Consider the following 55,646-nt stretch of genomic DNA (forward strand, 5'->3'; position numbering starts at 1 on the left):
CGACTCAAAGACCGCGACCTCGGCCGCGTTCCCGCAGCAACCAAGACCAACGACTGAACATCAACAACCAACGAGGGGGTCAACATTCGGCCGGAACAGAGGGGTCAAAGTTCAGCCGGCGTTGACAGCGTCAATTCACCGTCGCGCTCGTGCAGGCCCTCGCGTGGCCGTCGGTCGCCCTCGTCGTGCTGCTCGTCTATCGGCGGCGGTTCGCGCGACTACTCGGCGACAACCTGCGGAGGTTAAAGGCGGGGCCGATCGAGGCTGAATGGGAGAAGGCCGCCGAGGAGGCTCGGGCAACGATTGAGGCAGCGGAGACACTGCCCGCTGTCGGGGGTACGCCACAGGAACGAGCAGGCGCGATGCTGAAAGCCGCCCGGATCTTCATCGAGATCAATCCACCAGAGGCGGTTCGGCTCGGGTGGAATTCCGTGGCTTGGGAGCTTGATGCCCTCGCCGAACGTGAGATGGGCAGGGTGCCAGGGGAGGTACACGGCCTCCGTCAAACGCTGCTTGCATCGAATCCGGGAGCGTCGGCAGTGCTTGAGCGACTTCGCAGGCTTCGCAACGTCGGTATGCATCAGCCCGAGGAACTCACCTCTGAGCGTGCGCAGGAATTCGTTGATCTCGTCGAGGATTTCCTGACTCTGCTCAGTAAGCCGAGGGGCAGCGACGGCGGCACTGCATAGGCCGTGACGTGTCCTACAGCCGAAGGCTCTGCTACCGGCCTGTGCGGAGCGACGAGAGCGATCGTCAAGCGCAGCGGACAGAACGACGGGCAGTGATTGGGACCGATCAGGCCACGGCGCGAGTCTCGGATGGCTGCCAAAATCGGCCTATGGACGCCAGCTCAGACAACGAAGACCGGAGCCCAGCGGCCCAGCCTGCCCTCGATCGAGAGGCTGAGCCAACCGAGGAGGTACAGCCGTTCGATACCGACGGGGTGTTGATCCACGGGGATATCATCCCTGGGCTCACCATCGAGACGGTCATGACGTTGATGGCCAGTGGCGGGGCTGCGATGGTCGCCAGAGAGGCAATACGGCAGTCCGGTGAGACTCGCCGTGAGCGCCTTCGGCAAGAGGGAGAGACCGCCCGCGAGGCAATCCGGAGCTTCTCGCCTGACGGGCATACCAGCCGTACGAACAACGCGGACGACAAGTCGCCGGAAGACCCTGTCGGCCCGGATGCGACATGAGATGGCCGTCAGGTATATGCGGCAGGTTGCAGAGTGTTACTTCTAGACAGGGCGGCGAGTCTTTGAACTTGACCGACCATAGAGACGCCTCCCCGGCGGTCCCCTGAGCTGCGGGTTTGGGAGGTGCCCCCCACCCCCTCGGCGGTCGACGGTCACGCAGAGTGAGCCGCGGCCTCACTGCTCGAGGTCGAGGTCGAGGTCGGCGCGGTATACGCGCAGTTTTGCCGGCGAGCACGGCCCGTAACGCGAGGGCGAGCGGGTCGACGAGCACGACGAGGGCGAGGCCCAGGTCGACGAGCACGACGAGGGCGAGCGGTCGCGGTGACTGCTCGCCCTCGGTCGCGTGTGGCTCAGGTAGTCGGGGCGTCGCCCTGCTCGGTCGTGCTGCTCGGCGGCACGGCGAGACCACGCCGAGCGAGGCGGGCCTGCTTGGCTGCGGCCCGCTCTGCGGCGTACGCCTCGCGGATCGCGGCCTCGTCGATACGGCCCTCGCGTAGGGCGGCGACGAGCTGCTCAGGGCGCAGCCCTCGCAACTGCTCTCGGGTGGTGTAGGTCGGCCCGGTCACTGCTCGCCCCCATCGGTCGCGCCGCGCACGCTCCACGGCAGGTCGGGCAGGTTGCGCATGGACGCCTCGCCGAACCAGCGGCTCAGCCCGTCCATCTCGGCGACGGCCCGCTCGGCCTCGACGAGCTGAGCGCGCAGGCGCTCGACCTTCGTCATGCGCTTCTCACGCTCGGCCGCGATGCTCGCCTGCGCCTGAGGCGCACACTCCTGAGCGATCTCGCCGAGCTGAGCGGCGCGGGTCAGCACGGGCGTACGGAACGCGGCGAGGATCATCCGAGCCCTGTCGCGCGCCTCGGCGGCCTGCTTCTGGTTGGCGTCGGCGACGGCGCGCAGCTTTTCCTCGGGCTCGTCGGCGTCGATCGCGGCGACGAGCGCGACGGCGTCGAGCTGCGGCGCGTTCCTGAGGTACGCCTCGGCCTCGTCGACGTCGATGCGGGCGTTACGGGCGCGGTCGCAAATCGTGGCGTGCTCGCGGGCGGCGGCGAGTAGCTCGTCATTTGCGGGCAGGATGCCTGCGGCGACGTAGTGCTCGAAGTCGGGCAGGGTCTTAACGGCGAGCTCAAAGCTCATGGGTATTTCCTTCCTGGCGGTCGTGGCAGGGTCGGGCGACGCGGCCGAGGGATCGATCAGTTGGCGGGCCGAGGGCGCGGCGGTCGGATGATGGGCTCGCCCACGTACCGGAAGATGCGCGTTCCGTCGACCTCGTCGACGACGGCGAAGACGTCGGCCCGCTCGGCGACCTGGGCGGAATTGGCGGTCACTGCGGCGCGGCGCTGCACGGCGTCAGCGCGGCGAGCAGCCTCATACGCGCGGCGGGCACGGGCGCGGCTCTCTTTACGGGCGCGGTCGAGGTGAGTGTGTCGGGGCACGGGGCGGCTCCTACGGGGTGCGCGGGTTGCGGATCAGTCGGACGGCGCACTGGGCAGGTCGGCGGTTGTTCCGCGCACGCAGGAATGCCACGCGGTAGACGTCGCCGAGGTGAGGTCGCACGGCGACGCACGCCTGCGAGAGAGCCTCGTCGTCAAGGGCTGCGGCGGCGTGCCCGCGCGGCAGGCTGCGACGGAGGTTGGCGAAGAAGATGCGGGCGGGCCTGCGGTACGTTCCGTCGCCCTCAAGGCAGAGCAGCGCGAGGGCGCGAGCGAGGGCGTCATCGGGGGCGGCGGTCATCGGCTGAGCACCTTGTCGATAAGGCGGTCGAGATGCTCAAGGCGGCGCACAACCTCGTCGGTCGTGAGCGGGCGCAGGGGCGGGGTCGGTGCAGTCATGGGCGGGCGGTCTTTCAGTCGGTCGGGCGGGGTGCGGGCGGTCGTTTAAACCGGCCAAGGGGTGCGTGCCGACCCGTTAGCGGCACGCACCCCTCAACGCGGCGAGCGCAGCCCTGAGGACGCGCTCAGCCCTTCTCAGGCACCGCCCAGAACCTGAGAGGGGAGCAACGGGAAAGGCCCCCAGCATCGACGCTGAGGGTTGAGCAGCAGGCGCTACCCGGCGCGACGGGCGCGAGCGCGGTCGAGCGGAAGCACAGTCGCCCCAGACGTCGACGGCATCGCCCAGGTCGCGAGCGTCGACGTCTTGCACGGACGCCTCGCGAGGTAGGCGTCGAGGTGAGGGCGCAGCTCGCCGTAAGCGAGTTTCGCGACGCGGTCGAGTACGGCCTCGGCGAACGCGTCTGCCTGCTGCTCGGGCATCATGCGGCTCGGGTCTCCTTCGCGGTCGTGCGGGCGATCAGGTCGAGGGTTTGCTCGCGGTGGTCGGCCCAGACCATCGCGGCGACGCGGTCGAGCAGCTCGTCGACGACGGCAGTCTCGGGCACGACGTAGGCGTAGCCGGTGGCGGTGCGCGTGCGCGGTGCGATGACCTCATCGGCGGTGACGTAGAACGTCTTCACGCCCGGCACGGCGGGCGTCTCCGGTAGGCCGTCGCGCTCGACATCGCGGGCGTACGCATCAGGGTTGGCGGCGGCGTCTTCGGTCCACTGGCCGATCTCGTCGACCGCCTCGGCATAGAGGTCAGCGGCGGCGACGCGGTCGCCAGGCTCGACGGCGTCGAGCCAATCGCGGAGAAAGCAACGGGCCGACGTGACCTCGGCGGCGCGGCGCGCGGTGCGTGAGCGTCGCTTGCGCTCGGCGGCAGTCATGGCGGCGGGCCGAGGGCCGGCGGGCGCTCGATACCTCGGCGCGGCGACGCGCACGGCGGCGACCGCCTCGCGGAGGTAGGCGCGCACGGCGTCGGCGGGACCGTAGAGGGCGAACAGGCGCGCATCGGCGTACGGGCGGCCCGCGTCGGCGCGCTCGGGCAGAGCGGCGAGCAGGTCGCGTAGCTCGGCGGCGACGGCGAGCGCGTCGACGGGTGTCGGGTCGGTCATCGCGCCTCTCGGGCGGTACAAGAGTGCGGCGCCCTTCGCGAGCACGTCGCGGTCGGCGGCGAGCGTCGGCAGTGCCCAGGTACGGGCGAGCACACGCGGCGACGGCAGCTCGATGGTTAGACCGTCGTCGAGACGCAGTCGGCGCGGACGGTCGGCAGGCTTCGGAAAGCGGCCCCCGTCGCGCAGGGCGGCGAGAGCGTCGTCGGGCCGCGCTGAGGCGACCGGGCGTGATGATGAGCCTTCGGAAGTCTCCACGGCTCTCCCTTCATAGGTCGGGCGGGACGGGGGCGGGTCGAGGCGGTGAAGCGCGAGCAGGCGGCACGGCGACCTCCGAGGCGATGCGGGGCGTCGTCTCTCAAGTCGGCCTCAGCGGCGCGAGGTGTTCAGTCGCGAGCAGCGCGCAAGCGGGCGACCTCGTCGAGCAGGTCGGCAAGTAGCCGAGCGCGGGCCGCATGGTGCGCGGCGCGGCGGCATCGGTCGTTACAGAATCGGCGATGGCTTCGCGCATCGTCGGGCAGCTCGGCGGCGCATCGCTCGCAGTTCGGCACGGTTCGCTCCTTTCCGTGCGCACGGTTTCCTCTGGCCGATATGCAAGTCGGCCGCGTGATGGTGTCGTTACCTTTGCGCGGTAAGACGGGCGGCGACGCCCGAGGGCAGTGCAAAAACAGGTCACGAATGACGTTCTGAGGTCTCTCTCTATTACTTGCTATGTCGTTGTCGTCGTCGTCTTCATCAAATAAAAGGGAGATGAGGCGGGAACGTCATTCGTGACAGGTTTTTGCACTGCCTCGGGCTGCTCGGCTTCCGCCCGCTCCCTGCTCACGGCGACGCCCGCCCCCGTCGGCGGCACCGCCCGCGCGGTCACACACGGTTTCGCCGGCAAGAGCGCTACGCAGTCACGGGCGGCAGCTCGTCGACGTCGCCCAGGCCGACAAGGTCGATGTCGAGCAGCTCGCCAGCGTCGCCCAGATACGCGAAAAGCGCCCCGCCGGGCGGCCCTTGCGGGCTGCTCGACGAGGCGCTCTCGGTCGTGCTGGGCGGCCCGCCTCACGCCAGGCTCGGTATCTGGTGGGTCGGCGGTGTCGTCCATCGGCGCGGCCCCTCTCAGGTAGGCGGTCCCCTCTCAAGTCGGCCTGCCGACCGACATGTGTGCAGGTGCACCATCTGAACTCGCCGCCTCGCGAGCGATGGGCCGATCTTGGAGAAGAACCCTAAGTTGCGACGTGAAGAAAAACGGCAAAGAGTCGGGCAAGACAGTGGGCGACCGTCATCGGGTGGTCCTCGCCTACATGCAGGCGCTACCAGCGGTCCTCGCTGGACTGGCCGGACTCGTCGGCGCGCTAACGGCGCTGCTGGCGCTGCTCCTCCGGTGAGAAGGCCCAGATACGTCACGGCCCTCGACTGGTCCGGGCAGGCGGCCCAGTCGAGGGCAGCCTCGACGACGCTACGCGGCGACCGAGGATTCGGTCGAGTTGCTCGCCCAGACGGTGAGGTCGGCCCTCGCGAACAGGTCGGCGGTGCCTCGCTTCCCTCGCGGCGTCGGCACCGCCCCTACGCGACGCTGAAGACGCTTCTTCGCCGCGCCGTAGGTCCACGGCAGCACGCCCGCCTCGGCAGCCTCTCGCAGGGTCATGAAGTCCCCGGCGGGGCTTGATAGGGCCTCGACCTGCGATGTCTCCGGCGACCGGGGACAAGCGAGCGCCCGTGCCTCGGCAGTCGTGAGGTAGGCGACCTGCACTTCGGTCGACTGCCCGCCGATGACGAGCTGCCATCGGCCGAGGTGCCGCGAGGGCCTCGGCATGGCGGCCTCAGGCGCAAGCATCTTCCAAGCGTTGACGGTGTAGCGGGCGAGCAGCCGCACGCCGAAATTCTCACGGGCCTCGGGTCCGCCGATGGCGCGGGCGGTGAGCATCTGCGCGACGGCGAGCACGTTCACCTTTGCCGATCGGCCCATGAAGAGCAGGTCGGCGAGGGCGGCGACGGCGGGCGAGCGTTTCGGGTCGCCCTTGCCTCGGGCGGTCGCCCAGAAGTTGACGAGCTGCCCGATGGTCGCGTTCAACTCTTCGCAGATGACGAGCACGCGCGGTCCGCAGTCCCAATCATCGGCCTCGTGCAGGGCGAGCGTGTTCCGTTCGTCGGCGAGCGCCGCGAGGCGCACGAGGGCCTTGTGCATCTGCTCGGGCCTCGTGCAGTAGTCAACGCCCGCGAGGCCGAGCGCCCAGCGGTGCGAGCCCTTGCGGTCGAGGATCACCACGCGCCCGCCTCGGGCGAGCACCTGCACGGCGAGCAGCTCGGCGAGCACGCTCTTACCCGCGCCCGTTCCGGCGCTTACGGCGATGTGCGGCGAGTCGTCGCGCAGCGAGATCGTGACGGGCCGGTCGCCTGCGCCGAGGCCGAGGAAAAACTCATCCTCGGCGAGGCGGGCGAGGTGCTCGGCGACCTGGGCGACGCCGACGCGGGCGGGCGGGCGTTTGCGGACGGTCCACGTTGCGGTTACCCGCGGCCCGACCTGCTGCCAGGTCTCGACGAGGTCGGCGACGGGGATCTTCGCCGAGATGATCGACGACACGAGGGCGCGCTGTTCTTTGGTGAGGTAGGGCGTGTCGGCGCTCAGCTCGATACGCGGGCCGAGCTGCTCGCCCGGTCGACGGAAGACGGCGAGGCGCGACGTCACGGGCTGCGCCGCCCGCTGCATCGCCCACGCGGCGCGCTGAGCACGCTCGGGCAGCCATCGCACGACGGGCTCGACGTGCTCGCCGTACCAGGCGCGCGCGGCGACCTCGGCGGGACTGAGCGGCTTCGCGAGGCGGGGCGTCAAGTTGCCGAGGGTCGGGTCGACGTGCAGGCGCACGCCCGTCGAGAGGCCCAGGGCGGGCGCGAGGGCGGCGAGGGTCGGGCCGACGTACTCGCGGCGGAAGCGGCGGGCGACGAGGCGACGCCGCGCCCGGTACGCCACGGCGACGGCGGCGGTGCCGAGGGCGGCGCGGGCCTCGGTCGGGTAGGCGGCGGTGACGGCGGCGACGGTGGGCACGCCCAGGCGGGCGGCTTGTCGCTGCCATCCGGCGAAGCGGCCCGCGCCGCGAGTCCGGTAGCCGTACCCGGCGCGCCCGTCGAGCGGGCGGCCGGATACGTACCGATACACCAGGCGCGGCACGGTGTGCTTGCGACGCAGGCGACGCAGAGCGCGCTCAAGCTCGGTCATCGGGTCACCTCGGCGTCGTCGTGCATGAGGTGCGCCAGAGCGGCGGCCATGCCGAGCACGGCGACCGGCAGGCAGGCGACGAGCGTCGTAATCCACCACGGCGCGGAGTGGATACCGGCGGCGACGAGCAGGTGATACGCGACCTGACCGAGCGCGCCGACGGCGAGCGAGCCGATGCCGGACCACTTCGCGAAGCGGCGGGCACGGGCTGGGGCCGAGCCCGCGAGCCACGCGCGCAGCGAATAGGCGGCGTAGACCTCGACGCCGATCGGAAGCGTGATCGCCGTATTGATGCTGAAGCCGTCGGCGATGCCCGGCAGCGGGTGCACCACGCCGAACCCGGTAAGCCCGCCCAGGCCCACCCAGCCCGACCAGATAGCGACGAACGCAGGTAGGCCGATCAACACGAGCGGCCACACAGCGTTTCGCCGGCCGTTACGCCGCGTCGAGGTGCCCGGGTGTCCGTCGGCGGCAACCTGCGGCAACGCCTCGGCGACCGGGGCGGGCGGGTACGCGGCGGGTACGGGCGGCGAGACCTGCTCGACCTCGGCGGGCTCGGCGGCAGACCTGGCGGGCACCTGGGCGGGCTCGGTGGCGGACTCCCCAGACCCGACGGCGTGCCCGGCGGACCCGGCGGGCGCGGGCGAGACCGGCACCGGACCCGAGGCGGGCTCGGCGAAGGTCCACGGGTCCGGCACGGTTTCGGCCTCGGCGGCCTCGGCGGCCTCGGCGATGAGGGCTTCGCGCAGGGCGGTCGCCTTCGGCGCGCCGACGCGCAGCTCGCCCATGATGCGGTTACGCGACGGGATGCCGCCGAGCTGCTCGGCGAGGTCACGAGCGGCGGGCATGAGGTCGGCGAGCGGGCGAGCGGGAGCGGGGGCGGTCATCGGGTCACCTCGCAGGCGGGAAGGGTCTCGGTGGTCTCGGCGTCGTCGTCGACGAGCTGCTCGGTGCCGTGCGTGTGGCAGACAAGCCACGGCCACGCCTCGGTGATCTCGCAGGCGGCGATGGCGGCGGCAGCGCGGTCGGCGTGCTGCTCAGCCGAGCGGCGGGCGAGGGCGAACGGGGCGAGCATCACGGCAGGCCCGACGGTCACGACGGCGACCAGGGCGACGGCGGCAGTCGAGGTCATCGGGCACCGCCGAGGGCCTCGGAGCGGCACGGCGCACAGTGCGCGGCGGTCTGCCCGATGTGACGCGGGCACCGCTCAGTGCCGACCGGCGGCGGCAGAGCAGCGCCCCGCCGCTCGACGGCGTACGGCCTCGGCGCGGCGTTGGGGTTTTTGCTCTTGGGAAGGAATCGACGCCAGTCCGTGCGCGCAGCGCGCGGCTTCACGTCTTCGGAGTGATCTTCGGTAGACCTTTGGGTGACACGCAGGGCGTCACCCCCGCGCGGCGAGATGTCACCCCCACGCGCCGACATGTCACCCCCGGCGGCCGAGGTGTCACCCCCGCCGACGACGAGGCGATAGACGCGGGTCGCGATGTTGGCGACCTTGCGCACGAGCAGGCGGCCGACCTCGACGAGGCGGCGAAGTGCCCGCTGCACGGTCCGCTCAGAGCAGCCGACGTAATCGGCGATGGTGGCGACCGACGGCCAGGCGTCGCCGTCGGCGTTCGCGTGAGCGACGATCGCGACGAGCACGAGACGCTCGGTCGGCTTCAGGTCGTGCGAGGCGCGCAGGGCGTCTTTGACGGCAGCAGCGCCGCCCGCGTAACGGGTAAGGTCGGACATGGCCGAGGCTCCTTCTCGGTCTGCCCCGGTCGGCGTTCGCAGCGCTCGGCCGGGGCGTCTTCAGTTGGCGGCGGGCCTCGTGTGGGTGTCACTCAAGACCCGCGTACGGGTCAACTGCTGGCGCCGCCTGGCCGAGGGAGTCGCGTCCTCGGTGGCGGTCGGCGACCCGGTGATCGTCGCCGGCCGTCTCTACACCCGGGACTGGACCGACGAGTCCGGCACCCACCGCACGCTCTACGAACTGGAGGCGGTCGCGGTCGGGCACGACCTGTCCCGCGGCCGGGCCCGGTTCCTGCGCAACCAGCCCCGCGCGGCCACCAGCACGGTCGAGGACGCGGAGGCCGAGCAGCGGGTGCACGGCGAGACGACCGAGCCGGTGCCCGACGGGCAGGCCCCGGCCACCTTCGACGACCGGCCCTTCGACGACGACTTCCCGCCCCCGGAGTACGGCGGCGGCCGGGTCGGGCTCGTCGGCACCGTGGAGCGGGTGGGTGAGCCCGACCCGTTCGACGCCCGGTCCGTCGACGCCTGGTCCGTCGATGCCCGGTCCGGTGCGCGGCAGGCCGCTGGCTTCGACCCCGGTTCGGGTGGCCCGGCGGGGGAGGAGGACGAGCTGGGCGACGTGGCCGACGACGGGCCGGCCACGGCCGAGGACGACGAACTGGGCGAGGTCGCACCGCCGGAGGTCGGCGGACCGGGTGGTTCCGGGCCGGGTGAGGGCGAGCCGGGCGGCGCGAGCCCGGGCGGGACCGCGTCGGGGCGCCGGAGCAGGCGACGGACCCCGGTGCCCGCCTGACAGTCGTCCGACGGGGGCGCGGGGTGGTGACATCGGCGTCTCCACCCCGCGTACGACTAGGCTGGCCGGCCGGAGGTGGTGACGGGTGCGGCAGGCGACCGCCATGGCGAACGCGACCGGACTGGTGGCGGGTTACGCGCTCGACGCGCTGCTCGGTGACCCCCGCCGGTGGCATCCGGTGGCCGGCTTCGGCCGGGCGGCCGGTGCCTTGGAACAGCGGCTCTACCGTCCCGACCGGTCGGCCGGTGCCGCGTTCACGGCGCTCGCCGTCGGCGCGCCGGTCCTGCTCGGCGCCGCCGCCGCGCTGGCCACCCGCCGTCATCCGGTGGCCCGGGCCGCGCTGGTCGCCGCCGGCACCTGGACGGTGCTGGGTGGGCGCACGCTGCGGCACGAGTCCCGGGTGATGGCACGGGCGCTGGGCCGGGCCGACCTGCCCGCCGCCCGGGCCCGCCTCGGCAACCTCTGCGGGCGGGACCCGTCCGCCCTCGACGAGTCCGAACTCGCCCGCGCCACGGTCGAGTCGGTCGCCGAGAACACCTCGGACGCGGTGGTCGCCCCGCTGGTCTGGGGCGCGGTCGCGGGCCTGCCCGGCCTGCTCGGCTACCGGGCGGCAAACACGCTCGACGCGATGGTCGGTCACCGCTCGCCCCGGTACGCCCGCTTCGGCACCCCGGCGGCCCGGCTGGACGACGTGCTGAACCTGGTGCCGTCCCGGCTGACCGGGCTGCTCACGGTGGCGGTCGCGCCGGCGGCGCACGGGGACCGTGCCGTCGCCTGGCGGGTGTGGCGGCGGGACCGGGCCGACCACCCGAGCCCCAATGCCGGTCAGTGCGAGGCGGCGATGGCGGGCGCGCTCGGTGTCCGGCTCGGCGGGCGCAACGTCTACTTCGGCCGCGCCGAGACCCGGCCGTTCCTCGGTGACGGGCCCCGCCCCGAGGCGCGGCACCTGAAGCGGGCCGCCCGGATCTCCGGCGCGGTCGGCGTGGCCGCGCTCGGCCTGGCCGCGCTCTACCCGGTGACCGTCGGGCGCGTGGCCGGGGCCGCCGGACGGGCCGCGCTGGGCGTCCTCATGCGGGCAGCCCGCCGGGGGAGCGGGCGGTGAGCGGCGGGCTGCTGGTCGCCGGCACCACCTCCGACGCCGGCAAGAGCGTGCTCACCGCCGGTATCTGCCGCTGGCTGCGCCGCCGGGGCGTCCGGGTCGCGCCGTTCAAGGCGCAGAACATGTCGAACAACTCCGCTGTCGTGGTCGGGCCGGACGGGCGCGGCGGGGAGCTGGGCCGAGCCCAGGCCATGCAGGCCGCCGCCTGCGGGCTCGACGCCGACCTGCGGTTCAACCCGGTGCTGCTCAAGCCGGGCAGCGACCACGCCAGCCAGGTGGTGCTGCTCGGCGAGGCGGTCGGCACGGTCACCGCCGGCAACTATCACGAGGTGCGGTCCCGGCTCGCCACCACCGCGTACGCGGCGCTGACCGAGCTGCGCGAGGAGTACGAGGTGGTGATCTGCGAGGGCGCGGGCAGCCCCGCCGAGATCAACCTGCGTGACGGCGACTACGTCAACATGGGGCTGGCGCGTGCGGCCGGGCTGCCGACGATCGTGGTCGGCGACATCGACCGGGGCGGCGTGTTCGCCTCGATGTTCGGCACCGTCGCCCTGCTCGACGGGGCCGATCAGGCGCTGGTCGCCGGGTTCGTGGTGAACAAGTTCCGGGGCGACCGGGGGCTGCTCCAGCCGGGGCTGGACATGCTGCGCCGGGTCACCGGCCGCCCCACGTACGGGGTGGTGCCCTGGGCGCTGGACCTGTGGCTGGACGCGGAGGACTCGCTCGCGTACGGGCGGGTGCTCGGCCGGCCGCCCGCGCCCCGGGGCACCGACTGGCTCGACGTGGCAGTGGTGCGGCTACCCCGGATCAGCAACGCCACCGACGTCGAGGCCCTCGCCACCGAGCCGGGTGTGCGGGTACGCCTCACCGTCGAACCGGCCGAACTGGCCGCCGCCGACCTCGTGGTGCTCCCCGGCACCAAGTCGACTGTCGCCGACCTGGCCTGGCTGCGGGAGACCGGCCTGGCCGACGCGGTACTGGCGCACGCCGCCGCCGGCCGGCCGCTGCTCGGCATCTGCGGCGGCTTCCAGATGCTCGGCCGGGCGATCCACGACCCGGTGGAGAGCCGCGCGGGCACCGTGCCCGGCCTCGGGCTGCTGCCCGTCGAGATCACTTTCGAGCCGGTCAAGACGGTGCGCCGGGCCGAGGGCAGCGCCGCGGGAGACGTGCCGGTGAGCGGCTACGAGATCCACCACGGCCGGGTGTCGACGGCCGACCCGGGACTCGCACCGCTGCTCCGTCACACCGACGGCACCGGCGAGGGCGCGCGCCTCGGCAACGTGTACGGCACCCACTGGCACGGCACGTTCTCCTCCGACGAGTTCCGCCGCCGCTTCCTGACCGAGGTCGCGGCGGCGGCCGGGCGCACCGGCTTCAAGGTCGCGCCGGACACGTCCTTCGCGGCGGCCCGGGAGCGGACGCTGGACCTGCTGGGCGACCTGGTGGAGGAACACCTCGACACGGACGCGCTGTGGCGGCTGATCGAGTCCGGTCCGCCGCCGGGACTGCCGTTCGTGCCACCCGGCGCGCCGCCGGCACAGAGCGACGTCCGGCGGCCCGCCGTCGACAGCGCGGTTCAGTAGCGCACGTCGGCCGGGCGGTCGGACATCGGCAGCCCGGCCTCCCGCCAGCCCTGCACCCCGCCGATCATGTCGGTGGCCTGCCGCAGCCCCAGCGTCTGGAGGCTGGCGGCGGCCAGGCTGGAGCTGTACCCCTCCCGGCACACCACGACGATCTCGCGGTCGTACCCGGTGGCCTCGGGGATGCGCCAGGCGCTGGCCGGGTCGAGCCGCCACTCCAGCACGGTGCGGTCGATGACGATCGCGCCGGGCAGCTCACCCTCCTCGCGGCGCTGCGCCTCGGTACGCGTGTCGATCAGCAGCGCGCCGCCTCGGACCGCCTCGACGGTCTCGTGCGGAGTGAGCCGGCGGAGACCGGCGCGGGCCTGTTCCAGGAGGGCGTCGACGCCCGGACACATCACGTCATGGAGCACCCCCCGATGATGCCCAGCCGCCCACGTCACCGCTCGCCGAAACGGCCCGCCCGGGTCGCAGGTTCCAGCGGACGGGGGAACGTTAGCGTCGGTCGGGTGAACGTCGCCGTGATCGAGGCGTACGCCGGGTTGGCCCGCCGCGTGCTGGCCGGTCCGGCGCGGTTGGGGCGTACCCGGCTGGTGGCCGTCGACGGGCCCAGCGGCGCGGGCAAGAGCGTGTTCGCGACGCGCCTCGCGGACGCGCTCGCGGAGCGGGCGGGCGGCGTGCGCCCGCCGTTGGTGCACACCGACGACCTGCTCGACGGCTGGGACGACCAGCTCACGTTCTGGACGCGGCTGGAGGAGCAGGTGCTCGGCCCGGTGCGGGCCGGCCGGGCGGGCGGCTACCGCCGCTACAGCTGGGTGCGCCGGCGCTTCCTGGACCGGGTGGTGCCGGTGCCGGCCGGTCCGGTGCTGATCGTCGAGGGGGTGAGCGCCGCCCGCGCCGCGGTACGCCCCGAGCTGACGCTGTCGGTGCTCGTCACCGCGCCGGCCGAGTTGCGGTTGCGCCGGGCGCTGGCCCGCGACGGTGAGCAGATCCTGCCGGAGTTGCGCCGCTGGCACGCGGGGGAGCGGGCGCACTTCACCGCCGACGGCACCGCGGCGGCGGTGGACCTGGTCGTCGACGGCGCCCCGGGCCTGCCGCACGACGCGGACCGCTACTACGTCCGGGTGGGCGGCCGGCGATCAGGCTCGGCCGACGTGGCGGGGTAAGGCCAGCATACGATTCCGGTCATGACCACTCCGATCCTCTCCGAGTCCGAGGTGCGGGCCGCCGTCGAGCGGGAACTGCCCGGCGTCCGTGCCGACCTCGAGCGACTCGTCCGCATCCCGGGCATCGCCTTCGAGGGCTTCGACCACTCGCACGTGGAGCGTTCCGCCGAGGCGGTGGCGGAGCTGCTGCGCGGCTGCGGCCTCGACACGCGGATCGTCCGGTCCGGCGGCCAGCCCGCGGTGATCGGCACGAAGGCGGCCCCGCCCGGCGCGCCCACCGTGCTCATGTACGCGCACCACGACGTGCAGCCGGTCGGCGACCTGTCGCTGTGGGAGTCGGACCCGTTCGAGCCGGTGGAGCGTGACGGCCGCCTCTACGGCCGGGGCGCCGCCGACGACAAGGCCGGCATCATGGCGCACGTCGCCGCGCTGCGCGCGTTCGGCGACCGGCTCCCGGTCGGCGTGGTGCTGTTCATCGAGGGCGAGGAGGAGTACGGCTCGGACTCGCTGGAGCGGCTGCTCGCCGAGCACCGTGACGATCTGGCCTCCGACGTCATCGTGATCGCCGACTCCACCAACTGGGACGTCGGCGTGCCCGCGCTGACCACCTCGCTGCGCGGCATCGTCAACTGCTTCGTGGAGGTGCGCACGCTCGACCACGCGGTGCACAGCGGCATGTTCGGCGGCGCGGTGCCGGACGCGCTCACCGCGCTGGTGAAGCTGCTCGGCACGCTGCACGACGAGGCCGGTGACGTCGCGGTGGACGGACTGGTCGGCCGCGAGGGCGCCAGCGTCGACTACCCGGAGGACCGGTTCCGCGCCGAGGCCGGCCTGGTCGACGGCGCGGAGCTGTTCGGCACCGGCCGGATCACCGACCGGCTCTGGACCAAGCCGGCGCTGGCGATCCTCGGCGTGGACGCGCCGGCCACCGGCGAGGCGCCGAACGCGCTGGTGCCGTCCGCGAAGGCGAAGCTGAGCGTACGGCTCGCGCCGGGCGACGACCCGAAGAAGGCGTACGCGGCGCTGACCGCGCACCTGGAGCGGCACGCGCCGTGGGGCGCGCAGGTGTCGGTGACGTTCGAGCACGACGGCGCGCCCTGCGTCATCGACGCCTCCGGGCCGATGTTCGACGCGGCGCGGTCGGCGTTCCGGGCGGCCTGGGACGGCACCGACCCGGTGGACATCGGGGTGGGCGGGTCGATCCCGTTCATCGCCACGTTCCAGGAGATGTTCCCGCAGGCCGCGATCCTGGTGACCGGGGTGGAGGACCCGCACGCGCGGGCCCACGGGCCGAACGAGAGCCTGCACCTGGGCGAGTTCGCGCGGGTGTGCCTGGCCGAGGCGCTGCTGCTGGCCCGGGTGGCGGAGGCCGGAAACCGCGGCTGAGGTGTCGAAACCGTAACTTCGGGGCCGATGTCGGAGTTTGTGGTGTGTCGGCGGGCGGGGTGTTATAGCCTTTCGAACATGCGTACGAACGACGAGATGGAGCGGCTTCAGGCCGCCGTCCGTGCTCTGGGGGACGTCGACGTCTCCGCGTGGTCCGAGGACACGCTCAACGAACAGATCGGCGAGCTCTCCGCCGCGCTGGTCACGCTCGACGCGCTGCTCACCCGGGTCGCCGAGGGCGTGCGCGGGCGCGGCCTGCGGATCGAGGAACCGGTCTCGGCCTGACCGGTTGCCGGTGACCCGGCCACCCGTGTGGTGTGCCGGGTCGCCGGATCGGCCCCGGTGTCGCAGGTGACTGGCAGGATATGGGCGTGCGTTTCGCGGAGCTGGCGGCCACCTCGGCCGCGGTCGGCGCCACCAGCGGCAGACGAGCCAAGGTGGAGCTGCTGGCCGCTGCGCTGCGCGGGCTGGAGCCGGGCGAGATCCCGGCCGGCGCCGGCTATCTCGCCGGTGAGCTGCGCCAGCGTCAGACCGGTGTCGGCTGGGCTGGCCTGCGTGACCTGCCGCCGCCGGCCGCCGAGCCGACGCTCACCGTCGCCGCCGTCGACGCGGCGATCGAGGAGATCTCCCGGGTCGCCGGCTCCGGTTCGCAGGCCCGGCGGCGTGATCTCGTCGGCCGTCTCTTCGCCGCCGCGACCGCCGACGAGCAGCGCCTGCTGACCGGCCTGTTCCGGGGCGAGCTGCGGCAGGGCGCGCAGGCCGGGCTGCTGACCGACGCGGTCGCCCGCGCCGCCGACGTACCGGTCGCGGCCGTCCGGCGTGCCCTGCTGCTCGCCGGTGACCTGCGCGCGGTGGCGGTCGCGGCGCTCACCGGCGGCGCCCCGGCGCTGGCCGGGTTCGGCCTCCAGGTGGGCCGCCCGCTCGCGCCGATGCTGGCGCAGAGCGCGCCTTCCGTCGACGAGGCGCTCACCGCCACCGGCGTGCCGGCGATGGTCGACGTGAAGCTCGACGGCATCCGCATCCAGGTGCACCGTTCCGGCTCGGACATCGCCGTGTTCACCCGCAGCCTGGACGAGATCACCGGCCGGCTGCCCCAGGTGGTGGCGGCCGTACGCGCGCTGCCCGCCCGCGAGCTGGTGCTCGACGGTGAGGCGATCGGGCTGGACGCGGCCGGCCGGCCGCTGCCGTTCCAGGAGACGTCCAGCCGGGCGGCCCGGCGCACCACGCCCAGCACCACCGGGCCGACGCAGGTCGCGCCCGCTGTGCTGGCCGCCGCCGAGCGCACCGGCGAGCCGGTGCTCACGCCGTACTTCTTCGACCTGCTGCACCTCGACGGCGCCGACCTGATCGACGCGCCCGGGCGGGAGCGGTGGGCGGCCCTGGCCCGCGCGGTCGACGCCTCGCTGCTCGTCGACCGGATCGAGGTGGACGACGCGGAGCAGGCGGCCACGGCGTTCGCCGCGGCTGTCGACGCCGGGCAGGAAGGCGTGGTCGTGAAGGACCCGGCCGCGCCCTACGACGCCGGCCGGCGCGGCTCGGCCTGGGTCAAGGTCAAGCCGCGGCACACGCTCGACCTGGTGGTGCTCGCGGTCGAGTGGGGCAGCGGCCGGCGCGAGGGATGGCTGTCGAACCTGCACCTCGGCGCCCGTGACCCGCGAACCGGCGAGTTCGTCATGCTCGGCAAGACCTTCAAGGGGCTCACCGACGAGATGCTGCGCTGGCAGACCGAGCGGTTCCTGTCGCTCGCAGTGGAGAAGGGCGACTGGGAGGTGCGGGTCCGGCCGGTGCAGGTGGTCGAGATCGCCTTCGACGGGGTGCAGACCAGCAGCCGTTACCCGGGTGGCATGGCCCTGCGCTTCGCCCGTGTGCTGCGTTACCGCCACGACAAGACGGCCGCCGAGGCGGACACGATCGACGCGGTCCGCGCCATCCACGCCGGCCGGATCACCGGCTGACCGGTCCGGCTCAGGCGGAGGTGGGGGCGGCCGGCTCGGCGGCCCGGTCCACCGGCTCGCCCGGCTTGTCCAGTCCGGCGAGGCGCCGGGCCTCGCGGCGCGCCACCCAGCCGTAGCCGAACAGGCTCATCACCGCGAAGATCCACCACTGCCACACGTAGCCGAAGTTCTGCCAGTTGTTCGTGTGCCCGATCTGCACCGCCCGGAACGCCGGGTCGGCGGCCGGCGTCTGCCCGTCGAGCAGCACGTAGCCGCCGGTCACCGGATAGGGGAGCTGCTCGGCCAGGCGGGGGATGTCGATGCGCCGGGCCTCCAGCTTCCCGTCGCGCCGGCTGACCCCGCCCCCGCCGCTCTCGCTGGCGACCACCCGGCCGGTCACTGTCACCTCGCCGCCCGGCGCCGCCGGCACCTGCGGCTGGACCGTCGCGCCGGCCCCCGGGGCGGGCGGGATCCAGCCCCGGTCGACGAGCACCGCGCTGCCGTCGGCGAGCACCAGCGGGGTGAGCACCTCGAAGCCGACCGTCCGGTCGACGGTCCGGCCGCGGATCAGGACGGTGTTCGCGCTGTCGTACCGGCCGGTGGCGGTGACCCGGCTCCAGGTCAGCTCCTCGGCCGGAGCGGGACCGACGGCACCCGCGCCTCCGGTGGGCGCGGGCAGCGCGTCGCGCAGCGGCGCGGGCGTCATGGTGGCCCCGGCGTCGATCCGGTCGTTGATCGCCGTGCGGCCCCGGTAGCGGTCCAGCTGCCAGTTGCCCAGGAACACCATCACCGTCGCGGCGACGAGCGTCAGCGCGAGGTAGCCGAGCCAGCGCGGGGTCAGCAGGAACCGGTACACGTTTGCCAAGGCTACCCGTATGAGCGATGCCACTCGCCGTCGCCGGGCAGAAACGGCGGTACGCGCGGACGTCGCGGGCCGGGCCGGGCGGGTATGGTCACGCGGGCGGAAACCACCCACATCAGGAGTCGATGATGACCGACGTGCCGCGCGTCGTGCTGAGTGCGCCCTCCTCGGGTCACGGCACCGGCGCCGTCTCTCTCGGCCTGCTGGCGGCCCTCGCCGACCGGGATCTCCCGGTGGCCGGCTTCAAGGTCGGGCCGGACCAGGTGGACGCGGCGTACCTCGGGCTCGCCGCCGGCCGTCCCGGGCGCACGCTCGATCCGAGGCTGGTCGGTCCGGAGCGGATCGTCCCGCTCTTCGCGCACGGCGCGGCCGGGACCGGGTTCGCCCTGGTCCAGGGGACGATGGGCCTCTACGACTCGGTCGCCGGGCGGCCGGAGAGCGAATCCACGGCGGCGGTGGCCACCGCGCTGCGCAGCCCGGTGGTGCTCGTGGTGGACGTGGCCGCGATGGGCCAGTCGGTGGCCGCGCTGGTGCACGGCTTCCGGGCGTACGACGACGAGCTCTGGCTGGGCGGCGTGATCCTCAACCGGGTGGCCTCGCCCCGGCACGAGGCGCTGCTGCGCGAGGCGCTCGACGACGTCGGCGTGCCGGTCTACGGGGCGCTGCGCCGGCACGAGCTGCCGCCGGTGCTGCCCGCCCGCCGGTACGGCACCGGTCCCGTGGTGCGCGGCGACGCCGACGCCGAACGTGGCGTACGCCGGCTCGGGGAGGCGGTGGCCGCCACCGTCGACCTCGATCGGCTGCTGGTGCTGGCCCGGTCCGCCCCGGCGCTCACCGTTCAGGCGTGGTCGCCGGAGCCGGCCGATGCCCCGGCGGCGTCGGCGGAGCGCCCGGTGGTCGCGCTGGCCGGCGGCCCGGCCGGCGCCTACAGCCACCCGGAGGTCGTCGAGCTGCTGCGCGCCGCCGGCGCCGAGGTCGTCACGCTCGATCCGCTGCGCGACGAGGCGCTGCCCGCCGGGGCGCGGGCGCTCGTCGTCGGCGGCGGGTTGCCCGAGACGTACGCGGAGCAGCTCTCCGCCAACCGCCGCCTCTGCATCGCGGTGGCCGAGCTGGCCCGCTCGGGCCGTCCGGTGATCGCCGAGGGGGCCGGCCTGCTCTGGCTGGCCCGGGAGCTGGACGGCCTGCCGATGTGCGGCGTGCTCGACGCGGTCGGCACGGTCCGGGACGGCCTGGTGGTCGGCTACCGCACGGCCACGGCGGTCACGGACAGCGTGGTGGCCCCGGCCGGTACGACGGTGACCGGGCACAAGCAGCACGCGGCAGTGCTCACGCCGCGGGCCGGTGAGCGGCCGGCCTGGCGCTGGGAGGGCGGCAACCCGGAGGGGTTCGTCCGGCAGGCCGTGCACGCCTCGCAGCTTGTGCCGCACTGGGCCGCGCACCCGGACGTCGCGGCCCGGTTGGTGGCCGCCGCGCTGGCGCCCGTGCCGGCGCCCGCCTGACCGCAAGGTGACGGAAACGTCGATCAAGGAGCTCGCGTCGGCGGATCAGGCGATCCGGACGCAAACTCCTTGATCGACTACCCGGGCGCACCCCCGGGCGGATCGGGGCGGGTCAGCCGACTATCTGGTCTGAGGGTGGGGTGAACTGGCGGGTCGGCTGACCCTTCAGGGAATCCCGCAGGGTCTGCGCCACCGCGTTCACCGGGATCTGCGACTGCCCGTCACCCACCGCGTTGAACGGATTATCCGGGTCGGCGATGAAACTCGCCGCCGCCAGCTCCGGCGTGTAGCCGACGAACCACGCCGACCGGGTGCTGTCCGTCGTACCCGTCTTGCCGGCGACCGGCCGGCCCACGGTGCCGCGGACGCTGTCGGCCGTCGACCAGCCGCCGCAGCTCCCCTTCGCCGGGGTGTCGCCGGTCGGGCAGCGCGCCGCGTCCGTGGCGGCCCGGGCCGCGTCCGCGTTCACCACCTGGCGGCACCGCGGCTTGGCGACCTCCCGCTGCACCCCGCCCGGCGTGCTGTACGTGGCCGGTGTGCCGTCCCGGTTCATGATCGCGTTGACCGGGATGGCCTCGCAGTAGCGCCCGTCGGCGGCGATGGCGGCGTACGCGTTCGCCATCTCCAGCGGGGTGGCGTCGGAGACGCCGAGCGTGAACGCGCCCCACTTCTTCGCCTTGCCCGGCGACGCCTGTTCCTTGTCCACGTCGGTACGCCAGCGCAGCCCCAGTTGCTCGGCCAGCCGCACCCCGGCGTCCGCGCCGATCTTCTCCTCCAGTTGGACGAAGTACGTGTTCACCGACTTGCCGAAGCCGGACCACATGGTCTGCCGCCCGGTCATCGCGCCGCTGGCGTTCGACGGGGCCCACCCGTCGTAGACGGCCGACTTGTACGTGTACGGCGAGTCGTACGCGGTGGACAGCGGCATCCCGGCGTTGAGCGCGGCGAGCATCGGGAACATCTTGAACGTCGAACCGGCCTGGTAGCCCGGGAGCGTCCCGCCGCCGAGCAGCGGCGCCACCGTGTTCGGGTAGTTCGCCTTGACCTTCGGTCCGGCCTCCGGGTTCGAGCTGTTCGGGTTCTCGGCCAGGTCCAGCGAGTAGTTCCGGTTCACCGCCATCGCCTTGATCCGCCCGGTGCCGGGCTCGGCGACCACGATGCCGTTGGCGAACGGGCTGCCGGTGTTGTCCTTGGCGCCCACGTTCTTCTCCGCCGCCGCCTGCGTCTTCGGATCGAGCGCGAGCACGATCCGGTAGCCGCCGCGGCGCAGCTTGTCCATCCGTTCCAGCCGGTTCTCGCCGAACGCGGGCTGGGCGCTCCACCAGTTCTTCAGGTAGTCGCAGTAGAAGCCCCAGCTGCGGTGCCCGCCGTCGATCGCGGCGCAGTCGTTCGGCGGGTCGGTCAGCTTCAGCTTGATCGGCTGGCCCTTGGCCGCCGTGGCGGCGTCGGGCGACAGGTAACCGAGGCGGGCCATGTTGTCCAGCACGTAGTTGCGCCGGCCGGTGGCCTCCTTCTGGTCGGAGGTGATCGGGTCGTACTCCGACGGCGACTTCACCAGCCCGGCCAGCGTGGCCGCCTCGACCGGGGTGAGTGTGGCCGGGGTCTTGGAGAAGAAGATCTGCGAGGCGGCGTAGATCCCGTACGCGCGGTGGCCGAAGTAGGCCGAGTTGAGGTAGCGCTCCAGGATCTGTTCCTTGGTCAGGTGCTTCTCGATGTCCAGCGCCATGCGCATCTCCTTGACCTTGCGCAAGCTGGTCTGCTGGGTCGCCTCCTGGACCTCCTTGGGCGTGGTCGCGCTGTCCCGCAGCGCCATCCGCACGTACTGCATGGTGATCGTCGAGGCGCCCTGGGAGACGCCGCCGGATCGGGCGTTGGAGACGAAAGCTCGCGCCACGCCCTTCGGGTCGACGCCGTGGTGCTGGTAGAAGCGGTTGTCCTCGGCGGCGACGATCGCCTGCTGGATGTTCGGCGACATGTTCTCGATCTTGGTGTACTGCCGGTACTCCTCGTAGAACATGGTCAGCACCGTCTTGCCGTCCGGCGCGTAGACGTACGAGGTCTCGGCCGGCAGCGCGGTCTTGAGGATGCTCGTCTTCTGTTCGATCGCGTGCGCGGTGGCCTTGGCCCCGATGCCGGTGACGGCGACCAGCGGATACAGGGCGGCGGCGACCACGATGCCGGCGATCAGCCCGGCGCGGAGAAGAGGAACGAGACGGCCAGCGGAAGCAAGGGGACGACTGCTCACGGGGTCAAGCTATGACATTTCCGATTCGGAAATGAGAAGAACTCATAAACCGGCGGACCGTGACGCGACCCACGCCGGGATGCGCTGTCCCGGGCGGCGGCTACCCGGCAGGATCGCGGACATGCCCGCACCATCGACCGGGAGCGCCGCCGCGCTCGACGAGCCCGACCTGGGCCACCACGGGGACGCCGAGGCCACGCCCGGCCTGGTCGACCTGGCGGTCAACGTGCGCCGCGCCCCGATGCCGGACTGGCTGGCCGACCCGGTCACCGCCGCGCTGGGCGACCTGGCCGCGTACCCGGACCCGGCGCCGGCCCGCGCCGCCGTCGCTCACCGGCACGGGCGACCCCCGGAAGAGGTACTCCTCACCGCCGGCGCCGCCGAGGGTTTCGTCCTGATCGCCCGCGCGTTGTCCGGCGTCCGCCACCCCGTCGTGGTGCACCCCCAGTTCACCGAGCCGGAAGCCGCGCTGCGGGCCGCCGGGCACCGGGTGGACCGGGTGCTGCTCGACCCGGCCGACGGCTTCCGCCTGGACCCGGCGAGCGTCCCGGAAGACGCCGACCTGGTCATGATCGGCAACCCCACGAACCCGACCTCCGTGCTGCACCCGGTGGAGGCGATCGCCACGCTGGCCCGCCCCGGACGGGTGCTCGTGGTCGACGAGGCCTTCGCCGACACCACCACCGCGCCGGGCATCGACGGCGAGCCCGAGTCCCTGGCCGCGCGTCGCGACCTGCCCGGCCTCGTGGTCGTGCGCAGCCTCACCAAGACCTGGGGCCTGGCCGGGCTGCGGATCGGCTACCTGCTCGGCGACCCCGCGCTGCTGGCCCGGTTCGCCGCCGCGCAGCCGCTCTGGGCGGTCTCCACCCCCGCGCTCGCCGCCGCCACCGCCTGCGCCGCGCCGGCCGCCGTCGCCGCCGAACGCGCCATCGCCGCCGAACTCGCCGCCGACCGCGACCACCTGGTGGCCCGCCTGTCCGGCCTGCCCGGGGTACGCGTGGCGGGCCGCCCCGCCGCCGCCTTCGTCCTGATCCACGTGGCCGGCGCCGCCGACGTACGGGAGCGGCTGCGCGCGCACGGCTGGGCGGTACGCCGGGGCGACACGTTCCCCGGGCTCGGCCCGGACTGGCTCCGGATCGCCGTACGCGACAGGGGCACCACAGACGCGTTCATCGAGACGCTGGCACGGATCCTGGAGGCATGATGCTGGAGTCCACAGTCGCGGCGATCCGGCCGCTGGACGAGGCCGCCATGGCGGCGGCCCGCGAGTTGCAGGGGCGGCTGACCAAGCCCGCGGGCTCGCTCGGCGCCCTGGAGCCGCTCTCGGTACGCCTCGCCGGGCTGGCGGACGCCTGCCCGCCGCCGCTGCCCGAGCCGGCCGCGGTGGCGATCTTCGCCGGTGACCACGGCGTGCACGCCCAGGGCGTGACCCCGTGGCCGCAGGAGGTCACCGCCCAGATGATCGCCAACTTCCTGGCCGGCGGCGCCGTGGTGAACGCGTTCGCCCGCCAGGCCGGCGCCTCGGTCACGGTGGTGGACGTCGGCGTGGCCACCCCGATCCCCGGCGCCGAGTCCGCCGACCCGGCCGGGCCGCGTCTGGTGTCCGCGAACGTCCGCGTCGGCACCCGCGACATGACGGTCACCGCCGCGCTCACCCGGGACGAGGCCCGCACGGCCGTCGAGACCGGTATCCGGGTCGCGGGCGAGCTGATCGACGCCGGGGCGGGCATCCTGCTCACCGGCGACATGGGCATCGGCAACACCACCCCGTCCGCCACGCTCATCGCCGCGTTCTCCGGCGTCGACGCCGAGGCGGCCACCGGCCGGGGCACCGGGGTCGACGACGAGACGTACGCCCGCAAGGTGGCGGTGGTGCGGGCCGCGCTGGCCCGGCACGAGCCCGACCCGGCCGACCCGCTGGGTGTGCTGGCGACCGTCGGCGGGCTGGAGCACGCCGCGCTGACCGGCCTGATCCTCGGCGCCGCCGCGCGCCGGGTGCCGGTGCTGCTCGACGGCGTGATCGCGGTGAGCGCCGCGGTCGCCGCCGCCGCGTTCGCGCCGGACGCGGTGGGCGCCATGGTGGCCGGGCACCGCAGCGCCGAGCCGGGCGCCACGGCGGCGCTGCGGCACCTCGGGCTGGAGCCGCTGATCGACCTGGGGCTGCGGCTCGGCGAGGGCACCGGGGCGCTGCTCGCCCTGCCGGTGGTCACCGGCGCGGTCCGGGTACTGCACGAGGTGGCGACGTTCGACTCCGCCGGGGTGGCGGAGAAGTGACCGGACCGACGTCGCCCAGCCCGTACCCCCTGGGGTTGCGGCTGGACGGGCGGCGCGTGGTCGTCGTGGGCGGGGGAGCGGTCGCCACCCGGCGGGTGCCGGCGCTGCTCGACGCCGGCGCGGACGTCCTGCTGGTCTCGCCCGAACTGACGCCGGCGCTGCGTGCCCACGTCGACGCCGGGCGGCTGCACTGGGAGCCGCGCCGGTTCGCCCCCGGTGACCTGGACGGCGCGTGGCTGGTCCAGGTGGCGGTGGACGACCGGACCGCCGCCGCCGCGGTCAGCGCCGCCGCGGCCGAGCGGCGGATCTTCTGCGTACGCGCCGACGACCGGACGGCGGCGAGCGCGTGGACGCCGGCGGTGACCCGGCACGGCCCGGTGACGGTGGCGGTCCTCGGCGGCGGCGACCCGCGCCGCGCGATGGCAGTCCGCGACGCCGTCCGGGAGTTGCTCGGAAGGAAGGGCCCCCCGTTAACGCCTGCGGTAGAGGAAGGGACCCCTGTTAACACCGGCGGCCGCGTCGCGCTCGTCGGATCCGGTCCGGGCGACCCGGAGCTGATCACCGTGAAGGGATGGCGGCTGCTCACCGAGGCCGAGGTGGTCGTCGCCGACCGGCTCGTGCCCGGACTGCTCCTGGACGAGATGCGCCCCGACGTCGAGCTGGTCGACGCCTCCAAGATCCCGTACGGGCCGTCGCGCGCCCAGGAGGAGATCAACCGGATCCTGGTGGACCGGGCCCGGGCCGGCAAGGTGGTGGTACGGCTCAAGGGCGGCGACCCGTACGTCTTCGGCCGGGGCGGCGAGGAACTGCTGGCCTGCGCCGAGGCGGGCGTACCGGTGACTGTGGTACCCGGCGTGACCAGCGCGATCGCGGTGCCCGAGGTGGCCGGCGTGCCGGTGACGCACCGGGGCGTGGCGCACGAGTTCACAGTGGTCTCCGGGCACCTCGCGCCCGACGCGCCCGCGTCACTGGTGCGTTGGGACGCCCTGGCCGGGCTGCGCGGCACGCTGGTGATCCTGATGGGGCTGAAGAACCTCGCCGCGATCAGCGCCACCCTGATCGCGCACGGCAAGCCGGCGGACACCCCGGCAGCGGTGATCCAGGAGGGCACCACGTCGGCCCAGCGCACGCTGCGCTCCACGCTCGGCGCGGTCGCCGCCGACGTCGAGGCCGCCGCCCTGCGCCCACCCGCGATCGTGGTGGTAGGCGACGTGGTGCACGCCCTGACCCCCGCCTGACCCTCCGCCCTCGCCCTACGCCGCCCCGCCCGCCCCGCCCCGAGCGCGTCGATCTTGCACTTCGTGCCCGCAGGATGCCCGTTTCGATCACCTTTGCCCGGGCCGCAACTGCAAGATCGCGGGGGCGGGGCGGGGCGGGGCGGGGCGGGGCGGGGGCGGGGCGGGGATGGAACGAGGGCGGCGGCGGGGACCGGAGGGTCCCCGCCGCCGCCCTCGTACGGCGTTACTGCTTGAGCATGTTGTCCAGCAGCAGGGCGCAGCGGATCAGGCCCAGGTGGCTGTACGCCTGCGGGTGGTTGCCCAGCCCGCGCTCGGCCAGCGGGTCGTACTGCTCCGGCAGCAGCCCGGTCGGCCCGGCCGTGTCGACCATCTGGGTGAACAGCTCCTCCGCGTCGCTCCGGCGGCCGGTGCGCAGGTACGCCTCGATCAGCCACGACGTGCAGATGTGGAAGCCGCCCTCCCGGCCGGGCAGGCCGTCGTCCCAGTGGTACCGGTAGACGACCGGCCCGCTGCGCAGCTCCGCCTCGATCTTGAGCACGGTGGAGAGGAAGCGCGGGTCGTCACCGGCGAGCAGCCCGGAGATGCCGATCCACAGCGACGAGGCGTCCATCTCCTCGTAGCCGTAGGCGACGCTGTACGCCTCGGCCTCCGGGTGCCAGCCGTGCTCCAGCACGTTCGAGGCGATCCGGTCGCGCAGCTCGACCCACTCGGGCCGGTCCTCGCCGCCGTGCCGCCGTACGACGTGCAGCGCCCGGTCCACGGTCATCCAGAGCATGACCTTGGAGAAGACGTGGTGCCGCGGGGGGAGGCGGGCCTCCCAGATGCCGTGGTCGGGCTCGTGCCAGCGGCGGCGTACCGCCTCGACCATGTTCTCCAGCACCCGCCACTCGTCGTCGCGGATCGAGCCCCGGGCGTCGGCGACGGCCGCGATCAGGTCCGCGACCGGACCGAACACGTCGAGCTGGAGCTGGTGGTTGGCGAGGTTGCCGACCCGTACCGGCCGGGAGCCGGCGTAGCCGGGCAGCGTGTCGATGACCGCCTCGGCGCCCAGCTCGAAGCCGTCCACCGTGTAGAGCGGGTGCAGCCGCTCCGGGTGCCCGCCGGTGCGCTCGACCACGCCGTCGATCCAGCGCAGCAGACCTTCGGCCTCCTCGGTGGAGCCGAGGTCGACCAGCGCGCGGGCGGTCATCGCGGCGTCCCGGAGCCAGCAGTAGCGGTAGTCCCAGTTGCGGACACCGCCCAGCTCCTCGGGCAGCGACGTGGTGGCCGCGGCGAGGATCGAGCCGGTGGGCTCGTGGCAGAGCCCGCGCAGCGTCAGCGCGCTGCGGGCGACCAGGTCCCGGGCGGTGGCGGGCAGCCGCAGCGAGGCCACCCAGTCCTTCCAGGGCTGCTCGGCGGCGGCCTGCCGTTCGTGCACCGGCAGCCGGTGCGGCTCCAGGCTCTGGGTGCCGAAGCGCAGCTCCAGCACCACCTGGCCGCCGGCCGCCGACAGGTCGACCACCGCCTTCGCGGTCTCGTACCCGGCGTCGTTGGTGACCTCCCACTCGACGCCGGGGGAGTGCAGCGCGACCGGCTCGTTGGAGCCGAGCACCAGCAGGCCGTCGTCGAGCGGCTGGAGTTGCACCGCGACCTGGCCGAACTCGGGCCGTGGCGCGAACTCGACGCGGGCCCGCCCGGTGCCGCTGAGCACCCGGACCAGTGTGGAGTCGCCGCTGACCACGGCCGGGTCGTCCGGCGTGGTCTGCCGTACCGGTAGGTCGAGCCAGTCGGTCACGGTCAGGCCGGACCAGCGGGTCTCGACGGTCATCGTGTTGCTGCGGTAGCGCTGGCCGAGCGGGATGCCGCCGCGCTCCGGGCCGACCGTGAAGTGCCCGGCCGGGCTGCCGCCGACCAGGTCGGCGAAGATCGCCGCCGAGTCCGGCTTCGGGTGACACAGCCAGGTGATCTTCGCTTCCGGCGTGACGAGCGCGACGGTACGGCCGTTGGCGAGCATCGAGTGCCGCTCGATCGGCACCGCCCGCTCGCCGAACAGCCAGTGCCGCCGCGTCTCCAGCAGCAGCCCCAGTGCGCGGGCCGCCTCGATCGGCTCGGACACCCGGTAGTCGGCGCGGGTCTCGCCGGGGCCGATCTTGATGCCGACGTCCGGCCCGGTCAGGTTGCCGAACGCGTTCTCGTCGGTGACGTCGTCGCCGATGAACAGCACCGCGCTGGCGGCGAGCTGGGTCCGGAGCTGGTCGATCGCGGTGCCCTTGTTGGTGACCACCACCGACAGCTCGATGACTTCCTTGCCCTGGGTGACCGTCACGCCGTCCCAGGTCGCCGGCCCGTTGCGGACCGCCTCGACGGCCCGGGCGGCGGTGTGCGGGTCGACGCCGCGGGTGTGCACGGCGACGCTGGCGGGCTTGCGTTCCAGGCGGATGCCCGGATGCTCGGCGGCGATCTCCCGCAGCGCCTCGCGGAGCCGGTGCCGGACCGCGATCAGCTCGGGGGTGAGGCGCTCGACGAAGCCGATGTCGAACTCCGAGCCGTGGCTGCCGACGAGGTGCACCTCGCTGGGTAGCCGGGAGAGCGTGGCCAGGTCGCGCAGCGCGCGGCCGGAGACCACCGCGACGCTGGTCTGCGGCAGCGAGGCCAGAGCGCGTACCGCGGCCACCGACTCCGGCAGCGGAACGGCCTTGCTCGGGTCCTCGACGATCGGCGCGAGCGTGCCGTCGTAGTCGCAGGCGACCAGAAGCTGCGGAACCCGGGCGATGCGGCCGATCGCGGCACGCAGTTCGGGATCCAGCACGCCGCCGTGTGCGGCGGCGAGGGCGGGCGAGGTCACGCAGCCTCCGTATCTCCGACGCCGAGCTCGCTGAGGAACGACTTGGCCCAGTGGCCCACGTCGTGGCTGCGCAGATGGCGTTGCATGACGCGCATCCGGCGGCGGGCTTCGGGCTTTTCGACATGCACGGCCCGCAGCAACGCGTCCTTCACCGCGTCCGGGTCGTGGGGATTACACAGGAACGCCTGGCGCAGCTCGGTGGCAGCGCCGGCGAACTCACTGAGCACGAGCGCGCCGCCCTGGTCGGCGCGCGATGCGACGTACTCCTTGGCCACCAGATTCATTCCGTCTCGCAGCGGGGTCACCATCATGACGTCGGCCGCGACGTACATCGCGGCCAGTTCGGAGCGACTGTACGACTGATGCAGATAATGCACTGCAGGCACGCCGACCCGGCCGAATTCACCATTGATCCGGCCAACCTCGCGTTCCACCTTCACCCGAAGTGCCTGGTAGTGCTCCACACGCTCGCGGCTGGGCGTGGCGACCTGCACCATAACCGCGTCCGGAACTGTCAACTTTCCGTCAGCGAGGAGTTCGCGGAAGGCCTTCAGCCGGAGTTCGATGCCCTTGGTGTAGTCGAGCCGGTCGACGCCCAGGATGATCGTCTTCGGGTTGCCCAGCTCCTCGCGGATCTGCTTGGCGCGGGCCTGGATCGCCGGGTCCTCGGCCAGCCGCTCCATCTCCTTGGTGTCGATCGAGATGGGGAACGCGCCCGCCTTCACCTGCCGGCCGTCGACCTGGATCATCTGGCCCTCGTAGCGCAGGCCGAGCAGGTGCCGGGCCAGCCGGACGAAGTTCTGCGCCGCCAGCCGCTGCTGGAAACCGACAAGGTCCGCGCCGAGCAGGCCGCGCAGGATCTCGGTGCGGAACGGCATCTGCATGAACAGCTCGATCGGCGGGAACGGGATGTGCAGGAAGAAGCCGATCCGCAGGTCCGGCCGCAGCTCACGGAGCATCGCCGGCACCAGCTGGAGCTGGTAGTCCTGGACCCAGACCGTGGCGCCCTCGGCCGCCACGTCGGCCGCGGCCTCCGCGAACCGGGCGTTCACCAACCGGTACGCCTCGCGCCAGCGGCGCTTGTACGCGGGTGTCTCCACCGCGTCGTGGTAGAGCGGCCAGATCGTCGCGTTCGACTGGCCCTCGTAGTAGCGCTCCAGCTCCTCGGCGCTCAACGGCACCGGGTGCAGGCGGATGCCCTCCAGGTCGAACGGCTCGGGCGCGGCGCCGGTGCCGCCGGCCCACCCCACCCAGGTGCCCTGGTGCTCGGCGAGCACCGGGTGCAGCGCGGTCACCAGCCCGCCCGGGCTGCGCCGCCACTGCCGCCCCTCGGGTGTGCTCACCTCGTCGACCGGCAGGCGGTTGGCCACTACGACAAAGGAGCTACGGACGGTCACGATCGGCCACCTCCGGGTACTGACGGGTCCACCGCGATGAGCGTACTGAGCGTAGCTGCGGCCTCTGTTCCCCCGTGCCGGAGTTACCTACCCGTCCCAGAACCGCCGAACCCACCGCGTGATCTTGTCGACACCGGTGGCTCAGAGGTCGATGATCGGCCACTCCTTCGGCAGCACCTCACCGAGCAGCTCCCGCCGGTCCGTCACGATCGGCACGAGCGGATTGGCGGCGGCCTCCATGGCCAGCTGCGCGAGATCCATCCGCCCGGTCATCCGCCGCGACCAGCCTCCGAGGTAGGCGCACATGTCAGGTTCCACGGGGGTGATCTGCACCTGCGGCAGGGCGGCCAGCAGTTCCAGAAGCTCCCACTGCGGAGCCGTGGCCTGCTGATGGGCATGCGCCAGGCAGAGGGCGGGCACCAGCACGTCACGCGCGTAGTCGGCGGCCTCGGCGATCCTCGCACCGACGTCCTTGGCGCCCGAGGCATAGGCCAGCAGCGCGGCCGTGTCGAGCGCCAGGCCGAACTGCGTCACCGCCGCGCCTTCGCCCTGGCCGCAAGGACCTCCGACTGGAGCCGGGTGGCCCGCTCACGAAGCTCGGGCGTGATACTCGCGGTGAGCTGCTGCATCTCCGCGTGGGCCCGGGCCACGTCCTCGTCGGTGATCGTGACACCGGCGCGAGCGAGCAGCACCCGCGTCTGCTCGCCGGCCATCTGCCGACGCACGGCGCGCGCTACGAAGGCGGACACGTTCGGCTCCTTGGCCAGCCGCTCCGCGACGTCGTCCGGCAGGCTCACGGCGATCTTCTTGGTCATACGCCAAGTCTATTCAGTCATACCCGCGCCGGCAAGGAGGCGCGCCACCGTACCCCTGGGGTGGGGTGATGTGGGCGTGGCGGTCCGTACCTGTCAGGATTGACGGCGGCGTGCGTGCGGCCGGCTCCCGGCCGGCGGCGGCGGGCGGAGATCGACGCCCGCGCCCCGCACCCGACAAGCCCGCGAACGCAACCGACGGAGGTAGCCCGCACCGTGGCCCAGTTCATCTACGTCCTGGACAAGGCGCGCAAGGCGCACGGCGACAAGGTCGTGCTCGACAACGTGACGCTGAACTTCCTGCCGGGTGTCAAGATCGGGGTGGTCGGTCCGAACGGTGCCGGTAAGTCCAGCCTCCTCAAAATCATGGCAGGGCTGGACCGGCCGAGCAACGGCGAGGCCCGGCTCATGCCCGGCTACTCCGTCGGCATGCTCGCGCAGGAGCCGCCGCTCAACGAGGAGAAGACGGTCCTCGGCAACGTCGAGGAGGCGGTCGCCGAGACCAAGGCCAAGCTGGAGCGGTTCAACGCCATCGCCGAGCAGATGGCCACCGACTACTCCGACGAGCTGATGGAGGAGATGGGCAAGCTCCAGGAGGAGCTGGACGCCGCCGACGCGTGGGACATCGACTCCAAGCTCGAACTCGCGATGGACGCGCTGCGCTGCCCGCCGCCGGACGCCGACGTCACCAAGCTCTCCGGTGGAGAGCGCCGCCGGGTCGCGCTGTGCAAGCTGCTGCTGGAGGCGCCGGACCTGCTGCTGCTCGACGAGCCCACCAACCACCTGGACGCGGAGAGCGTGCAGTGGCTGGAGCAGCACCTGGCCAAGTACGCCGGCACCGTCCTGGCGATCACCCACGACCGGTACTTCCTGGACAACGTGGCCAACTGGATCCTGGAGCTGGACCGCGGCCGGGCCTACCCGTACGAGGGCAACTACTCCACCTACCTGGAGAAGAAGGCCGCCCGGCTCTCCGTCGAGGGACGCCGCGACGCCAAGATGAAGAAGCGGCTGTCCGAGGAACTGGAGTGGGTCCGCTCGAACGCCAAGGCTCGGCAGACCAAGTCCAAGGCCCGCCTGGACCGCTACGACGAGATGGCCGCCGAGGCGGAGAAGACCCGGAAGCTGGACTTCGAGGAGATCCAGATCCCGCCGGGCCCGCGACTGGGCAACACGGTCATCGAGGCGCAGAACCTGACAAAGGCGTTCGGCGACCGGGTGCTGATCGACGACCTGTCGTTCTCGCTGCCCCGCAACGGCATCGTCGGCATCATCGGCCCGAACGGCGTCGGCAAGACCACGCTGTTCAAGACCATCGTCGGGCTGGAGCAGCCGACCAGCGGCTCGGTCCGGGTCGGCGAGACGGTCTCGCTGTCGTACGTCGACCAGAACCGGCAGGGCCTGGACGGCGACAAGACGGTCTGGGAGGTCGTCTCCGACGGGCTGGACCACCTCATGGTGGGCAAGGTCGAGATGCCGTCCCGGGCGTACATCGCGGCGTTCGGCTTCAAGGGGCCGGACCAGCAGAAGCCGACGAAGGTGCTCTCCGGCGGCGAGCGCAACCGGCTCAACCTGGCGCTGACGCTGAAGATCGGCGGCAACGTGATCCTGCTCGACGAGCCGACGAACGACCTGGACGTGGAGACGCTGTCCAGCCTGGAGAACGCGCTGCTGGAGTTCCCCGGCTGCGCCGTGGTCATCTCCCACGACCGGATGTTCCTGGACCGGGTCGCCACGCACATCCTGGCCTGGGAGGGCGACGACCAGAACCCGGCGAAGTGGTTCTGGTTCGAGGGCAACTTCGAGGCGTACGAGAAGAACAAGATCGACCGGCTCGGCGCCGAGGCGGCCCGGCCGCACCGGGTGACCTACCGCAAGCTCACCCGTGACTGACCGCTTCGTCTACCACTGCGCGTTGCGCTGGTCCGACCTGGACGCGTACGGCCACGTCAACAACGCCCGCTTCCTCACGCTCTACGAGGAGGCCCGGGTGGCGATGATGTTCGCCGGTGGCCGGGCGTGGGGAGTGGGCTCGTTCGCCGACGGGGTGGTCATCCGCCGGCACGAGGTCGACTATCTGCGCCCGGTCGACTACGCGCTCGGCCGGGCCAGCGCGGAGGCGGCCCCGACCGTGCGGATCGAGCTGTGGGTGGACCAGATCCGCAACGCCTCGTTCTCGGTCGCCTACGAGCTGTACGACGGCGACACGCTGGCCAGCACCGCCCGGTCGGTGCTGGTGCCGTTCGACCTCGCCGCCCAGCGGCCACGCCGGATCTCGCCGGACGAGCGCGCGTTCCTGCTCCGCTACGCGCCGGGGCTGAGCGGATGAAGACCGGGCACGGGCTGACCGGGGTGGCCGACGCGGGGGCCTTCCTGGCCCGGCTGGTCCGGTTCGACCCGGCCACGGTGGTCCGCCTGCGGCCGGTGCCCGGCGCCGGGCGTACGGCGCTCTGGGCGCGGCTGCCCTGGGGGGTGCTCGTGGTCCGTACCGTGCCCGGCGCCGCCCCCGGTGACGTCACTGTGGCCGCGGGGGAGCTGCTGGCCGAACTCTCCGCCGGGGGCGCGGCGCTGCCGGTACGGCGGGACGACGGCTGGCGCTGGCAGCTCCCACCGGCTGCCAGCCGCGTGGTGGAGACGCTGCCCGGCGCGGAGTTGCGCCGGATCGCGGAGGCGGCGGCCGGGACGCTGCGCGAGGCGGCCACGCACGGGGTGGCCGGCCGCGCGGTGGGTCAGCGGGTGCTGCGGGACGCGCTGCTGGACCACGTCGCCGTGGTGGTGACGCCGGACGAGGACCCGCGCATGCCGGTGGAGGTGTCGCAGCGGCTGGTGCAGGGTCTGGTCCGGATGGGCTTCGCCGGTAGCGGCGAGGACGACGTTCAGGTGCGGGTCGCCGGCCGGTGGGTCGGGCTCGTCGGTCCGTTCGGGGCGGTGTGGTCGCGTACCGTCGCCGATCTTGCACTCAGGCCGATGCCGGGTCAGCCGAAAGTATGACCCATCATCGGCCTTCCGGTTTGGGGCGGCCGTTGGGGGGATGCCTCATGCCGCCTGTCCGGGTACCGTCCTTCCTCGGATCCAACGCACCGTAGGCGATTGGATCCGCTGGGGAGTGAGGTGCGCGAGCGATGCCGTGGTGGTCATGGCGCCCTGGTCCCGCCGCTGGCGGCGAACCGGAGACTCGAAGCGGAGTCACAGTGGATGACACCATCCGGGTGGGGCCACCTACCCCGCGCCAGCCGGGAGACGACGCGCCGGCACCCGAGCGCCCGGCCCTGGCGGACATGCCGGCCACTGTCGCCCCGGTCACCCTGAGCCGGGTCTGCGACGCGCTCGACCTGCTGGACGTGCGCTACCTGGCCGACGGCGGCGGCAACCTGCTGGCCATGTGGGAGCGGCACGCCGTGCTCGTCGCGCTGGAGGGCCCGGAGGACGAGATCCTGGTGATGCGGGCCCGCCCGCACGCCACCGTCCCGCCGGACTGGGCCGACCGGGCGTACCGGGTGGTCAACGAGTGGAACCACACCCGCCGCTTCTGCAAGGCGTACATCGGCGACCCGACCGAGCGCGGCCAGCTCCCGATCTACGCCGAACTCCAGGTCCCGCTCGGCGCCGGGGCCCACGACGCGCTGCTCGTCGAGATGCTCGACTGCGGCGCCGCGGTCGCCACCACGTTCGTCGACTGGCTGCACGACGAGGGCGCGCTGCTCTGAGAGCCGGGCGGCTCAGCCGGCCGCCGGGTCCTCCATCACGTTCACCATGAAGTAGGCGGCCCGCTCCAGGTAGTCCCAGAGCGCGCCGGCGAGCTGCGGCGGCAGGTCCAGCGCGTCCACCGCCCGGCGCATGTGCAGCAACCAGGCGTCGCGCTCCGCGGCGCCGATCCGGAACGGGGCGTGCCGCATCCGCAGCCGGGGGTGCCCGCGCTGCTCGGAGTAGGTGCGCGGCCCACCCCAGTACTGGATGAGGAAGAGGGTCAGCCGGTCCGCCGCCGGGCCCAGATCCTCCTCCGGGTACATCGGCCGCAGCAGCGGGTCCTCGGCGACGCCGGCGTAGAACTCGTCCACCAGCTTGCGGAAGGCCGGTTCACCGCCGATCGCCTCGAAGAGGGTCATCGACTCGCCTGGGGAAGTCACGCTTCCATCCTGCCAGGTGCGCCCCCGCGGTCGCGCCCGCCCGCGGGGCGGCGCGGATCACGTCACCGCGTGCCGGCGCCGGCCGTGCTCCCGGCCCCGGTCGCCCGCCGCCGGGCCACGCGCGGCGTGCGTGGGCGCGGCGGCGTCCGGGGCCGACTCGGCGCGGGCGGCCGCGATCGCCGCGTCGATGGTGCGCGGCCGAGGCCAGGCGAACGCCGCGACGAGCATCAGCAGCACGCCCGCCGCGCTCCACGCGCCGACCACCGACGGGACGGAGAACCGCTCGGCGAGGGCGCCGGTGGCGAGCACCGCGGCGCCCTGGATGACCTGGGTGCCGGTGGCCATCACCCCGAACGCCCGGGCCCGGTAGCCGTCCGGCAGGGCCTGCACGAACAGCCCGTTGGCGACCGGCACCAGCCCGGCGACGGCGAAGCCGCACGCCGCGGCGAGCAACGCCACCACGGACGGGGCCGGGTCGAGGAGCGCGGGCACGAGCACCGCCGGCGCGATCACCATCAGCGGCCGCATCAGCGCCAACCGGCGCGCCGGGGCGATCAGCCGCCCGATGATCACCCCGCCGAGGACGTATCCGACCGGACCGGCGGCCATGATGACCGCCTGGGCGGTGCCGGCGTCCATCGTGCCGTCGGTGCGCTCGGCGGCCCAGCCGGCGGCCAGCCCTTCGGGGACGATCGAGAACAGCATCGCGCTGAACACCAGCATCGCGATGGCCCGCAGCACCGGCCGTTCGAAGACGATGCGGAAGCCCTGGCCGGTCTCCCGCAGCAGGTGGCTGCGGTGCTTCGCGGTCATCGTCGACGGCCGGTCGCGTACGCCGACGCGGACCAGCAGGGCCGACAGGGCGAAGGTCGCCGCGTTGACGAGCAGCGCGGCGTTCGGGTTCAGCGCGGCGATGGTCGCGCCGATCAGGTAGCCGACGACCTGGGCGGCCTGGGACGCGCTGGTGAACGCGGACAGGCCCACCACCAGCCGGTCGCCGGTGAGGATCTGCGGCATCACCGCCGAGCGCGCCGCCTGGCTCGGCGGATTCGCGAGCGTGGCCAGGAAGATCAGCGCGAGGACCGACCAGGCCGGCATGAACGGCATGGCGACGAGCACCATCAGCGCCATCCGGATCAGGTCGCAGATCACCATGACCCGGCGGTAGCGGTGCCGCTCGGCGAGCGCGGAGAGCAACGGGCCACCGAGCAGCCAGGGCAGATAGCTGACCGCGAACGCGGCGGCGGAGAGCGCGACCGATTCGGTCTCGCGCAGCACGAGCACGGTGACCGCGGCCTTGGCGAGATAGTCGCCGACCCAGGAGAGGATGTTGGCGGCGAAGAGCGCCCGGAACTCCGGCTGACCGAACACGTCGCGGAAGGTGGCCGGGCCCTCCTGGGCGGGTCGCTCGTCGGACACCGTCGCCTCCATCGTTCCTGGTCGACCACTTGTGATGGCCCGACCGGGAACCGTCGTCAGATCAACCGATCAGCGAGGACACGAGCACGCTCCCCGGTGGAGCGTGTTCACCGGATTCTGCCCGATCGTCTGACAACTGGCTAGGGTGAACGGATTGATCGTCGCATCTCCGACTGAACCGAACGGACGATACCCGAGGGGCCGCGCGGAGCGCGACCCCCGGAAAATAGTCCGGCTTGTCCGGCGACTCAGGTGGGTCCGCTGGTCCCCGTGCCCTCGGCAGTGGGCGTCGCCGGCGTCTGGGGCGGCAGCCCGGGGAAGAGCCGGGCCGCCGCGATCTGCGCGGTGATCCCGGAGTTCTCCAGCGCCTCGGCGAGGCGGCGGCGCAGCTCCCGGCCCACCGCGAACTGCCCGTCCGCGGTGGTCTTGACGACGGTACGGATCACCGTGCCGTCCACGGTGATCTGCTCGACGCCGAGGACCTCCGGCGCCTCGACGATCTTCGGCGCCAGCTCCGGGTCCAGCGCCACCGACGCCGCCGCGGTACGCAGCACCGCCGTGGCCTCCTCGGTGCCGGCGAAGCCGATCGGCAGGTCGACCACGACCAGGGCCCAACCCTGACTCTTGTTGCCGACGCGGACGATCTCCCCGTTGCGGATGTACCAGAGCACCCCGCGGCCGTCACGGACCGTGGTCACCCGCAGGCCCACCGCCTCCACCACGCCCGTCGCCTCGCCGAGGTCGACCGTGTCACCGACGCCGTACTGGTCCTCGATCAACATGAACAGGCCGGCGATCAGGTCCTTGACCAGGCTCTGCGCGCCGAAACCGAGCGCCACGCCGGCGATGCCCGCGCTGGCCAGCAGCGGGGCCAGGTCGAAGCTGAACTCCTTGAGCACCATCAGCAACGCGATGCCGAACACGAACGCGGTGACCATGCTGCGCAGCACCGACCCGATCGCCTCGGCCCGCTGCCGCCGCCGCTCCGGCACGAACTGGTCCGGGTCGAGCGTGGCGCTGGGAATCCGTTCCCGCAGCGGGCGGAGCATGGTCGGCACCGCGCCGTCGGTGGTGGTCCGCACCAGCCGGTTGATGGTCCGGTGCAGCGCCCAGCGGGCGGCCACCGCGAGCAGCAGGATCAGCGCCACCCGCAGCGGCTTGAACAGGATCCAGTAGCTGCTCTCGGCGAACCAGGCGGAGTCGGTGACCCGGTACACCCACTCGCAGGAGCTGCTGCCCTGGCAGTCCGGCCGCCGGTCGGAGACGGCGGACAGCAGGGCGGAGATCAGGTCGGAGAGATTCACAGTGCTTTCGTACCGCACCCGCGTCGCCCGTCCGGCGCGGACCCACCGCCGGCCGGGCAACCCGCCCTGCTTCCTGCTCCGTTGTACCGGGGGGCGGCAAAAACGCCCCGGCCCGCACGGGGGCCCCGCGACTGGCCGTCCAGCGCGCAGCTGGGCGGAGCAAGGGGAAAAGCGACATGACGGAGGAACTCTTAGGCGCGCGCCGATCCTGGTCCCGTCGTCAGGTGCTGACGGTGGTGGCGGCGGCGGCCGGCGCCGCGCCGCTGGTGGCGACCGGGGCGGCGAAACTGTCTGCCGAATCGCCGGTCAAGTTCCGCAGCGACCCGTTCGAGATCCGCGATCTGCCGCAGGGGCAGCGGCCCTACTACAGCGGGGTGCGGCTGCCGCTCGTCGACACGGGCACGCACGACGAGCACGGCGTACGCATGGCGCTGCTCACCGGGAAGCTCTACGACCATCCGGTGGCCCAGGCCCAGTACGGCATCAACCTGCTGGAGAGTTACCGGGTCACCGGCGATCAGGTGTACCTCAAGCGGGCGATGGCGCAGGCGCAGCGCCTGATCGACAGGCGGGTCGTGCGGCGGGACGCCTGGTTCTACCCGTACCGGTTCCGGCACGCCATGCACCGCGGCACCGACGTCTACGAGACGCCGTGGTACTCGATGATGGCCCAGGGGCAGGCGATGAGCCTCTTCGTCCGGCTGGCGCAGATCGTCGGCGAGCGCACCCACTGGCGGCAGGCGGCCGACTCGACGTTCGCGTCCTACCTGCTCCCGCCGGTGGGCGGCCTGCCGTGGGGGGTGTACGTCAAGGACGGGCTGCTCTGGCTTGAGGAGTACGCCCACCCGACGCGGGTGCGCGGCGACCAGACCTACAACGGGCACGTCTTCTCGGCCTTCGGGCTCTGGGACTACTGGAGCCTGAGCCGCGACGCCCGGGCCCGCCAGATGCTCCAGGGCGCGATCACCACCGCCCGGGACGCCCACCACCTCGTCCGCACCCGCCAGTGGCGGAGCCGGTACTGCCTCACCCACCGCAAGGACGCGGGCATGTACCACTCGACGCACATCATCCAGCACGCCGTGCTGCACGCGATCACCGGCGACCCGACCTTCGCCGGGATCATGGACCTGTTCTACTCCGACCACCCCACCTACGGGGTGTCCGGAACGATCCGGCTCGCCCCCGGGGACCACGTCGGCTACAAGTTCGACGCGTCCGGCACGGTCCTGGACCGCAAGCGGATCTCCCTGACCAGGCCGACCGAGGCGGCCTCCACGGAACGGCACAAGGTGATGCGGCAGACCGGCATCTGGTACGACATCAGCGAGGGGAGCCTGAGCGGCTACCTGGTCCAGGAGATCCCCGGCCGGTCGTACCAGATCGGGAGAGCGGCGCCGATCGGCTACCGCATCCCGCGCTCGGCGGTGGTCGTCGCCGCGCCCGGCAGGGCGTACTCCCTGGACGACGCCGGGAAGGTGACGGCGGTGACCGCCGGCCTCGCCGTCGGTGACACCGTGACAGTGGATCTGCGCGCCGCCATCGACGGCGTCCAGCACTACCGCCTGGCCGCCGGCCCGCACGAGGGCCAGTGGGTCCGGCTGGGCACCCTGCGTAGCGTCGGCACGGCGTAGCGCGAGCGCGCCGGACCGCCCCGGTGCGGGTGATCCGGTGGGCCGCTTGCAGATTCGTGCGTGCAATCGAGGGCGCGATCAGGGACTATTGGCGCAACGGACGTCGGTGATCCGGCCGGCGTCGGAATTCGTTCCGCGCTGTTCGCGGGCGGTTCCGGCGCGCAGACGGCGGGAGCGGCTGGACCGGGAGGGTGAGCGCGATGCCTGACATACGACCCACGGCGGGCTCCGGTGCGCTCGTTCTCAACGCCACCTACGAACCCCTGTGCGTCGTGTCGGTGCGTCGTGCCGCGATCCTCGTGCTCTCCGCCAAGGCGATCTGCGTCGCCGACGGCGAGGGCATCCTGCACAGCGCGCGCAACGCGTTACCGGTGCCCTCAGTGGTACGCCTGACCCGCTACGTGCGGGTGCCCTACCGCACCCACGTCGGGCTGTCCCGGCGGGCCGTGTTCGCCCGCGACGGGTGGCGGTGCGCGTACTGCCGGGGGCCGGCTGAGACCATCGACCACGTGTTCCCGCGCAGCCGGGGTGGCCGGCACGCCTGGGAGAACGTGGTCGCCGCGTGCGCGCGGTGCAACCACACCAAAGGCGACAAGACGCCGGCCGAGCTGGGCTGGCGGCTGCACCACCTGCCGGCCGCCCCGAAAGGGGCGGCCTGGCGGGTTCTCGGGCACCGCGCGCCCGACCCGCGCTGGGCGGACTGGCTCGACCTGCGCGAGCCCGAGTCCGAGGCGGCCTGACCGGAGCGCTCAGCGCGCCTTGACCAGCGAGGCGTAGACGACCAGGTTGTCCGCGTACCCGGTCTCGCCGCCCACCCAGCGCCCACCGCAGGTGATCAGCCGCAGGTTGGGCCGGCTGAAGTCGCCGTAGACGTCCTCCACCGGCAGCTTCTCCTTGCCGTACCGCTCGATCGAGGTCACCTCGAACACCGCCACCGAGCGGTCCTCGCGGGTCACCTCGATCCGGTCGCCGTCGTCGAGGTTCTTCAGCCCGTGGAAGACGGCCGGCCCGGTGGTGGTGTCGACGTGCCCGACGAGCACCGCCGGGCCGTACTGGCCGGGGGTGGGGCCCTGGTCGTACCAGCCGACCTCGCCGGCCCGGTCCACGTCCGGCACGTCGATGCTGCCGTCCGGCGCGATTCCGACGCGGTGCACCGGCGCGCGCAGGTCGAGCTTGCCGATGCTCAGGTCGGTCGGCGGGCTGGCCGGCAGCACCGGGAACTTCTTCGGCGGCGGGCGCAGGCCGGCGACGATCCGGTCCGGCAGCACGCTGACCCCGGTCACCCGTTCCAGCCCGAGCATGGCCACGATCAGCGCCATCACGCTCGCCACCACGAGCACCGGGACGCCGGGGTTGCGGCTCGGGGCGTACCGGCGGGTGGTGGCCGGTGCGGCGCGGGCCGGGACCGGCCGCGGGTCGGCGGTGGTGACGCTGGCCGTGAAGGCGTGCCCGGCGACATGGGCGAACCGGCGCGCGGCCCGGGACGTCAGCCGCAGCGCGGCCCGGAGCCGTTTCGCGCGCTCCGGCGGCCGGCGGCCGGCGGCACGACGGCGGGTGCGGTCCGCCGCCGGGCCGGCGCGGTCCCGGCGGCGCGATTTGCGGGCCATGTCGGCGCCTCGTCAGACGCGGTTACCGGTCTTGCGGCGGGCGCTCACGCCGGCCACCACTGCCACCGCCACCAGCCCGCCGACCAGCAGCAGCGAGCCGGTGCCCCGGCCGCCCGCGGCGCCCCCACCGCCGGTCGCCGGTCCCTTGCTCGGCTGCGCCATGTTCAGCACGGTGAGCATGGTCGAGGCGGTGTTGCCGTTGGAGCAGTCCAGGTTCACCGGGTAGTCGCCGGGCGCCTTGTTGCCGGGCACGGTGACCGAGCCGGTGAGGAAGCCGTTGTCGGGTCGCAGCGTCACCCGCCCGAAGGCGTCCGAGGTGACCTGGGCCTGACGGTTGTTGCTGTTGTCGCAGCCGGCCCGCAGGCTCACCCGGGAACCGGCCTGGACGCTGTTCGGCGTCACCTCGATGAACACGCTCTCGCCGGCCCGCGCCGGTGGCGCGGTCGCCAGGACGAACGTCGCGACCAGGCCGAACAGGCCCAGTACGGACGACAGCACGCGGTGTGACAGGAGCCCTCGCATGGTTCCCCCCTCCCGGCGCGACGGTGCGCCGGACCCACTGACGGGCAGCGGCGGCTGCTTTCCCGGGGGGCGGGGGAAGCTAACGAGGCGCCTTCACCACGGGATGCCAGGCCAGCGGCGTGGAGAGCACCATCGTGCTGGACGGCTGGCCGTACGGGGCGAGCCGGTCGATGACCTCCTCGAACTCGCCCATGTTGGTGGCGGCGACCTTGAGCATGCTGCAGGCGTCCCCGGTGATCCGGTGGATCTCCATGATCTCCGGCCAGCCGGCCACCTCGGGGTCGTTGAGGATGCAGCGCGCGCCGTAACAGGACATCCGGATCAGGGCGAGCACCGTGCGTCCGGCCCGGGTGAGGTCGACGTGGGCGTGGTAGCCGGTGATCACGCCGGACTCCTCCAGCCGCCGCACCCGTTCGGCCACCGCGGGCGGGGACAGGTGGACCCGGCGGGACAACTCGCTGTACGAGAGCCGGGCGTCGGCCTGGAGCTCACGCAGCAACGCCCAGTCCATGTCGTCCACGCGGGGACCTTCCTTCCGTAAAGGGAGCGACGCGAGATGGTTTCGGTTCGCGAGGTGAGAACACCATACCGCCGTTGAACAGGCATTCCATTCGGCCGCCCACCAGCGGGATCATGACGTCTACCCCGCGCACGGACGGAGAACGACTGTGGAACAGACGACGGCGGTGCGCCCGGTAACCCCCCAGGAACGGGCGGCTCGGGCGGCACGCAACGGCGGCGAGCCGACGCTGGAATTCGCCGAGCGCGTGCCGTACGACGCCTACGTACGGGCCAGCACCCTGCACCGGCTCCAGGAGCCGCTCAGCGACGACCCGGGCGAGATGTCCTTCCTGATGGTCAGCCAGATCATGGAGCTGTACTTCGGGCTGACCTGCCACGAGCTGCGGCACGCCAAGCGTGAGCTGCGCGAGGACCGGATCTGGGAGGCGCTGGCCCCGCTGCGCCGGGCCGCCCTGCACCTGGAGGGCCTCAACGCGGCCTGGCACGGCCTGCGCTGGATGAGCCCGGCCGACTTCAACCGCTTCCGCGACCGGCTCGGCGAGGGCTCCGGCTTCCAGTCCGCGATGTACCGGCAGCTGGAGTTCCTGCTCGGCCTGCGCGACCGGGCGCTGATCCGCCCGTTCCGCCGGCAGACCGACGTGTACGACGAGCTGACCGCCGCGCTGGCCACGCCGAGCCTCTGGGACGAGGTGGTGGCGCTGCTGGCCCGCAAGGGCTTCGACGTGCCGGCCGAGCTGCTGTCCCGGGACGTCAACGCCGAGCACGAGGCGCACCCGGCGATCGAGGCGGCCTGGGTCCGGATCTACGGCGACAGCGGCCCGGACAACCACCTGCGCCTGCTCGGCGACGCGCTGACCGAGATCGCCGAGGAGTTCGGCGACTGGCGCTGGAACCACGTCAAGGCCGTGCAGCGCACCATGGGCGCCAAGGTCGGCAGCGGCGGTTCCGCCGGACTGGCATGGTTGCAGCGCAGCATGGCCCGGGTGGTCTTCCCGGAGCTGTGGTCGGCCCGCACCGCGATGTGACGAGAGAGAACAGCATGCACACCCCCGAGAACGAAGCCCTCCGCCGCGACGCCGACGACCCCGGTCACCGGCACCTGTTCCACATCCCGCCGGCTGACGGCGGTCGCTACCCGGACACCGCGTACCTGGCCGGCAACTCGCTCGGCCTGCAGCCCCGCGCCACCCGGGACGAGCTCCTCGCCGACCTGGACGCCTGGCAGCGCCTGGGCGTGGAGGGGCACCTGGAGTCGGAGCGGCCCTGGCTGCCGTACCACGAGCTGCTGACCGCGCCGGCCGCCCGCCTGGTCGGCGCGCTGCCCGCGGAGACGGTGGTGATGAACTCCCTCACCGTCAACCTGCACCTGCTGATGGTGAGCTTCTACCGGCCGGCCGGCGAGCGCACCCGCATCGTGATCGAGGACAGCGCGTTCCCGTCAGACAGCTACGCGGTGCGCAGCCAGGCCCGCTTCCACGGCCTGGACCCAGACACCACTGTCGTCCGCCTCAAGCCGCGCCCCGGATCCGACACACTCGGCACGCAGGACGTGCTGGACTTCCTGGCCCGAGAGGGCCACACGGTGGCGCTGCTGATGCTCGGCGGCGTGAACTACCTGACCGGCGAGCTGATGGACATCCCCGCCATCACGGCCGCCGGGCGCGCCGCGGGCGCGGTGGTCGGCTGGGACCTGGCGCACGCCGCCGGCAACGTGCCGCTGGCGCTGCACGACTGGGACGTCGACTTCGCGGCCTGGTGCTCCTACAAGTACCTCAACTCCGGCCCGGGCGCGCTGGGCGGCGTCTTCGTCCACGAACGGCACCTCGGCGACCCGTCGATCCAGCGCTTCGAGGGCTGGTGGAGCACCGAGGCGGCCACCCGGTTCGAGATGACCCCGGTGTCCCGGCCGCCGGCCACCGTCGAGGCGTGGCAGATCTCCAACCCGCCGATCTTCGCGATGGGCCCGGTGCGTACCTCGCTGGAGCTGTTCGACTCCGTCGGCATGCCGGCGCTGCGCGAGCGCAGCCTGCGGCTCACCGCCTTCCTGGAGCAGCTGCTCGACGAGGTCACGCCGGGCCGCCCGCTGAGCGTGGTCACCCCGCGCGACCCGGCCCGGCGCGGCTGCCAGCTCTCGGTGCGGATCGGGGTGGGCAGCGCGAACGAGCTGACCAAGCGGCTGCGGCACGAGCACGGCGTCGTCGCCGACGCCCGGGAGCCGGACATCGTCCGGTTCGCCCCGGTGCCGCTCTACTCGACGTACCACGACTGCTGGCGGGTCGCCGAGGCGCTGGCGGCAACTGTTGAGAAGGAGGGCTCATGACCGAGCGCGACGAGATCGCTGTGGTCGGCGCCGGGCTGGCCGGCTGCCTGCTGGCCTGCTACCTGGCCCGGCGCGGCTACCCGGTGGCCCTCTACGAGCGGCGGCCCGACCCGCGTACCGGCACCGTCGAGCGGGGCCGCTCGATCAACCTGGCGCTGTCCGAGCGCGGCCTGGACGCGCTGCGCCGCATCGGCCTGGAGGACGAGGTGATGGCGGACGCGCTGCCGATGCGCGGCCGCATGATCCACCCGGTCGAGGGTGAGCCGGAGTTCCAGTCCTACAGCGGCACCGGCGACCTGGCGATCAACTCGATCAGCCGGGGCGCGCTGAACAACGCGCTGCTGGACGCCGCCGCCGCGCTGCCGAACGTGCGCGTCGCGTTCGACCACCGGCTGGTCGGCCTCGACCCGCTCGGCGGCGAGATGACGTTCGAGACCCCGCAGGGCAAGGTCACCGCCACCGCCTCGGTCATCCTCGGCGCCGACGGCGCCGGCTCCGCGGTGCGCGGGCAACTGCTCGCGTACGGGGGCCTGACCGAGAGCCTCGACTTCCTCGACTACGGCTACAAGGAGCTGACCATCCCGCCGCTGGGCGGGGAGTTCGCGCTCGACCCGGGCGCGCTGCACATCTGGCCGCGCGGCACCTCGATGATGATCGCGCTGCCGAACCCGGACCGCTCCTTCACCTGCACGCTGTTCTGGCCGACCCACGGCACGCGCAGCTTCGCGTCGCTGAGCAGCCCGGCCGCGATCGAGCGGTTCTTCGCCACCCACTACCCGGACCTGGTCCCGCTGGCCCCGAACCTGGTCGACGACTATCAGCACAACCCGATCGGCCTGCTCGGCACGGTGCGCTGCACGCCGTGGCAGGTGGCCGGGAAGGTCGGCCTGATCGGCGACGCCGCGCACGCCATCGTGCCGTTCTACGGCCAGGGCGCGAACTGCGCGTTCGAGGACGTGGTCGAGCTGGACCGCTGCCTCGACGAGTGCGACGACGAGTGGGCCGCCGCGCTGCCGCTGTTCCAGCACCGCCGCCAGGACAACGCGGAGGCGATCGCCCGGATGGCGCTGGCGAACTTCGTGGAGATGCGGGACAAGGTCGCCTCGCCGGTGTTCCGGACCCGCAAGCAGGTCGAGCACGCGCTGGAGCGCGCGCTGCCCGGCCGCTACGTCTCCCAGTACGAGCTGGTCTCCTTCTCCACCACCCCGTACGCGCAGGTGCGCCGCCGGGTGCGCGCGCAGTACGCGGTCGTCGGCGCGGTGGCGGCCGGCGCGGTGGCGCTGCTCGCCGGTGGGGTCCGCGCGGCGCTGGGGCGGCGGCGATGACGCTCTGGGATCCCCGGCTGATGGCCGGGCACGCGCCGGACGGCCCCGGCCTGCTGCGCAACTTCGTCGGCGGCGAGTTCGTCGACGCCGGCGCCCGGTTCACCAAGCGCAGCCCGGTCACCGGCGAGCCGGTGTTCGAGGTGGTCGAGGCGTCCCAGTCCACGGTGGACGACGCGGTGGCCGCCGCCCGGGCGGCGCTGCGCGGCCCGTGGGGCCGGATGGGGGAGCGGGAACGCGCCGAGGTGCTGCGCCGGGTCGCCGACGAGCTGGAGCGGCGCTTCGACGACCTGGTGGCCGCCGAGGTGGCGGACACCGGCAAGGCCATCTCGCAGGCCCGGACGCTCGACATCCCGCGCGGCGCGGCGAACTTCCGCGCGTTCGCCGAGATCGTCGCGACCGCGCCCACCGAGTCGTTCACCACTGTCACCCCGACGGGTGGCCGGGCGCTGAACTACGCGGTCCGCAAGCCGGTCGGCGTGGTCGCGGTGATCGTGCCGTGGAACCTGCCGCTGCTGCTGCTCACCTGGAAGGTCGCGCCGGCCCTGGCCTGCGGCAACGCCGTGGTGGTCAAACCCAGCGAGGAGACCCCGGCCTCCGCCACGCTGCTGGCCGAGGTGATGGCCGCGGCGGGCGTGCCGGACGGCGTGTTCAACCTGGTGCACGGCTTCGGCCCGGGCTCGGCCGGCGAGCACCTGACCCGCCACCCGGGCGTGGACGCGATCACGTTCACCGGCGAGTCGGCCACCGGCAGCGCGATCATGCGCGCCGCCGCCGACGGGGTGAAGGCGGTCAGCTTCGAGCTCGGCGGCAAGAACGCCGGCCTGGTGTTCGCCGACGCCGACCTGGACGCGGCGGTGGCCGGCTCGGTGCGGTCCAGTTTCACAAACGGCGGCCAGGTGTGCCTGTGTACCGAGCGCATCTACGTGCAGCGGCCGGTGTTCGAGGAGTTCACCGCGCGGCTGGCCAAGCGCGCCGACGAGCTGGCGTACGGCTGGCCGGACGACGAGGCGACGGCGAACATGCCGCTGATCTCGCACGGGCACCGGGACAAGGTGCTCGGCCACTACGCGCTGGCCCGCACCGAGGGCGCCGAGGTCCGCGCGGGCGGCGGCACGCCGCGCTTCGGCGACGGCCGCGACGGCGGGGCGTACGTGCAGCCGACAGTGCTCACCGGCCTCGGCGCGGACGCCCGCACCAACCAGGAGGAAATCTTCGGCCCGGTGGTGCACGTCGCGCCGTTCGACGACGAGGACGAGGCGTTCGCGCTGGCCAACGGCACCGACTACGGCCTGGCCGCGACGGTGTGGACGCGGGACGTGGGCCGGGCGCACCGGGCCGGCGCCCGGCTCGACGCCGGCATCGTCTGGGTGAACACCTGGTTCCTGCGCGACCTGCGCACCCCGTTCGGCGGGGTGAAGGCGTCGGGTGTGGGCCGCGAGGGCGGCGTGCACTCGCTCGACTTCTATTCCGAACTGACAAACGTCTGTGTGGACCTGTCATGAGCGCGCGTGGTGGGCAGAATGGCCGGAATCCCCAGCGACGTAAGCGAGGAACCGCCATGACCGTGGACATCGAGGCCGCCAACCGGGAACTCGCGGTGGCCCGGCAGGAGGGCAAACCCTGCCCGCCGCTGCGCGGCCGGCTGCTGCCCGAGGGCGACGTCGAGGCCGCGTACCAGGTGCAGCAGGTCTACACCCGGCAACGGCTGGGCAAGGGGCACCGCCGCGTCGGCGCGAAGATCGGCCTGACGTCGCGAACCGTGCAGGAGAGCTTCGGCGTCTTCCAGCCCGACTTCGGGGTGCTCTTCGACGACATGGCCGTCGGCGACGGCGTCGAGGTGCCGATCGACCGGCTGCTCCAGCCGCGGGTGGAGGCGGAGATCGCCTTCGTGCTCGGCGCGGACCTGCCGGACGAGCGGGTCACCACTGTCGACCTGATCCGGGCGGTGGACCACGTGCTGCCGGCCATCGAGATCGTCGACTCGCGGGTCGCCGACTGGGACATCTCCATCGTGGACACGGTGGCGGACAACGCCTCCAGCGGGCTGTTCGTGCTCGGCACCGCGCCCCGGCGGCTCGCCGACGTGGACCTGCGGTTGTGCGGCATGGTGCTGGAGCACGCCGGTGAGCCGGTCTCGGTCGGCGCGGGCGCGGCCTGCCTCGGCAACCCGCTGCACGCGCTGCAGTGGCTGGCCGCGACCATGGCCCGGGCGGGCGATCCGCTCAAGGCCGGTGACGTGGTGCTCTCCGGCGCGCTCGGCCCGATGGTGCCGGTCACGCCCGGCGCCGCGTACGAGGCGCGCATCTCCGGGCTCGGCTCGGTGCGTACCTGTTTCTCGCGGGAGGGAAGCTCATGAGCGGCGTCGGAGTGGCGGTGCTCGGGTCGGGCAACATCGGCACCGACCTGATGATCAAGGTGCTGCGGCTCAGTGAGAGCCTGCGCATGGTGGCGATGGCCGGCATCGACCCGGCCTCGGACGGTCTGGCCCGGGCCCGCCGGCTCGGCGTGACCACCACCGCCGAGGGCGTCGACGGCCTGGTCGCGCTGCCCGAGTTCGCCGACGTCCAGCTCGTCTTCGACGCCACCTCGGCCGGCGCGCACAAGCGGCACGACGAGGTGCTGCGGGCACACGGGCGCACGGTCGTCGACCTGACCCCGGCCGCGATCGGCCCGTACGTGGTGCCGCCGGTGAACCTCGACGAGCACCTGGGCGAGCCCAACGTCAACATGGTGACCTGCGGCGGGCAGGCGACGGTGCCGATCGTGCACGCGGTCGGCCGGGTCACCCCGGTCGCGTACGGCGAGATCGTCGCCTCGATCGCCTCGAAGTCGGCCGGTCCGGGCACCCGGGCCAACATCGACGAGTTCACCGAGACCACCGCCCGGGCGATCGAGGTGGTCGGCGGCGCCGAGCGCGGCAAGGCCATCATCGTGCTGAACCCGGCCGACCCGCCGCTGCTGATGCGCGACACGGTCTACTGCCTGTGCCCGGACGCCGACGCCGACCGGGTGAAGATCGCCGCCTCGGTGGCCGACATGGTCAAGGCCGTGCAGGAGTACGTGCCCGGCTACCGGCTCAAGCAGGACGTGCAGTTCGACGCGGTCGACACGTACGCGCCGGTGCTCGGCCGGCACTTCACCGGCCTGCAGGTGTCGGTGTTCCTGGAGGTCTCCGGTGCCGGGCACTACCTGCCCGCGTACGCCGGGAACCTCGACATCATGACGTCGGCCGCGCTGCGCACCGCGGAGCGGCTGGTGGCGCTGCGTTCCCCGGAGGGGGCACCCCGATGACCGACCTGTACATCCAGGACGTGACGCTGCGCGACGGCATGCACGCCATCGGGCACCGCTACACGGTCGACCAGGTGCGTACCATCGCCGCCGCGCTCGACGCGGCGGGTGTGGCCGCTGTCGAGGTGGCGCACGGCGACGGCCTGGCCGGTTCCAGCGTCAACTACGGGCACGGCGCCGCCGCCGACGCGGACTGGATCGCCGCTGCCGCCGAGGTGCTGACCACCGCGCGGCTGACCACGCTGCTGCTGCCCGGCATCGGCACCATCGCCGACCTGAAGGCGGCGAAGGCGCTCGGCGTGACAAGCGTCCGGATCGCCACGCACTGCACCGAGGCGGACATCTCCGCCCAGCACATCGCCTGGGCCCGCGAGAACGACATGGACGTCTCCGGGTTCCTGATGATGTCGCACCTCAACGACCCGGCCGGGCTGGCCGCGCAGGCCAAGCTGATGGAGTCGTACGGCGCGCACTGCGTCTACGTCACCGACTCCGGCGGGCGGCTGCTGATGTCCGACGTGGCGCAGCGCGTCGACGCGTACCGGCAGGTGCTGGAGCCGGAGACGCAGATCGGCATCCACGCGCACCACAACCTGTCCCTGGGTGTGGCGAACAGCGTGCTGGCGGTCGAGCACGGCCGGATCCTCGGCGACGGCCCGCTGGGTTCGCCGTCCGGGCGGACCGTCCGGGTGGACGCGTCGCTGGCCGGCATGGGCGCGGGCGCGGGCAACGCGCCGCTGGAGGTCTTCGTCGCGGTCGCCGAGCTGCACGGCTGGAAGCACGGCTGTGACGTGTTCGCGCTGATGGACGCCGCCGACGACCTGGTCCGCCCGTTGCAGGACCGGCCGGTCCAGGTGGACCGGGAGACGCTCTCCCTGGGGTACGCGGGCGTCTACTCCAGCTTCCTGCGGCACGCCGAGCGGGCCTCGGCCAAGTACGGCGTGGACGTCCGCTCGATCCTGGTCGAGCTGGGCCGTCGCCGGATGGTCGGCGGCCAGGAGGACATGATCGTGGACGTGGCACTGGACCTGGCCGGTAAGGAGGCCGTGAGCGCGAGGAGTGAGCCGGGTTTGCGAGCCCCGCAGTCGCGAACGAAAGGTGGCACAGCATGATCGGGCCGGACATCGCCGGCATCGCGGAGAAGCTGGGCGCGGCGGCCGACACCGCCACCGCGATCCCGCAGCTCGCCGCCGAGACCGGCCTCGACGTCGACGCCGCGTACTCGGTGCAGACCGCGCTGGTGAAGCGCCGCCTCGACCGGGGCGAGCGGCTGGTCGGCCTGAAGATGGGCCTGACCAGCAAGGCGAAGATGGCGCAGGTCGGCGTGGACGAGGTGATCTGGGGCCGGCTGACCGACGTGATGCGGGTGCCCGACGGCGGCGCCGTCGACGTCGGTGACTTCATCCACCCGCGCGTCGAGCCGGAGGTGGCGTTCCTGCTGGACCGGCTGCCCGACCCGGGCGAACCGGTCGGCTCGTTCACCCGGGCGGTACGCGCTGTCGCCCCGGCGATCGAGCTGATCGACTCCCGGTACGCGAACTTCACCTTCTCCCTGCCGGACGTGGTCGCCGACAACACCTCGGCCGCCGCGTTCGTGGTCGGGCCGTGGTCGCCGGTGCCGGACGGGCTGGACAACCTCGGCGTGCTGCTGGAGATCGACGGGCGGGTGGCGCAGGTCGGCTCGACCGCGGCCATCCTCGGCGACCCGCGCCGCGCGCTGGACGAGGGCCTGCGGCTGGCCGGCCGGCACGGCGTCCGGCTGCGCAAGGGCTGGGTGTTCCTGGCCGGCGCGGCCACCGCCGCGGTGCCGCTGCGCCCCGGGGCGCACGTCCGCGCCACAGTGGAGAAGCTGGGTTCCGCCTCCCTGAAGGCCCTCTCGTGAGCGCGAGGAGTGAGCCGGGTTTGCGAGCCCCGCAGTCGCGAACGGAAAGCGGCCCGGCGACCGCCCGCGTGGTGGCCGGGAAGGCCGTGCCGCGGGGCGCGTTCCCGCACGTCAAGGTGGCCGGCGGATTCGTCTACGTGTCCGGTACGTCGTCGCGCCGGCCGGACAACACGTTCGCCGGGGTGTCGGTGGACGAGCTCGGCACCACCGACCTGGACATCCGGGAGCAGACCCGGGCCGTGATCGAGAACATCCGGGACCTGCTGCGCTCGGTCGGCGCCGACCTCGGCGACCTGGTGCAGGTCACCAGCTACCTGGTCAACATGAACGACTTCGGTGGCTACAACCAGGTGTGGGCCGAGTTCTTCGACGCCACCGGCCCGACCCGGACCACAGTCGCCGTGCACCAGCTTCCGCACCCGCATCTGCTGATCGAGATGCAGGCCGTCGCCCTTCTTCCGTCGGGAGGTTCCCATGAGTGAGATCGCCGAGCCGTTCAGCTTCTCCGGCTGGATCGGCGACAACCAGCACCTGCTCAAGCCCCCGGTGGGCAACAAGGAGATGCTGCCCGGCAGCGACGACTTCATCGTCATGGTGGTGGGCGGCCCGAACCAGCGCACGGACTTCCACGTCGACCCGTACGAGGAGTTCTTCTACCAGGTCAAGGGCAACATGCACGTCAACCTGATGCTGCCCGAGGGGCCGCGTACGGTGCACGTGCGCGAGGGCCAGATGTGGATGCTGCCGCGCAACACCCCGCACTCGCCGCAGCGTCCCGAGGCCGGCTCGATCGGCATGGTGATCGAGCGGGTCCGCGAGGAGGGCACGCTGGAGAAGTTCCAGTGGTACTGCGCCGAGTGCCACCACAAGGTGCACGAGGTGGAGTTGCAGGTCCGCGACATCGCAGCCGACCTGCCCCCGGTCTTCGCCGCGTTCTACGCCGACGAGAAGGCCCGCACCTGCGACAACTGCGGCGCGCTGCACCCGGGCAAGGGCTGACGCCGGTGTCGATGCCGGTCGTGGACGTGCACACGCACGTCGTACCGAAGGGGTGGCCGGACCTCGCCGCGGCGTGCGGCGGGGCCGGCTGGCCCTGGCTGCGGGTGGACTCCGAGCGCGCCGCCATGATCATGGTGGGGGAGACGGAGTTCCGCCCGATCGGCGCGCAGTGCTGGGACGCGCCGACCCGGCTCGCCGACATGGCCGCCGACGGCGTGGACGTGCAGGTCGTCTCGCCCACCCCGGTCTTCTTCAGCTACGACCGCCCGGCCGACCAGGCGGTCAAGGTGGCCCGGATCTTCAACGACCTCACGCTGGAGGTCACCGCGGCCGGCGGCGACCGGCTGGTGCCGTTCTGCCAGGTGCCGTTGCAGGACGCGGACGCGGCCTGCGCCGAGCTGGACCGCTGCCTGGCGGCCGGGCACGCCGGGGTGGAGATCGGCAACCACGTCGGCGACCGGGACCTGGACGACGCGGGCATCGTGCAGTTCCTCACCCACTGCGCCGAGGTCGGCGCGCCGGTCTTCGTGCACCCGTGGGACATGCCCGGCGGCCCCCGCCTGGACCGGTGGATGGCCCGGTGGCTGACCGGGATGCCGGCCGAGACGCACCTGTCGGTGCTGGCGCTGATCCTCGGCGGCGTGTTCGACCGGGTTCCGGAGACGCTGCGGATCTGCTTCGCGCACGGTGGCGGCAGCTTCCCGTTCTGGCTGGGCCGCGCCGACAACGCCTGGCACCGCCGCGGCGACCTGGTACGCGGCGCGTCGAGCGCGCCGCCCAGCTCGTACGTGGACCGGTTCCACGTCGACTCGGTGGTCTTCGAGCCGGCCGCGCTGCGGCTGCTCGTGGACACCATGGGCGCCGAGCGGGTGCTGCTCGGCAGCGACTACCCGTACCCGCTGGGGGAGCGGCCGGTGGGCCAGGTGGTGCACCGGGCGGACTTCCTCACCGACGATCAGCGGGCCGCGCTGCTCGGCGGCAACGCGCTGCGGTTCCTCGGCCGCTGAGACCGGCCCGGGTGCGTCCGTCGTCGCCCTAGAGTCGACGGACGCACCCGGCGCTGCGCAGGACCCGCCGGACGTGTCGCCCGGCCTCCCGGCCGCCGGACCGGCAGGATGGACGGCATGGCCGAGCCGCACGACCTGACCGCGCTGGAACAGGCCGCCGCGATCCGCCGGGGCGAGCTGTCCAGCCTGGAACTGGTCGAGCACCACCTGCGCCGGGTCGAGGCGCTCGGCGACACCGTCGGCGCGTTCGTCACCGTCACCGCCGAACACGCGCGGGCGGCGGCCCGGGCGGCCGACGCGGTCCCGGCGGCGGACCGGCATCCCCTGCACGGCGTGCCGACCGCGATCAAGGACCTGACCCTCACCGCCAGGGTACGCACCACCTTCGGCTCGGCCGCCTTCGCCGACTTCGTCCCGCCGGTCGACGCCGACGTGGTCCGCCTCATGACCGACGCCGGCCTGGTCAGCGTCGGCAAGACCACCACCTCCGAGCTGGGCTGCTCGCTGTACTCCGAGGGGCTGGTGGCGCCGCCGGCCCGCAACCCGTGGGACCTCGCGGGCACAGCGGGCGGGTCCAGCGGCGGGGCGGCCGCAGCGGTGGCCGCCGGACTGGTGCCGGTGGCCCAGGGCTCCGACGGCGGCGGCTCGCTGCGCATCCCGGCCGCGCTCTGCGGCCTGATCGGCTACAAACCCAGCCGGGGCATGGTCTCCGGCGGGCCACTCGGCTTCGGCGGCTTCGGGCTGCCGGTGAACGGGCCGATCGGCCGCACCGTCGCCGACGTGGCCGCGCTGCTCGACGTGCTGGCGCGACCCGTGCCCGGCGAGCCGTACCTGCCGCCGGCCGCGCCCGCCGGCGGCTACCTCGGCGTCGCCCGCTCCGCCCGCGCCACCGGCCCCGGCCGGCTGCGCGTCGGCCGCTTCACCACGCCGATGCTCGCCGACGAGCCGGTCCACCCCGACTGCGTCGACGCCGTCGACCGGGCCGCCGCGCTGCTCACCGACGCCGGGCACGAGGTGGTCGACGTCCCCGCGCCGCTCGGCCCCGAGGCGTGGCCGCTGTTCGAGACCCTCTGGTACGCGCTGGCGGTCACACCGGTCCCGCCCGACCGGGAAGGCGAGCTGCTGCCGCTGACCCGGTACCTGCGGGAGCGCGGCGCGGCCCTCGGCGTCCCCACGCTGATGGCCGCGCTCGGCGAGCTGCAGGCGCAGGTACGCCTCGGCGTACGCCGTACCGCCGGTTGTGACCTGCTGCTCTGCCCGACGCTCGCGGCCCCGCGGATGCCGGTCGGCGCGCTCGCCGCCCTCGAACCGGCAGAGGATTTCGACAGGCAGCGGCGCTTCTCGCCGTACTGCGCGGTCTTCAACGTCACCGGCGATCCGTCCGTTTCCCTGCCGGTCGGATGCACCCCCGACGGCCTGCCGGTCGGGGTGCTGCTCACCGGCCGGTACGGCGACGACGCGACATTGGTCGCCACTGCCGCGCAGCTTGAGCACTCGAGTGGCGGATGGGATCAGCACCCCGCAATCTGGCTGGCCACCGACTCCGCTAACGTGAACATCACAAGTGAGGTGCGGCGCGGCCGGTCCTGACCGGTCACCCGACCCGAATCATTCCTGGTCTCTCTTTCCGCCTGGGGGCGTTGGGATTGTCTGTTACCGAGACGTTGGTGGTCTTCGTCGGCATCCCGGCCGCCGCGGTGCTGCTGATCGCCGGCCTGGCGGCCGTCGGGGGCAGCCGTGGCAACGGTGGCGGCGCCAAGCGCTACCGGCCGGGCCGGCCCTTCGACTTCACTCCGGTCTGGTTCCTGAGCCGTCCGGAGCAGCTGGCCGACTCGGCCGGCACGGCGCTGTCCGCCGGAGCGCAGGCGCCGGCGTTGACCAGCCGCAAGCAGGAGCAGGCCGGCCGGGAGGCGCCGGCCGGTGGAACCGGAGGCGCAAGTGACCGTTGGTGAAGCGCGGCCCACGACGGGGACGGACACTCCGCCCGACGTGCTGGACGGACCGTTCTCGACCCGTCAGCTGCTCCGCATCGACGAGGCGCTGCGCCTCGCCGACCAGGGCACCGGCCTGGTCTTCTCGGTCTACGTCGGCGGGCTGGACGAGCCGATCCGGGAGCACGCCGAGCGGCTGCACCGCCAGCTCGCCGAGCCCGACCGCTCGGTGCTGATCGCGGTGTCGCCCAACCAGCGGCAGCTGGAGGTCGTCACCGGCCGGTACGCGCGCAAGCGCATCCCGGACACGTACGCGAAGCTGGCCGCGCTCTCCATGGTGGCCGCCTTCGGTGGCGGCGACCTGGCCGGCGGCATCATCCAGGGCCTCGACCAGCTCGCCAGCCACGCCGGCAAGGGCTGACCCGCCCCGCACACGACGAAGCCCGGCCGCGCACCGCGCGGGCCGGGCTTTCTCGTCGTCTCAGCGGGGCCAGGCAGAAGGATCCAGGCGCATGGGCCACGGCTCGTCGAGCTGGGCGGCGTCATCCGGCCCGACCGTACCCATCAGGTTGTAGTGGACACCCTTGACCAGTTGGTAGCGGTAGATCACCGGGCCGAAGTCGCCTCGCTCCACCCGCCAGTAGTGCGGGATGCCGGCCTCGGCATAGAGCGGAGGCTTGATCAGCCGGTCATACCGGCGGCTGCTGGATGACTCGATCTCGACGACGAGCGCGACATCCGAGGGGTGCGTCCACAAGCCGTCCGGGGGAGCGCTCGGCCTCAGCACGGAGATGTCCGGAATGAGATTGGCGACAGGTGCCCGGAGTCCGGCCTCCCGAATGACCCACCAACCGGTCGGCGCAGTGGCCTGGAGCGCCGATCGGATCTCGTCGGCCAGAAGTTGGTGCCCGTACCCGGGGGGTGGGGTCACGTGCAGGCTCCCGTCGATGATCTCGTAGCGGCTTCCGTCCTCGGGGAGGTCGGACAGGTCCTGCTCCTGCCACGGCCGCTCCGGCGGGCGCCACTCGTGGGTCGGTTGTGCCATCACGTCCACCTCCTCCGCACACGATAACGGCCGGGGGTCGGCGCGGGCTCCCACCCACGCCGGCCCCCGGCCGCCGCGCCCCTGCTTTCAGGCGCTGCGGGCGTCCCGCTCGCGGGCCCTCAGCGCGCGGACCACACCGTCGCGACCCTCCGCCACCAGCCGTCGCAGCGACGCCGGCCGCCCGTCCTGGGCCAGCCACGCGTCGGTGGCCGCGACCGTGTCCTCCTCGACCAGGTGCGCCGGGTAGGCGAGCTGGACGAACTCCTGCGCCGGCTCGCTGTCACGCTGCGCCCACACCTGGTCCACCGTGGCGAAGTACCGCTCCCGGTACGGCGCGGTCAGCTCGACCTGCGCCGCGTGGGTGAAGCCCTGCAGCAGCGCCCGGTTGCGCCAGTTGGGCAGCGCGTCCGGGCCGGTGAGCAGCGCCCACACCGCCGCCTTGTTCTCCTCGGTCGGCACCAGCGCGTACGCGTACGCGGCCTCCCGCTCGCCGCTGGCGGTACGGTCGGCGGCCAGTTCCGCGTCCACGTCGGCGGCA

General features: G+C 73.0%; 58 protein-coding genes (1 of these 58 running past the window's edge). 33 read left to right on the top strand and 25 right to left on the bottom strand.

Features of this window, described 5'->3' with window-relative positions:
* The first annotated feature begins 149 nt into the window (after positions 1–149).
* A complete protein-coding gene (locus tag DQE82_RS29595) occupies positions 150–689 on the top strand; it encodes a hypothetical protein (protein WP_113974793.1) in 540 nt (179 codons plus the stop codon).
* 149 nt (positions 690–838) lie between these two features.
* A complete protein-coding gene (locus tag DQE82_RS29600) occupies positions 839–1,198 on the top strand; it encodes a hypothetical protein (RefSeq protein WP_116962595.1) in 360 nt (119 codons plus the stop codon).
* A 350-nt stretch (positions 1,199–1,548) separates the two neighbouring features.
* Here DQE82_RS29600 and DQE82_RS29605 read toward each other — a convergent pair whose 3' ends face one another.
* From DQE82_RS29605 to DQE82_RS29645, 10 genes are all read right to left on the bottom strand, one after another.
* The gene (locus DQE82_RS29605; RefSeq protein ID WP_113974795.1) at positions 1,549–1,764 is read right to left on the bottom strand and encodes a hypothetical protein; all 216 of its coding nucleotides are present in this window, start codon (positions 1,762–1,764) and stop codon (positions 1,549–1,551) included.
* Entirely contained in the window at positions 1,761–2,333 is a 573-nt protein-coding gene (locus DQE82_RS29610) for a hypothetical protein (RefSeq protein WP_113974796.1), read from the bottom strand. The genes DQE82_RS29605 and DQE82_RS29610 overlap by 4 nt, the downstream gene beginning before the upstream one ends.
* Positions 2,334–2,389: 56 nt before the next feature.
* The gene (locus DQE82_RS31355; protein WP_255423934.1) at positions 2,390–2,524 is read right to left on the bottom strand and encodes a hypothetical protein; all 135 of its coding nucleotides are present in this window, start codon (positions 2,522–2,524) and stop codon (positions 2,390–2,392) included.
* 118 nt (positions 2,525–2,642) lie between these two features.
* Positions 2,643–2,930 (bottom strand): hypothetical protein, encoded by a 288-nt coding sequence (locus tag DQE82_RS29615; protein WP_113974797.1) that lies wholly within the window; start codon positions 2,928–2,930, stop codon positions 2,643–2,645.
* 311 nt (positions 2,931–3,241) lie between these two features.
* Positions 3,242–3,451: a hypothetical protein gene (locus DQE82_RS29620; protein WP_113974798.1), complete on the bottom strand. Its 210-nt coding sequence runs from the start codon at positions 3,449–3,451 to the stop codon at positions 3,242–3,244.
* Positions 3,448–4,380 (bottom strand): hypothetical protein, encoded by a 933-nt coding sequence (locus DQE82_RS29625; RefSeq protein ID WP_147265177.1) that lies wholly within the window; start codon positions 4,378–4,380, stop codon positions 3,448–3,450. The genes DQE82_RS29620 and DQE82_RS29625 overlap by 4 nt, the downstream gene beginning before the upstream one ends.
* A gap of 1,189 nt (positions 4,381–5,569) precedes the next feature.
* Positions 5,570–7,327: a type IV secretory system conjugative DNA transfer family protein gene (locus DQE82_RS29630; RefSeq protein ID WP_113974800.1), complete on the bottom strand. Its 1,758-nt coding sequence runs from the start codon at positions 7,325–7,327 to the stop codon at positions 5,570–5,572.
* Positions 7,324–8,214, bottom strand: coding sequence for an ABC transporter permease (locus DQE82_RS29635; protein WP_113974801.1), 891 nt, complete (start codon positions 8,212–8,214; stop codon positions 7,324–7,326). Before DQE82_RS29635 ends, DQE82_RS29630 begins: the two co-directional genes overlap by 4 nt.
* On the bottom strand, positions 8,211–8,459 hold the full coding sequence (locus DQE82_RS29640) for a hypothetical protein (RefSeq protein WP_113974802.1): 249 nt from the start codon (positions 8,457–8,459) through the stop codon (positions 8,211–8,213). Before DQE82_RS29640 ends, DQE82_RS29635 begins: the two co-directional genes overlap by 4 nt.
* Positions 8,456–9,061, bottom strand: a complete 606-nt coding sequence (locus DQE82_RS29645; protein ID WP_113974803.1) for a helix-turn-helix domain-containing protein — start codon at positions 9,059–9,061, stop codon at positions 8,456–8,458. The genes DQE82_RS29640 and DQE82_RS29645 overlap by 4 nt, the downstream gene beginning before the upstream one ends.
* Positions 9,062–9,146: 85 nt before the next feature.
* Between DQE82_RS29645 and DQE82_RS29650 the strand changes: the two genes are divergently transcribed.
* The 3 genes from DQE82_RS29650 (at position 9,147) to DQE82_RS29660 (ending at position 12,539) form a co-directional block, all read left to right on the top strand.
* The gene (locus tag DQE82_RS29650) at positions 9,147–9,857 is read left to right on the top strand and encodes a single-stranded DNA-binding protein (RefSeq protein ID WP_370446815.1); all 711 of its coding nucleotides are present in this window, start codon (positions 9,147–9,149) and stop codon (positions 9,855–9,857) included.
* Positions 9,858–9,942: 85 nt separating this feature from the next.
* A complete protein-coding gene (locus DQE82_RS29655) occupies positions 9,943–10,959 on the top strand; it encodes a cobalamin biosynthesis protein (RefSeq protein ID WP_064448660.1) in 1,017 nt (338 codons plus the stop codon).
* Positions 10,956–12,539 (top strand): cobyric acid synthase, encoded by a 1,584-nt coding sequence (locus DQE82_RS29660; RefSeq protein WP_113974805.1) that lies wholly within the window; start codon positions 10,956–10,958, stop codon positions 12,537–12,539. The genes DQE82_RS29655 and DQE82_RS29660 overlap by 4 nt, the downstream gene beginning before the upstream one ends.
* Here DQE82_RS29660 and DQE82_RS29665 read toward each other — a convergent pair.
* The gene (locus tag DQE82_RS29665) at positions 12,533–12,934 is read right to left on the bottom strand and encodes a rhodanese-like domain-containing protein (protein WP_013288093.1); all 402 of its coding nucleotides are present in this window, start codon (positions 12,932–12,934) and stop codon (positions 12,533–12,535) included. The two genes, DQE82_RS29660 and DQE82_RS29665, sit on opposite strands and share 7 nt — an antisense overlap.
* Before the next feature lie 111 nt (positions 12,935–13,045).
* Here DQE82_RS29665 and DQE82_RS29670 point away from each other — a divergent pair, with 111 nt between their 5' ends.
* The 4 genes from DQE82_RS29670 (at position 13,046) to DQE82_RS29685 (ending at position 17,043) form a co-directional block, all read left to right on the top strand.
* Complete coding sequence (locus DQE82_RS29670) at positions 13,046–13,702, top strand: uridine kinase (protein WP_233514822.1); 657 nt, start codon at positions 13,046–13,048, stop codon at positions 13,700–13,702.
* Between the two features lie 21 nt (positions 13,703–13,723).
* Positions 13,724–15,088, top strand: a complete 1,365-nt coding sequence (locus DQE82_RS29675) for a dipeptidase (protein ID WP_064448658.1) — start codon at positions 13,724–13,726, stop codon at positions 15,086–15,088.
* Positions 15,089–15,166: 78 nt separating this feature from the next.
* Complete coding sequence (locus DQE82_RS29680) at positions 15,167–15,373, top strand: hypothetical protein (RefSeq protein WP_030273275.1); 207 nt, start codon at positions 15,167–15,169, stop codon at positions 15,371–15,373.
* Between the two features lie 86 nt (positions 15,374–15,459).
* Positions 15,460–17,043 carry an ATP-dependent DNA ligase gene (locus tag DQE82_RS29685; RefSeq protein WP_104112989.1) on the top strand — a complete coding sequence of 528 codons (1,584 nt, stop codon included), beginning with the start codon at positions 15,460–15,462 and terminating at the stop codon, positions 17,041–17,043.
* 10 nt (positions 17,044–17,053) lie between these two features.
* Here the strand turns inward: DQE82_RS29685 and DQE82_RS29690 are convergent, their stop codons facing one another.
* The gene (locus DQE82_RS29690) at positions 17,054–17,878 is read right to left on the bottom strand and encodes an SURF1 family protein (protein ID WP_043330989.1); all 825 of its coding nucleotides are present in this window, start codon (positions 17,876–17,878) and stop codon (positions 17,054–17,056) included.
* 134 nt (positions 17,879–18,012) lie between these two features.
* On the opposite strand from DQE82_RS29690, the gene DQE82_RS29695 reads away from it, so the two are divergent.
* Positions 18,013–19,383: a cobyrinate a,c-diamide synthase gene (locus DQE82_RS29695; protein WP_113974806.1), complete on the top strand. Its 1,371-nt coding sequence runs from the start codon at positions 18,013–18,015 to the stop codon at positions 19,381–19,383.
* A gap of 112 nt (positions 19,384–19,495) precedes the next feature.
* On the opposite strand, the gene DQE82_RS29700 is transcribed toward DQE82_RS29695, so the two are convergent.
* A complete protein-coding gene (locus tag DQE82_RS29700; RefSeq protein ID WP_043328877.1) occupies positions 19,496–21,628 on the bottom strand; it encodes a transglycosylase domain-containing protein in 2,133 nt (710 codons plus the stop codon).
* A gap of 121 nt (positions 21,629–21,749) precedes the next feature.
* On the opposite strand from DQE82_RS29700, the gene cobC reads away from it, so the two are divergent.
* The 3 genes from cobC to cobA are packed head-to-tail and all read left to right on the top strand — an operon-like array spanning position 21,750 to position 25,140.
* Positions 21,750–22,832: an Rv2231c family pyridoxal phosphate-dependent protein CobC gene (gene cobC, locus DQE82_RS29705; RefSeq protein ID WP_069087291.1), complete on the top strand. Its 1,083-nt coding sequence runs from the start codon at positions 21,750–21,752 to the stop codon at positions 22,830–22,832.
* A complete protein-coding gene (gene cobT, locus DQE82_RS29710) occupies positions 22,832–23,902 on the top strand; it encodes a nicotinate-nucleotide--dimethylbenzimidazole phosphoribosyltransferase (protein ID WP_113974830.1) in 1,071 nt (356 codons plus the stop codon). The genes cobC and cobT overlap by 1 nt, the downstream gene beginning before the upstream one ends.
* Positions 23,899–25,140: a uroporphyrinogen-III C-methyltransferase gene (cobA, locus tag DQE82_RS29715; RefSeq protein WP_043328883.1), complete on the top strand. Its 1,242-nt coding sequence runs from the start codon at positions 23,899–23,901 to the stop codon at positions 25,138–25,140. The genes cobT and cobA overlap by 4 nt, the downstream gene beginning before the upstream one ends.
* 223 nt (positions 25,141–25,363) lie before the next feature.
* On the opposite strand, the gene otsB is transcribed toward cobA, so the two are convergent.
* The 4 genes from otsB to DQE82_RS29735 all read right to left on the bottom strand — a co-directional run bounded on the left by otsB (position 25,364) and on the right by DQE82_RS29735 (position 30,176).
* Positions 25,364–27,964 carry a trehalose-phosphatase gene (gene otsB, locus DQE82_RS29720; RefSeq protein ID WP_043328885.1) on the bottom strand — a complete coding sequence of 867 codons (2,601 nt, stop codon included), beginning with the start codon at positions 27,962–27,964 and terminating at the stop codon, positions 25,364–25,366.
* The gene (locus tag DQE82_RS29725) at positions 27,961–29,361 is read right to left on the bottom strand and encodes a trehalose-6-phosphate synthase (RefSeq protein WP_043328887.1); all 1,401 of its coding nucleotides are present in this window, start codon (positions 29,359–29,361) and stop codon (positions 27,961–27,963) included. Before DQE82_RS29725 ends, otsB begins: the two co-directional genes overlap by 4 nt.
* Before the next feature lie 141 nt (positions 29,362–29,502).
* Positions 29,503–29,895 (bottom strand): hypothetical protein, encoded by a 393-nt coding sequence (locus tag DQE82_RS29730; protein ID WP_051611384.1) that lies wholly within the window; start codon positions 29,893–29,895, stop codon positions 29,503–29,505.
* Positions 29,892–30,176: a hypothetical protein gene (locus tag DQE82_RS29735; protein WP_113974807.1), complete on the bottom strand. Its 285-nt coding sequence runs from the start codon at positions 30,174–30,176 to the stop codon at positions 29,892–29,894. Before DQE82_RS29735 ends, DQE82_RS29730 begins: the two co-directional genes overlap by 4 nt.
* A 213-nt stretch (positions 30,177–30,389) precedes the next feature.
* On the opposite strand from DQE82_RS29735, the gene ettA reads away from it, so the two are divergent.
* The 4 genes from ettA (at position 30,390) to DQE82_RS29755 (ending at position 33,880) form a co-directional block, all read left to right on the top strand.
* Positions 30,390–32,066, top strand: coding sequence for an energy-dependent translational throttle protein EttA (gene ettA, locus DQE82_RS29740; protein ID WP_043328893.1), 1,677 nt, complete (start codon positions 30,390–30,392; stop codon positions 32,064–32,066).
* Positions 32,059–32,502, top strand: coding sequence for a thioesterase family protein (locus DQE82_RS29745; protein ID WP_043328894.1), 444 nt, complete (start codon positions 32,059–32,061; stop codon positions 32,500–32,502). The genes ettA and DQE82_RS29745 overlap by 8 nt, the downstream gene beginning before the upstream one ends.
* Positions 32,499–33,164, top strand: coding sequence for a hypothetical protein (locus DQE82_RS29750; RefSeq protein ID WP_113974808.1), 666 nt, complete (start codon positions 32,499–32,501; stop codon positions 33,162–33,164). Before DQE82_RS29745 ends, DQE82_RS29750 begins: the two co-directional genes overlap by 4 nt.
* A 131-nt stretch (positions 33,165–33,295) precedes the next feature.
* Positions 33,296–33,880, top strand: a complete 585-nt coding sequence (locus tag DQE82_RS29755) for a YbjN domain-containing protein (RefSeq protein ID WP_043328898.1) — start codon at positions 33,296–33,298, stop codon at positions 33,878–33,880.
* A gap of 12 nt (positions 33,881–33,892) precedes the next feature.
* Here the strand turns inward: DQE82_RS29755 and DQE82_RS29760 are convergent, their stop codons facing one another.
* The 3 genes from DQE82_RS29760 to DQE82_RS29770 form a co-directional block, all read right to left on the bottom strand.
* Positions 33,893–34,279 carry a globin gene (locus tag DQE82_RS29760; RefSeq protein WP_113974809.1) on the bottom strand — a complete coding sequence of 129 codons (387 nt, stop codon included), beginning with the start codon at positions 34,277–34,279 and terminating at the stop codon, positions 33,893–33,895.
* A gap of 78 nt (positions 34,280–34,357) precedes the next feature.
* Complete coding sequence (locus tag DQE82_RS29765) at positions 34,358–35,731, bottom strand: MFS transporter (RefSeq protein ID WP_064448651.1); 1,374 nt, start codon at positions 35,729–35,731, stop codon at positions 34,358–34,360.
* A 236-nt stretch (positions 35,732–35,967) separates the two neighbouring features.
* Positions 35,968–37,023: a mechanosensitive ion channel family protein gene (locus tag DQE82_RS29770; RefSeq protein ID WP_231915658.1), complete on the bottom strand. Its 1,056-nt coding sequence runs from the start codon at positions 37,021–37,023 to the stop codon at positions 35,968–35,970.
* 176 nt (positions 37,024–37,199) lie between these two features.
* Between DQE82_RS29770 and DQE82_RS29775 the strand changes: the two genes are divergently transcribed.
* Positions 37,200–38,657, top strand: coding sequence for a D-glucuronyl C5-epimerase family protein (locus tag DQE82_RS29775; protein WP_113974810.1), 1,458 nt, complete (start codon positions 37,200–37,202; stop codon positions 38,655–38,657).
* Positions 38,658–38,857: 200 nt separating this feature from the next.
* Positions 38,858–39,397: an HNH endonuclease gene (locus tag DQE82_RS29780; protein ID WP_030502198.1), complete on the top strand. Its 540-nt coding sequence runs from the start codon at positions 38,858–38,860 to the stop codon at positions 39,395–39,397.
* Between the two features lie 9 nt (positions 39,398–39,406).
* On the opposite strand, the gene DQE82_RS29785 is transcribed toward DQE82_RS29780, so the two are convergent.
* The 3 genes from DQE82_RS29785 to DQE82_RS29795 form a co-directional block, all read right to left on the bottom strand.
* On the bottom strand, positions 39,407–40,264 hold the full coding sequence (locus tag DQE82_RS29785) for a class F sortase (RefSeq protein WP_043328904.1): 858 nt from the start codon (positions 40,262–40,264) through the stop codon (positions 39,407–39,409).
* A gap of 12 nt (positions 40,265–40,276) precedes the next feature.
* Positions 40,277–40,786: a hypothetical protein gene (locus DQE82_RS29790; RefSeq protein ID WP_043328906.1), complete on the bottom strand. Its 510-nt coding sequence runs from the start codon at positions 40,784–40,786 to the stop codon at positions 40,277–40,279.
* Positions 40,787–40,865: 79 nt separating this feature from the next.
* Positions 40,866–41,306, bottom strand: a complete 441-nt coding sequence (locus DQE82_RS29795; RefSeq protein WP_030502195.1) for an Lrp/AsnC family transcriptional regulator — start codon at positions 41,304–41,306, stop codon at positions 40,866–40,868.
* 148 nt (positions 41,307–41,454) lie between these two features.
* Between DQE82_RS29795 and DQE82_RS29800 the strand changes: the two genes are divergently transcribed.
* The 14 genes from DQE82_RS29800 to DQE82_RS29865 all read left to right on the top strand — a co-directional run bounded on the left by DQE82_RS29800 (position 41,455) and on the right by DQE82_RS29865 (position 54,484).
* The gene (locus tag DQE82_RS29800) at positions 41,455–42,333 is read left to right on the top strand and encodes a tryptophan 2,3-dioxygenase (protein ID WP_113974811.1); all 879 of its coding nucleotides are present in this window, start codon (positions 41,455–41,457) and stop codon (positions 42,331–42,333) included.
* 14 nt (positions 42,334–42,347) lie between these two features.
* Positions 42,348–43,628, top strand: a complete 1,281-nt coding sequence (kynU, locus tag DQE82_RS29805; protein WP_043328909.1) for a kynureninase — start codon at positions 42,348–42,350, stop codon at positions 43,626–43,628.
* Positions 43,625–44,953 carry an NAD(P)/FAD-dependent oxidoreductase gene (locus DQE82_RS29810; protein ID WP_064448649.1) on the top strand — a complete coding sequence of 443 codons (1,329 nt, stop codon included), beginning with the start codon at positions 43,625–43,627 and terminating at the stop codon, positions 44,951–44,953. Before kynU ends, DQE82_RS29810 begins: the two co-directional genes overlap by 4 nt.
* A gap of 20 nt (positions 44,954–44,973) precedes the next feature.
* Positions 44,974–46,455 (top strand): 2-hydroxymuconic semialdehyde dehydrogenase, encoded by a 1,482-nt coding sequence (locus DQE82_RS29815; protein WP_113974831.1) that lies wholly within the window; start codon positions 44,974–44,976, stop codon positions 46,453–46,455.
* 56 nt (positions 46,456–46,511) lie between these two features.
* Positions 46,512–47,309, top strand: coding sequence for a 2-keto-4-pentenoate hydratase (locus DQE82_RS29820; protein WP_069087296.1), 798 nt, complete (start codon positions 46,512–46,514; stop codon positions 47,307–47,309).
* Positions 47,306–48,244, top strand: a complete 939-nt coding sequence (locus DQE82_RS29825; RefSeq protein WP_113974812.1) for an acetaldehyde dehydrogenase (acetylating) — start codon at positions 47,306–47,308, stop codon at positions 48,242–48,244. The genes DQE82_RS29820 and DQE82_RS29825 overlap by 4 nt, the downstream gene beginning before the upstream one ends.
* The gene (dmpG, locus tag DQE82_RS29830; RefSeq protein WP_113974813.1) at positions 48,241–49,356 is read left to right on the top strand and encodes a 4-hydroxy-2-oxovalerate aldolase; all 1,116 of its coding nucleotides are present in this window, start codon (positions 48,241–48,243) and stop codon (positions 49,354–49,356) included. Before DQE82_RS29825 ends, dmpG begins: the two co-directional genes overlap by 4 nt.
* Positions 49,353–50,126, top strand: coding sequence for a 2-keto-4-pentenoate hydratase (locus tag DQE82_RS29835; protein WP_113974814.1), 774 nt, complete (start codon positions 49,353–49,355; stop codon positions 50,124–50,126). The genes dmpG and DQE82_RS29835 overlap by 4 nt, the downstream gene beginning before the upstream one ends.
* Before the next feature lie 20 nt (positions 50,127–50,146).
* Positions 50,147–50,608, top strand: coding sequence for a RidA family protein (locus DQE82_RS29840; RefSeq protein ID WP_113974815.1), 462 nt, complete (start codon positions 50,147–50,149; stop codon positions 50,606–50,608).
* The gene (locus DQE82_RS29845; RefSeq protein WP_030502185.1) at positions 50,601–51,125 is read left to right on the top strand and encodes a 3-hydroxyanthranilate 3,4-dioxygenase; all 525 of its coding nucleotides are present in this window, start codon (positions 50,601–50,603) and stop codon (positions 51,123–51,125) included. The genes DQE82_RS29840 and DQE82_RS29845 overlap by 8 nt, the downstream gene beginning before the upstream one ends.
* A gap of 5 nt (positions 51,126–51,130) precedes the next feature.
* Positions 51,131–52,132: an amidohydrolase family protein gene (locus DQE82_RS29850; protein ID WP_197494985.1), complete on the top strand. Its 1,002-nt coding sequence runs from the start codon at positions 51,131–51,133 to the stop codon at positions 52,130–52,132.
* Between the two features lie 117 nt (positions 52,133–52,249).
* Positions 52,250–53,722, top strand: a complete 1,473-nt coding sequence (locus DQE82_RS29855) for an amidase (protein WP_113974816.1) — start codon at positions 52,250–52,252, stop codon at positions 53,720–53,722.
* A 74-nt stretch (positions 53,723–53,796) separates the two neighbouring features.
* A complete protein-coding gene (locus DQE82_RS29860) occupies positions 53,797–54,084 on the top strand; it encodes a hypothetical protein (protein ID WP_043328923.1) in 288 nt (95 codons plus the stop codon).
* Positions 54,071–54,484 (top strand): DUF5130 family protein, encoded by a 414-nt coding sequence (locus DQE82_RS29865; RefSeq protein ID WP_030502180.1) that lies wholly within the window; start codon positions 54,071–54,073, stop codon positions 54,482–54,484. Before DQE82_RS29860 ends, DQE82_RS29865 begins: the two co-directional genes overlap by 14 nt.
* 60 nt (positions 54,485–54,544) lie before the next feature.
* Here the strand turns inward: DQE82_RS29865 and DQE82_RS29870 are convergent, their stop codons facing one another.
* Positions 54,545–55,108 (bottom strand): Uma2 family endonuclease, encoded by a 564-nt coding sequence (locus DQE82_RS29870; RefSeq protein ID WP_166457060.1) that lies wholly within the window; start codon positions 55,106–55,108, stop codon positions 54,545–54,547.
* A gap of 87 nt (positions 55,109–55,195) precedes the next feature.
* Positions 55,196–55,646, bottom strand: the 3' end of a protein-coding gene (gene pepN / locus DQE82_RS29875; protein ID WP_064448643.1) for an aminopeptidase N. 2,096 nt of this gene lie beyond the right edge of the window; 451 of the gene's 2,547 nt are visible here — the last part of the coding sequence; its start codon lies off the right edge, out of view; the stop codon is at positions 55,196–55,198.

Source organism: Micromonospora sp. LHW51205, assembly GCF_003315815.1.
In the GTDB taxonomy this organism is placed as follows: domain Bacteria; phylum Actinomycetota; class Actinomycetes; order Mycobacteriales; family Micromonosporaceae; genus Micromonospora; species Micromonospora chalcea.

Coding starts and splice junctions, on each gene's coding strand:
- cobC (WP_069087291.1), top strand. CDS start 21,750: ATGCCCGCACCATCGACCGGGAGCGCCGCCGCGCTCGACGAGCCCGAC.
- DQE82_RS29785 (WP_043328904.1), bottom strand. CDS start 40,264: ATGGCCCGCAAATCGCGCCGCCGGGACCGCGCCGGCCCGGCGGCGGAC.
- dmpG (WP_113974813.1), top strand. CDS start 48,241: ATGACCGACCTGTACATCCAGGACGTGACGCTGCGCGACGGCATGCAC.
- DQE82_RS29620 (WP_113974798.1), bottom strand. CDS start 3,451: ATGATGCCCGAGCAGCAGGCAGACGCGTTCGCCGAGGCCGTACTCGAC.
- DQE82_RS29610 (WP_113974796.1), bottom strand. CDS start 2,333: ATGAGCTTTGAGCTCGCCGTTAAGACCCTGCCCGACTTCGAGCACTAC.
- kynU (WP_043328909.1), top strand. CDS start 42,348: ATGCACACCCCCGAGAACGAAGCCCTCCGCCGCGACGCCGACGACCCC.
- DQE82_RS29665 (WP_013288093.1), bottom strand. CDS start 12,934: ATGTGTCCGGGCGTCGACGCCCTCCTGGAACAGGCCCGCGCCGGTCTC.
- DQE82_RS29695 (WP_113974806.1), top strand. CDS start 18,013: ATGACCGACGTGCCGCGCGTCGTGCTGAGTGCGCCCTCCTCGGGTCAC.
- DQE82_RS29825 (WP_113974812.1), top strand. CDS start 47,306: ATGAGCGGCGTCGGAGTGGCGGTGCTCGGGTCGGGCAACATCGGCACC.
- DQE82_RS29810 (WP_064448649.1), top strand. CDS start 43,625: ATGACCGAGCGCGACGAGATCGCTGTGGTCGGCGCCGGGCTGGCCGGC.
- DQE82_RS29780 (WP_030502198.1), top strand. CDS start 38,858: ATGCCTGACATACGACCCACGGCGGGCTCCGGTGCGCTCGTTCTCAAC.
- DQE82_RS29835 (WP_113974814.1), top strand. CDS start 49,353: ATGATCGGGCCGGACATCGCCGGCATCGCGGAGAAGCTGGGCGCGGCG.
- DQE82_RS29600 (WP_116962595.1), top strand. CDS start 839: ATGGACGCCAGCTCAGACAACGAAGACCGGAGCCCAGCGGCCCAGCCT.
- DQE82_RS29845 (WP_030502185.1), top strand. CDS start 50,601: ATGAGTGAGATCGCCGAGCCGTTCAGCTTCTCCGGCTGGATCGGCGAC.
- DQE82_RS29645 (WP_113974803.1), bottom strand. CDS start 9,061: ATGTCCGACCTTACCCGTTACGCGGGCGGCGCTGCTGCCGTCAAAGAC.
- DQE82_RS29855 (WP_113974816.1), top strand. CDS start 52,250: ATGGCCGAGCCGCACGACCTGACCGCGCTGGAACAGGCCGCCGCGATC.
- DQE82_RS29680 (WP_030273275.1), top strand. CDS start 15,167: ATGCGTACGAACGACGAGATGGAGCGGCTTCAGGCCGCCGTCCGTGCT.
- DQE82_RS29820 (WP_069087296.1), top strand. CDS start 46,512: ATGACCGTGGACATCGAGGCCGCCAACCGGGAACTCGCGGTGGCCCGG.
- DQE82_RS29615 (WP_113974797.1), bottom strand. CDS start 2,930: ATGACCGCCGCCCCCGATGACGCCCTCGCTCGCGCCCTCGCGCTGCTC.
- DQE82_RS29870 (WP_166457060.1), bottom strand. CDS start 55,108: ATGGCACAACCGACCCACGAGTGGCGCCCGCCGGAGCGGCCGTGGCAG.
- DQE82_RS29755 (WP_043328898.1), top strand. CDS start 33,296: ATGCCGTGGTGGTCATGGCGCCCTGGTCCCGCCGCTGGCGGCGAACCG.
- cobT (WP_113974830.1), top strand. CDS start 22,832: ATGCTGGAGTCCACAGTCGCGGCGATCCGGCCGCTGGACGAGGCCGCC.
- DQE82_RS29630 (WP_113974800.1), bottom strand. CDS start 7,327: ATGACCGAGCTTGAGCGCGCTCTGCGTCGCCTGCGTCGCAAGCACACC.
- DQE82_RS29640 (WP_113974802.1), bottom strand. CDS start 8,459: ATGACCTCGACTGCCGCCGTCGCCCTGGTCGCCGTCGTGACCGTCGGG.
- DQE82_RS29815 (WP_113974831.1), top strand. CDS start 44,974: ATGGCCGGGCACGCGCCGGACGGCCCCGGCCTGCTGCGCAACTTCGTC.
- DQE82_RS29790 (WP_043328906.1), bottom strand. CDS start 40,786: ATGCGAGGGCTCCTGTCACACCGCGTGCTGTCGTCCGTACTGGGCCTG.
- DQE82_RS29765 (WP_064448651.1), bottom strand. CDS start 35,731: ATGGAGGCGACGGTGTCCGACGAGCGACCCGCCCAGGAGGGCCCGGCC.
- DQE82_RS29675 (WP_064448658.1), top strand. CDS start 13,724: ATGACCACTCCGATCCTCTCCGAGTCCGAGGTGCGGGCCGCCGTCGAG.
- DQE82_RS29775 (WP_113974810.1), top strand. CDS start 37,200: ATGACGGAGGAACTCTTAGGCGCGCGCCGATCCTGGTCCCGTCGTCAG.
- DQE82_RS29750 (WP_113974808.1), top strand. CDS start 32,499: ATGAAGACCGGGCACGGGCTGACCGGGGTGGCCGACGCGGGGGCCTTC.
- DQE82_RS29760 (WP_113974809.1), bottom strand. CDS start 34,279: ATGACCCTCTTCGAGGCGATCGGCGGTGAACCGGCCTTCCGCAAGCTG.
- DQE82_RS29735 (WP_113974807.1), bottom strand. CDS start 30,176: ATGACCAAGAAGATCGCCGTGAGCCTGCCGGACGACGTCGCGGAGCGG.
- DQE82_RS29635 (WP_113974801.1), bottom strand. CDS start 8,214: ATGACCGCCCCCGCTCCCGCTCGCCCGCTCGCCGACCTCATGCCCGCC.